Source organism: Algoriphagus ornithinivorans, assembly GCF_900115305.1.
GTDB classification, from domain to species: domain Bacteria; phylum Bacteroidota; class Bacteroidia; order Cytophagales; family Cyclobacteriaceae; genus Algoriphagus; species Algoriphagus ornithinivorans.
Window position 1 is genome coordinate 1 of record NZ_FOVW01000003.1, and the last position, 57,671, is coordinate 57,671.

Genomic DNA, 57,671 nt, shown 5'->3' on the forward strand with positions numbered 1-57,671 from the left:
AATTTACGTTTAAATTCTTCAGAAAATTTACGATGTGAATTGATCCTTTTTCCCGTTTTTAGCATCTTCATTCTGATTTAAAAACGGTCAACCTATTTCAGGGAATGACAAAACTCACAGACCTTTCAGGTTTCAAAACTTGGAAGGTCTTTTTTGTTTTATGCCCCTAAAAGCACAGAAAGGCTTCTTTATGTTTAAAATTTCCAGATATAAAAAAAACTCCATTCAGAAACCTTCAGTTAAGCTTTTCGTTGATTGTGAAAATAGTTTACAAAAAGTGATTCAGGTCATGGAAAATAATTTTGTGAAATTCGTCCTCACCGTATTTTTAACATTATGCATTAGCATTTCTTCAGCCCAAAACACACAAGAATCCCGAAACTACTTCCCAGGAAACTATTCCAATCAGCCCATCATCACTTTAAAAGAAGGATTTTTCAACAAAACCACCTATTACCTTGATGGGGAAAAATCAAGTCCGAAAGAGGTCACTGACTTCCTCAATTCATTAAAAAATGAAGACTTTAAATTCCAGAGTTATCAGCGGAAAAAGAATTTGGGTATGGGTATCCGGGTCTCGGGTATAGCCGTGACTATTGGCTCCATCGCCTATCTGTTTACAAATGATATTACCCCAGCCAATGTCCGCCCATGGTTTTGGGCTTCTTTTGGGGGAGGGGTTTTACAAAGCACTGGAAACATTCTTGTCGCTGATTCAGAACGAAGAATTCAACGAACTATCAATGATTTCAATGCCTATCATTATTCGGGAGGCACTGAAGCATTTCTAAGTATGGATGTAATGGGTAGTTTTTTTGGCCCTAAGATCAACATCTATGAAGGCCCAATGGTTCTGGAAAAAGATCAGGTTTTAACACGATTTCAATCCAATCCGGAGGCCTTACAGCTTTATGAGCAGGTTCTGAGAAGAGAAAAAGTGAGCACAGTAGCCAACGTAGTCAACTCAGCTCTCGGAATTGGAATTTTCTTTCTGGCGGTTGGTTTCGAATCCCAGTCTTCCAGTCAGAATGATCTGCTGATTCCCTTGACATTCACTGGAGTTGGGTTGAATATTTTTTCAAGATTTTACGAGCGAAAAACAAGGAATCTAACAAGAGATGTTCTTTACAAGTATAATTATCAAGAGCCTTAACTGATTTCGATTGAGCGAAAACAAATTGATCTAGGGAATAAATTTGAAGAATCTCCTTATTTCCAAGTGCAATTCATTTTTAAAGATGCAACAGAATTGCTTTTTTTAACCATTCTTCCCAATTTCCAATTGACTATGTTCATTTTTCCCTAATTTCCTGCTTGAGAAAAAAGAATTACAAATGATCAGAAAACAACTACTCACACTCTGGGCACTTTTCCTTTTTGCCAGTATGGCAATTGCCCAAGACAGCAAACCCATTACTTGGAAAGACATCCCTACCTGGAAATACATGCCAGGTTCAGCTTTTGAAATCTCCCCGGATGGCAATTGGACGGCCTATGGATTAGTTCAACTGGAAGGGGACGGAGAAATCATCCTCCAGAAAGTTGGGGATGAATCCTCCAAAAAAACTTTCAAAATCGGCTCCACCAGCTACCCATCTATGCAATTCAGCGAGGATGGAAAGTGGTTTGTCTATACAGAGTACCCCACCTTTTCCGAGAAAAAAGCCAATGAAAAAAGCAAAGGCAAATCCTTAAAAAACAAGGCTATTCTAGTCAAGTTGGGTACGGATGAAAAGAAGGAGTTTGAAAACGTGAGCAACTATGCTTTCAATGGAAAAGCTTCCTCTGTCTTGGCCATCAACCTTTCCAAAGAAGGCAATGGAGATGCAAGAGGCTCGGATTTGTTGATTTACCATCTTAATTCCGAAAAAGCTCAAAACCTCGGAAATGTAGCTGACTTTTCATTTAACAAAGCAGGGAACTATCTAGCATACACCGTAGATGCAGCCAACCAATCCGGAAATGGCTTGTATTTGATGAATGTAGCAGCCAATAGCATGCAGATCTTGGATTCTGATAAAGCTTCCTATCGTTCCTTGGCTTGGACCGAAAAGGGGGATGCTTTCGCAGCTTTGAAAATGGTCAAAGACAAAAAGTACAAGCAGGACAAGGGACAAGTTATCGGAGTGAAAAATCTGGCTTCCCCTCAAGTAACTGTTTACAATCCTGAAAAGGACTCTGTCAATTTCAATCAAGCCTATACGATCTCCCAAAACAGAAGACCTATGTGGTCGGATGATTTGACTCGTTTGTTTTATGGCATCCATCCTTTGGAACTGGCAAAAAAAGAGGACGCCAAAAAAGAACTGGATCAAGATTCGGTGAAAAAAGCTGAAGCTGCAGCCATGCAAAAAATCATGGCAGATACGACGATCAAATCGATTTCCGATTTACAAAAAGCCATCGCCAAATTGGACTCTGGCAAGGTGAAAGGCAAAAAAGAAAATGATGCAGACACCCCGGATATGACCATCTGGCATTGGAATGACAGTCGCCTACAATCCAGACAACAGGTCATGATGAATCAGGATAAAAATTACAGTTTCTGGGCTATGTATGATGTGAATGCCGGCAAGCATATCCAATTGCAAGACAGCAGCATGAGAGATCTGAACATTCTGGATAAGCAGCGCTATGCTTTGGGTTCCGATCTGCAAGCTTATGAATTGGATGGAAATCTGGATGGGCAGAGCTATCGTGATTTTTACATCGTAGACCTGAAAACCGGCGAGAAAAAGGAACTCTTCAACAAGTTTTACCTCCCCTCCTATTCTTCTTATCCCCGTGAATCTCCGGACGGGACGAAGTTGATTTACGGACTGGACGGGCATTTTTATATTTATGATATTCCTACTGCTCAGAGTAAAAACATTACGGAAGGGCTTCCTACCACCTTTGTAAATACAGAAGACGATCACAACGTAGAAAAGCCCATGAACGGGGCATTGGGCTGGAGCTCCGATAGCAAGTATGTGATCTTGAGAGACGGTTGGGATATCTGGCAAGTTCCTGTAGGATCTGGTAAGGAAACAGCCATCAATTTGACCGTCAATGGCAAGACTGATCAGATTCGCTATCAATATCGCTTTGGATTGGATCCTGAGGAAAAAGGTATAGATCTCAGCAAGCCTGCTTATATCCGTATGTATGGAGAATGGACCAAGAAGTCTGGTATTGCACAGCTTTCTCCTGCGAAAAAAGGCGGCTTGACTCCCGGTGCCAAGGTTTTGATATGGGATGATTTCAATGTGGGAAATCTTTCCAAGGCCAAAAACGCAGAAACCTATTATTTCTTCCAAGAGAAATTCAACGAGCCTACTCAAGTTTACCTGACAGACGCATCCCTTTCTAATCCCAAGCAAGTCACCAACAATGCTCCGGATGCAGAGAAATATGCATGGTCAGCTGGAACTATGTTGATCGATTATGTCTCTGACAAGGGTGACAAATTGCAGGGTACGCTGTTTTTACCTGCAGGCTATGTAGAGGGCCAAAAGTATCCAACTGTGGTCTATTATTACGAAAAGCTATCTCAAACCCGTCATAACTGGTCCAACCCAGGATACAGCGGAACAGGATGGAACCCTAACGTATATACTTCCAATGGATTTGCGGTATTCATTCCGGATATTGTGTACAAACTGGATGATCCAGGAATGTCGGCGGTTTGGTGTGTGATTCCTGCTGTGAAGGAAGCCATTAAAACCGGAGTCATTGACGAAAACAATATCGGGATCCACGGGCACTCATGGGGAGGCTATCAAACTTCCTTCCTGATTACGCAGACGGACATGTTCAAAGCCGCTGCTGCTGGTGCACCTTTGACCAATATGATTTCCATGTATGATTTGATCTACTGGAATTCAGGTGGTGGAAATATGTCCATCTTTGAAGCCTCGCAAGGCAGATTCAGAGGCGGTCCTTGGGAAAACTGGGAAGCCTATGAGCGGAACAGCCCGGTGTATCACGTGAAAAATGTGACTACACCGCTATTACTCTTGCACAATGACAAAGATGGTGCAGTGGACTTTACCCAAGGCATCGAGTACTATTCGGCCTTGAGAAGATTGAAAAAGCCAGTGGTGATGATGCAATACAAAGGCGAAAACCACGGTTTGAGTAAACTGGAAAACCGAAAGGATTACAGTGTTCGGATGATGGAGTTTTTTGACCATCATTTGAAAGGTGAGGTAGCTCCTGACTGGTGGAAAAGCGGCGTGAATTTGCTGGACTTGGAGGAGCATTTGAAGGAAAGAGCTTTTTAGCAAGTCAGAAAGCTCAAGTATGAAATCTAAAAAAAATCCGCCGATCTAGAGAGGTCGGCGGATTTTTATTAAACTAAATTAGGCCAGCATTTTCTAATTCCTTTTTTTGGTCATAATAAGTTTTCAATAATTGGTCATCGCTAGGTGGCTCAGCTATTCTTCTTTGCAATGGCGTAGAAACCTCAGAGAGAGCAACACGAACAACTTTAAGTTCAAATTTTTCACCAATTTCCAAAGGCCTTTTTAACCAATCAAGGTATTCTTTCTCGCCATCAAAGCCACCTAAACTAACTTGCAATTCTTTTCGATTCTGATTTAAAATCGACTCAAAGATGGCACTAAACACTCCGTGCTCTAAGCCAAATACAACTTGTTCTTTTCCACTTTTAAATTGAAAAGCACAAATCTTCTCTCTTTCCTGTTCAGCCATTTTCATCTTTAATTAAACCTTTTTCCACCAGTCTTTTTTGAAGGTTTCTGAAAGACCAGAGCTTTGCCTCCCAAACTTTTTTTTCTTCTTCTATATTGCTATACCTTTTTATTGGCTCTGTGGCATCATCTGTTTCAATTACCCTTATTTCAAGCTTATCTCCCTCCTTTAAATTCCATTGTCCCCAAAAAGAGCGAAAATCCAAATCATAGCTTGAACCTGACACAGAAATATCTAACTCATCTCGATCTTTGACTTTTACCCTTGTAAGAATCAGAAAGGTACTCCCTGTCTCGGCGGCTATAATTTTTTCGTCTTTAAAGGAAATCTCAAATCCAATCATGATTTTTTTATCCGGTTTCTAATAAGTTAGTAATTAATTGAAATCCTCACTAAAATCATTTTGAAATTTAAGTTATGAAACTTCAAATAATTTCAGCATTATTTATCTTGACCTTTGGCATAGCGACCACCTCCACAGCCCAGCAGGATTTAGGCTTAGAAAGGCAACTTTTAGTAAAGGCTTCCCCTTTAGCTTTCTTGGAACCTGAAACGATTGTTCTTCAAGGTGGCATTGAATACTTTTTCAGCAACAAAATCAGTATTCAGTCTGAGATAGGTGTGAATGGAGGAATTTTTGGAATTAAGGCTGACCGAGGTAAAAATGAAGATTATAAACTTTGGCGAACCAAAAATGAATTAAAATTTTATACCAAAAAGAATTATTGGGCGATTGAGTTTTTTTTGATGGAAAAGGACTTTATCCGGCTGGATGATTATTACGTGCCTTTCAGACAAGAGATCTTGTACGACAGAGCCCAGATTGATTTTCGGGTAGTAGGAGGCGGATTGAAGTTCGGCAGGCAGGTTTTCACTTCCAGAAATATTTTGGTCGACTCTTTTGTAGGATTGGGAATCCGAGGCAGATATAGGGATGTGGAAGTTCTGGAGCTTTCAGAAGTGCAAAGCAGAGCCTTTTTTGAAAAGGCAAATCCTTTCGCAGAGCGCTATCGATTTGAAGGATGGGATTCCGTTCCTCATTTGACAATTGGAGTTAAAGTGGGAATTTTAACAGAGAATTCCAGATGATTCATGCTGTCAAAAAAATTAAGTGCTTTCTTTCAAATATTCCTTCCCATTCCAAGCCTCCAAGTCTTCTTTGGCGATTAAAATGCTTTTTAGTAGGTAGCTCAGGATATGAATATTCGGGTCACTCGCCTGATCAAAATCGCTCAGCATAAACTCCAGACCTTCCATCTCTACCAAATCCTTGATGTCTTTAAACTCGCCGGATAAAGCAATTTCTTTCAAAGACTGCATGACTTCCTGTTCTACGAAGTCTAAATTTTCAAATGCTTTTTTGACAAAAGCTTGGTAGATGAGATTTTCCATGGCCTGAAAATTAAAGGGCTATGAATTTACATTCCTTTTTTCTGATTTTCAATGAGTTGACAAAAATTGTCTCAGAAAAATATTTACATCAAAAATAATTTTCTGACTTACTTACAAAAAGAAAAGGACCCAAATCAATTAGCATTTTTTTTATTCCTGAGTCATTTGGGCGAAATTGAAGGTACAAATCAATTTTTCTAAGGATGGAAATTCAAACTTTTGACTCAATTATCATCGGTTCCGGACAAGCAGGAAATCCTTTGGCTTTCTTTTTAGCTGCGAAAGGCCAAAACGTAGCTTTGATAGAAAAAGGAAAACTCGGCGGAACTTGTGTGAATACTGGTTGCACTCCTACTAAAACTTATGTCGCCTCTGCAAGGAGGGCTTGGGAAGTCAATCAGGCGTCGGAATTGGGGATTTCAACCGAAAAAAGCCTTGCTGTTTCTTTAAAGAAAATCTGGAAAAAGAAAGAAAAAATCATCTCCTCCTCAAGAAATGGGATTCAAGACGGAATTGAAAGCAAAGACAATATCACTCTTTTCAAAGGTGTCGGAAAGTTCACAGGACCCAGGGAAGTAGCTGTTGGGAATCATAGGCTAAAAGCCGAAAAGATCTACATTAATGTTGGAGCAAGACCAAGAATTATTCCTGGATTTGAGGAAGTTCGGTTTTTTACTAACGAAAGTATTCTTGATTTAAAGGAAGTCCCTCAACATCTCATCATCATTGGGGGAAGCTACATTGGGTTGGAGTTTGCTCAGATTTTTAGAAGATTCGGTAGCAAGGTAACCGTATGTGAAAAGGGACCACGTATCATCCATCGGGAAGATGATGATCACTCGGAAATGATTCAGCAAATTTTAGAAGCTGAAGGGATTCAGTTTGAATTAAACGCCAATTGCCTCTCTGGAAAAAATTGGGGAGATTCCCAAGTGGAGGTTCAAATGGATTGTGGTGGCAAAGAGAGAAGAATACGCGGATCTCACCTTTTACTTGCTACGGGAAGAAAACCCAATACAGAATCCTTGGGACTTGAGCTTGCCGGAGTTCATCAAGATGAACATGGCTTTATTTCGGTAGATGATTTTCTAAAAACCAATAAGGAGGGGATCCACGCCTTAGGAGATTGTAATGGAAAAGGAGCATTTACGCATACAGCCTACCATGACTTTGAGATTATAAAAGACCATATTTCAGGAAATAAAAAGAAAAAAGTCAGTGATCGCATCCTCAACTATGCATTGTATGTTGACCCGCCATTTGCGCGGGCTGGAATAAATAAATCAGAGGCTTTTAGATCTTCAAAAAAATACCTTCACGCTGAAATGCTGATGAAAGATATCAATCGGGCTAAAGAAAAAGGAGAAACTCGGGGCAAAATGGAAGTTTTGGTAGAAAAAAGCACTGGCCTCATAGCTGGAGCGATGGTTTGCGGAACAGGTGCAGACGAACTGATAGGAATATTTCTGACAGCTATGTATGGCAAAATCAATTATGAAATTCTAATGAACTCTGTTCAAACTCATCCCACTGTATCCGAATTGATTCCCACACTTTTACAATCTCTTCAACCGCTTGATGTATGAAAATTTCAAATAAAATTTACGCAATCTTCAACCTGTTCATATTGATCGCATTGATCTATTGGAATTATAAAGTCAATACGCTTGGAATAAATGGGAATACGGTAGGTTCACTCAGTAGGGAATATGAAAATCTATTTACTCCGGCCTCTTATGCATTTTCTATTTGGGGTTTGATTTTTCTGAGTTTGACAGCACAGGCGATCTATTTGGTAAAATCAGCCTTTTCACAAAATCAAGTTGATTTCATTCCCAAAATGGTCCCCTTCTTAATCCTAGCGAACCTACTCAATGGAGCTTGGCTTTGGTTTTGGTTGACAGAACAAACAGGCTTTAGTGTACTGGTAATGATAGGCATTTTAGCCTCCTTAATCTTGGTTATTTTAAGACTGAATATGGAGCGCTGGAATGCTCCAAGAAACATCATTGCATGGATCTGGTGGCCTATTTGTCTTTACTCTGGATGGATTGCGGTGGCTACGATCGCTAATTTTTCGGCTTATTTAGCTAAAATAGGTTGGACAGGAGGCTTGGGTGAACTCACTTGGGCCCTGATATTGATACTAGTCGCCACGGCTCTAAATCTATGGATGATTTATACCAGAAATATGAGGGAATTTGCCTTGGTTGGGGCTTGGGCTTTGATAGCTATAGCGGTAAGGCATTGGGGAGTAATTCAGGAAATTCAGTGGATTTCTGCCGCAGGAGCAGTTACTATCATCTTGTATGCAGGAGCACACGGTTTTAAAAACAGAAAAAGCAATCCTTTTTACCCGAAAAACAAGCTTTAAAACACTTAAAATCAACAGATAAAAGCGATAAATAACATTAGCGTTTTTTCTCTCTTTTTTTCAAAAAATAAATAATCGAAAAGACTGAAATCATCGGATTTTTTAATTCTATTTTTGCGGAAATATTCAAAAGAATCTTTAACCCTTTATTCAGTTTACTATGATAATTTCTCTGATTCTTTTGGTGGTAGGTTTAGTATTACTGGTAAAGGGTGCCGATTGGTTGGTGGATGGAGCATCCGTACTTGCCAAGAAAAAAAACGTCTCTGATTTAGCCATTGGTTTAACCATCGTTGCCTTTGGTACATCTGCTCCCGAATTGATTGTAAATGCCATTGCCGCCACAGAAAACTATCCTGAAATAGTTTTTGGCAACGTGATCGGCTCGAATAATTTTAACCTTTTCATGATTCTGGGAATAGCTGGGCTAATCACTCCGCTTGCCGTTCAATCCAGTACAGTATGGAAAGAAATTCCCTTTTCTCTTTTTGCGGCCATATTGATACCTGTTCTCGTAGGTTCATTCTTTTATGATTCGGGCTTTGAATTAGGGAGAACCCAAGGCTTGATTTTATTGGCCTTTTTCTTGGCATTTCTTTATTATGTGGCTACCCAGTTGAAACAAGACCCTGAGGCAACATCAGGCGAAATTCCTCCTTACTCAAATCTGAAAATTTGGAGTCTAATCATTATAGGTTTAGCGGGTCTAGTTGGAGGAGGAAAGTTGGTGGTGGATAATGCAGTCAGTATGGCTCAGACATTGGGAGTTAGCGAAAAAATCATTGGTTTAACCATCGTGGCAGCAGGCACTTCCCTACCCGAACTGGCAACTTCTGTTGTAGCCGCCATGAAGAAAAATGCAGATATAGCAATTGGCAATATAGTAGGGTCTAATATTTTCAACCTTTTACTCATATTAGGCGTAAGCTCCCTCATTCGCCCACTGGAGTATAATCCATCATTTAATATGGATATACTTTTATTGAGCGGTGGAACCATCTTTCTATTTCTTGCCATGTTTACCGGCAAAAGGAAAAAGTTGGATCAATGGGAGGCATTATTGCTACTCTTGGCATATTTGGTATACACCGGATTCCTGATTAGCGGAGAAATTTAATTATACGCATGAGCATGATGTTACTCGCTGATTTGAATTTAAGCCTTCCGATTACCCATCCGGGGATGAAATTTCTGATCATTCTGGTCATCATTCTTTTAGCGCCCCTTCTTCTCACCCGTCTTAAAATCCCTCCACTTCTGGGCTTAATTGTCGCCGGAGCTATCGTTGGTCCCAAAGGGTTTGGATTGATGGAGCGAGATAGTGGAATAATCCTCTCCGGCACAGCTGGCTTGCTTTATATAATGTTTTTGGCAGGCTTGGAAATAGACTTTCAAGACTTTAAGTCTCATAGCAAAAAAAGTTTGGTCTTTGGAATGTTGACTTTTTTGATACCCATGGGGCTTGGTACTTGGGTAGGACTATATCTCTTGGATTTGTCCATGATTTCTTCCGTCTTGTTGGCAAGTATGTTTGCTTCACATACCCTCATAGCTTATCCGATTATTTCAAAGCTGGGGATCACAAAAAATCGTGCTGTTACGGTAGCTGTTGGGGGAACATTGATTACAGACACTTTAGCCTTATTGATTTTGGCTGTAATTGTTGGCATGAGTAAAGGGCAGGTAGATAGCATTTTTTGGATCAAGCTAATGGTTTCATTGCTGATTTTTTCTGCAATCGTTCTCTGGGTAATGCCCCGGTTTGCCAAATGGTTCTTGAAATTTAATGAGGATGCCATCCTTCAATATGTGTTCATTTTAGGCTTGGTCTTCGCAGGAGCATTAATGGCTGAAATGGCTGGCCTGGAGGGAATCATTGGCGCATTCATGGTTGGGTTAGCTCTCAACCCTTTAATTCCAAGAACCTCGCCATTAATGAATCGGGTGGAGTTTGTAGGCAATGCCATATTCATCCCCTTCTTTTTGATTGGAGTAGGAATGTTGGTGGATTTCAGGGTGTTTTTTCAGGATGAGGAAACTATCAAGGTAGCCGTTGTCATGACTATTACAGCCACTTTAGCCAAATATCTGGCTGCCTTAGGTACACAAAAAATCTTCAATTACAGTGCAAACGAAAGAAGGATAATCTTCGGACTAAGCAATGCCCAAGCTGCTGCCACTTTAGCTGCAGTATTGATCGGCTATAATTTAATTATTGGAATTGACGATGCCGGAAACGCCATTCGACTTCTTCCTGAAAGTGTCTTAAATGGCACTATCGTAATGATATTAATTACCTGTACACTTGCGTCCATCGAAGCTCAAAGAGGAGCTAAGGGAATCGTATTCAGTGAAAGTGATTTGTCTGACCAAAATGTGGCAGATTTACCTGAGAGATTTTTGGTTCCTGTCAGAAATGAGGAGACCGCAGAGGAATTAATCAACTTAGCAATCAATCTCAAATCTCCAGACTCTAAAAGCGGGATTTATGCCCTCAGTATTATCAATCCGGAACAGCAGGACAGCAATGCTGAGGTAAAAGCCCAAAAAACGCTCAATAAGGCTAGTGAAAGGGCCGCCGCTACGGATCATAACTTGTATGAATTGCTCCGATACGACACGGATGTTTCCAAAGGGATTTCCAGTGTGGTTTATGAAAATAAAGCGACTGATTTAATCTTAGGATTACACGTGCAGCAACCATTTGATGAGTCTTTTCTTGGTAATCTTACCCAAGGGCTATTGAATAAAGTCAACACGACTACCTATATCTATCGCCCTTTCAGCCCTTTTTCCAGCCAAAGAAGGATTTTAGTGGTCATTCCACCGAAGGCAGAGCAGGAGTTAGGTTTTCCTTTTTGGCTGATTAAAATTTGGAATCTGGCAAAAAATTCTCATGCAAGAATGATTTTCTATGTTTCTGAACCATCCAGAGAATACATAGAGGAAATTCTGGCTAATAATCCTATCCGAATAGAGTTTAGAGAATTTGCCGGTTGGGAGGAACCAGAAAATCTCCATATCCAACTGAGAAAAGATGATTTTGTAATCTTGATTTTAAGCCGAAAGGGTAACCATTCTTACCATCCCAAAATGGAGGACTTGCCGGATTTAGTCAACCGCTGGCTGAAAGAAAAAAGTTTTTTGCTGGTATATCCTAATCAACCATTCTCAGGTTCTTTTCCTGCTATGGATTTTCTTCACAGCACGCTTCCTGGTCCTTTGGATCAGATGGAATTAATTTCTCAGGCTGTAAATAAGATTTTTAAAAAGGGGAAAAATCAAAAAGGGAATATCCCCAAGGCTAACTAATTCCAAATTCGGAAAGACCAAGAATTTGAAAACCATAGAATTATTATTTGTTTTTGGTTTATAGATGCCACTTTTTAACCACAGAAATAAATTTCATTTTTCAAATGGGGCTATTGTTTTAACTTGAAACAATAAACTCAGCCTATACCTATGTTCTCGTTTTCACCCTTTTTTGGGAAGAACTTTTCGTTTTTCCTGATAATCCTTTTGCTTTCCTTTCCACTTTTTGCGCAGGAAAATACTGGAAAAATCAAAGGGAATGTCATCGATCAAAGTACAAGAAAAGCCTTGCCATTTGCTACCATTGCTATCTACTCGGAGAAGGATAGTTTAATTGGGGGAGGAATTACTATTGATAATGGCAAATTTTCCATTGAACTACCAAATGGAAAATTCTATGCTCTTGTAGAGTTTATGGGCTTTGAAGCGAAAAAAACCAGCTTGTTTTCATTAGAAAAAAACAACAATACACTGGATCTAGGAGAAATTTTGCTATCTCCTTCTGCGTCCGATTTGGAAGAAGTTTTAGTCCAGGGCGAAAAAACTCTCATGGAACTATCTCTGGACAAGAGGATATTCAATGTCGGGAAGGATTTGGCAAATGCAGGAGGAACAGCTTCAGATATCCTAATGAACCTACCTTCAGTTGCAGTCGATCCCGAGGGAAATGTCCGTCTAAGAGGATCTGCGAATGTCAGGATTTTAATTGACGGCAAACCATCTGGATTAGTCAGTTTTAAGGGAGCCGCAGGACTCAGGCAATTACAGGCTAACATGGTAGAAAGGGTGGAAGTGATCACCAACCCGTCAGCGAGATATGAAGCCGAAGGAATGGCTGGCGTCATCAATATCATTCTGAAAAAAGACAATCAGCAAGGAATCAATGGATCTTTTGAGGTGATTGGAGGGACTCCTTTGAATTTAGGATTTTCCGCAAACCTAAATTATCGCAAAAAAAGGATCAATTGGTTTGTCAATTACAGCTTTGCAAGAAGGCATCAGCCTTATGTGAGTGAACTCTATCAAGAAGTATATGAAAATGGACAAACTCAGATTTTAATCCAGAATAATTCCGGTAAGGTCAAAGGCTTCAATAATTCGATACGGGGTGGTTTGGATTATTTCTTCAATGAAAAAAGCATATTGACTCTTTCTTATCTCTGGAGAAGGAGTGATGCGAGAAGAATTACAGATATACGGTATGAGGATTATCTAAACAGTCTGAATAATTTTTTAGGCTATAGCTTGAGAAGGCAAGATGAAACAGAGCAGGAACCCAATTCAGAAATCTCTTTAAACTACAAGCGGAATTTTGAAAAGAAAGGACATGAATTAAATGCCAATTTTACCTATTTGAACTATTGGGAGAATTCCGATCAGTTATTTACCGAAAATAGATTTAACAGTAATAATCAGCCAATAAACTCTCTAGTTCAAACCTCCTTGAACGATGAATATGAAAATCAATATCTGCTTCAGTTGGATTATGTAAAGCCCATTTCAGCGGAAGGGAAGTTTGAAACCGGATTCAGAACTAGCTTTCGGGAGATGAAAAATGATTTTGTTGTCTCCGAAGAGAACGAAAGCGGTCAATTAAATCCAATTCCTGGTTTGGATAATATTTTTATCTACAATGAAAATATTCTTGCAGCTTACACGATTTTAGGAAACAAAAGTGGCGATTGGAGCTATCAGGCAGGAATCAGGGCAGAATACACGGATGTCGAGACCATTCTTTCAGAAACCAATGAAAGAAACCCAAGAAACTATTCAAACTTATTCCCTAGTGCCCATCTAACCTATAATATTTCTAAGGAAAATGCTCTTCAAATGAGCTATTCAAGAAGGGTAAGACGCCCTGTCTACAATGATTTGAGCCCATATGTCACTTTTTCTGATCAAAGAAACTTTTTTAGTGGCAATCCAGATTTAGACCCTGAATTCACCGATGCCTTGGAGCTAGGCCATATCAAGTACTTTGAAAAAGGAACACTCTTTACAACTGCATACTTCAGAGACACCAAGGATAAAATAGAAAGAATCAGGACTGTGGATGAACAAGGGTTTTCAGTCACCTTACCTTTCAACCTTACTGGAGAGCAAGCATTTGGTCTGGAATTGAGTGCTGACTATAAAATCAAATCCTGGTGGAAATTGGATTTAAATCTAAACTTTTTCCATGCATCCATAGACGGAAGTAATATTCAGACCGAATTTCAAGCTAAAACCTCCTCTTTTTTAGCCAGGCAAACCTCCAGATTTACACTCAAAAATGGCTGGGATCTTCAAGTAAGATCAAATTATGATGCTCGCCAAAAAACTGCCCAAGGGGTGAGAAAAGGAATCTTTTTCATGGATTTTTCTGCCAGCAAACAAATCTTAGCAGACAGGGGAAGGTTGATATTTACTGCCAATGATATTTTCAACTCTAGAAGGAACCGCTACATTACTGAAGGCTTCAATTTCTACACAGAGGGGGATTCTCAATTTATCCGAAGACAATTAAATCTAACATTTAGCTATCGCTTAAAGCCATAAGCCTGACTTGGAACAATCATAATGCGTCAACTTATAATTTCCGTCCTTCTAATAGCCTTTGCCAACTCAGTCTGTTTTGGTCAAAAAATCAATGCAGCCTATCGCCTTCCTATCCAAAAGGCTGTTTCTCCTATAACCATAGACGGGGTTTTGGATGAAAAGGCCTGGGAATTGGCAGAAGTAGCTACCAACTTTTTCATGATTACCCCGATGGATACTAGCTATGCGCAAGTTCAAACGGATGTGCGAATGACTTACGATGAGCAAAATTTATACATCATTGTAGTCAATCATCATTTGATGGAGGGGCCATACATGGTAGAATCGCTTCGTAGAGATTTTTCTTTTGGAAAAAATGACAACTTCTTACTCTTCATGGACCCATTTGATGATCAGACCAATGGATTTACGTTTGGAGCAAATGCCGCAGGAGCACAATGGGATGGGATTATGTTTAATGGTGGGAGTGTGGATTTAAGTTGGGACAATAAATGGACTTCCAAAGTCAAAAATTATGAAGACAAATGGATATTTGAGGCAGCGATCCCTTTTAAATCCATTCGGTACAAGAAAGGAATTAAGGAGTGGGGAATCAATTTTTCCAGGCTTGATTTGAAGGCTACAGAAAAATCAGGCTGGGCACCTGTCCCCAGACAATTCCCATCCGCATCTTTAGCTTACACTGGAATATTAGTCTGGGATAACCCTCCACCATCAGCAGGTGCTAATGTATCCATCATTCCTTATGCCTTGGGAGGAGTTTCCCGAGATTTTGAATCTGAAAGCGGCAATATTTACAGAAGAGAAGTAGGAATGGATGCCAAAATTGCTTTGACCTCTTCTTTAAATTTAGACCTTACTGTCAACCCGGATTTTTCTCAGGTAGAAGTGGATAGGCAGGTAACCAATCTAGATAGATTTGAATTGTTTTTTCCTGAAAGAAGACAGTTTTTTCTTGAAAATGGAGACCTGTTCGCAAATTTCGGTTACAGTACAATTAGGCCATTTTTCTCAAGAAGGATAGGCTTAAATGCCCCAATTCAGTTTGGAGCCCGACTCAGTGGGAAAATCAATAAAGACTGGAGGATCGGAGCTATGAATATGCAAACTGGGGAAGTGGAATCAGATGGCCTTCCTTCTCAAAACTTCACAGTTTTAGCCTTGCAAAGGCAGGTAGGCGCACGATCCAATATCACTGGTATTTTGATTAACAAGCAATCTCTGAATTACGATCCGGATCCCAAATCGGAGCACCCTTTATATAGCCAGTTCAACCGAAATGCAGGATTGGAATACAACTTGGCCTCCTCAAACAATCTCTGGACTGGAAAAGCCATGGTTCTGAAAAGCTTCGGGCCAGATGGAACACAAGAAGGATTTGTTCATGCGGCAAATCTCAAGTATGCTTCAGGTAATCTCAGTTGGAACTGGCAACATGAATATGTTTCTGAAAATTATACTGCGGAAGTTGGTTTCGTGCCAAGGAATGGATTTTACAAGATTAGCCCGACAGTAGGATATCGTTGGTTTCCCAAGAGTGAAAAAATCCTTTCTCATGGCCCTGATGTCGGGACCACATTCTTCTTCAATACTACCGGCCAACAAACAGATAAAATCATTAATGCCGCATACAGCGTGAGATGGAGAAGCCAAAGTAACCTTACGGTCTGGATGGGCCATGATTTCGTGAGACTACAACGTCCCTTTGATCCGACCAATTTCTCCGGAGAAACTCTTCCAGCTGGATCTATACACAAATGGAATAGCTTGGGAGCTGAGTATAACTCCAAACCCCAAAGCCTTTTTACTTACAGCTTTTCCACCAGAATGGGAGGTTATTATGCCGATGGTGATCGATTTAATATTAGCAGCGAATTGGGATATCGATTCCAGCCCTTTGTCAGCATCGCAATGAGCTCCAATTACAACAGGATTGTTCTTCCAGAGCCTTGGAATACAACCAATTTCTGGCTAGTAGGTCCTAGGCTGGATATTACTATGACCAATACAGTTTTTTTCACGGCATTCGTTCAGTACAATGAACAGATTGAAAACATCAACCTAAACACCAGGTTTCAATGGAGATTTAAGCCGGCCTCAGACTTGTTTATAGTCTATACCGACAATTATTTACCTGCCCCTTTCTATACAAAAAACCGATCAATTGTTTTGAAATTCACCTATTGGTGGAATGTTTAGGGAGTCAACCAGTTACCTTCCCATTCATTTTCTTCATTAAAAACGATTCTTAAATGTCCATTTTTGGATAGTTGTAAAACCTCTATTTCTTGAGGAACAAACTCTAAAACCGTAAAAAAGTGAATATTGGAGTCACCTTCCTTCCAGCCATCATCTGGGCTCGAAATCTTAGTTCCCGGAGCCTGACTCCCAGTATATTCAGACCTTCGGTGACTTGGAATAGTTTGCCATAGTTTATTCGACATTTCATCTTGAAAATGAAGGATGGTCTGTACTTTCACTCTGATTTGTACCTGCTTTTTGGGATGATATAAATGAAGCGTCGCATGGGAGTTTTGCTTCAAATCTGAGCATTTTTCAGATCTATAATCTGTATAAACAAAAAAGTGAAGCTCTTCAGTTAGCTTTCTTAAAACTACAGTCCGAACAGAAGAAAATTCATTAGAAACCGTCCCCAAATTCACCCAATGGAATGGGTGCTTGGCATCTAGCGCACCACGATGCAATTCATGTTTGACAGCTTGCCAGATTTCATCTTTGGTGTCTTTATCCTGAAATAACATTATTGTTCGATTGAGTTGGCTTCAAAATAAACAAGCTCATTTTCTTCCAATTCTAAATTGATCTGAATCGGATTGCAGCATACCTCACAATCTTCAATATATTCCTGCCTGGAGACGGAAGGGTCAAGGAGCATAGAAATTTCTTCGAAGCAATAAGGGCATTGGAAAAAGTGCTCGATCATAGTGCTTTTCTTTAATTAACTTCTAAAAAGGAATTAGAGTTTAAAACAAAAAACCTCGGATTGCTAAATCCGAGGTTATTTTTCTTTCAATTTAATTAGACTTCAACAGATGCCTCTACATTTTTGAAGTAGACTTGTTTGTCTGCATCCAAATCCACCAAGACTGCGGAGTCATTTTTAATATAGCCTGCTAATATCTGCTTGGAAAGTTCATTTAAAATCAATCGCTGCATAGTTCGCTTTAGAGGTCTTGCACCAAACTGCGGATCAAATCCAACTTCACCTAGATAATCCAATACCTCAGTGGTAGCTTCTATCTCGATATTTGATTCAGATAATCGCTTTTGAATTTCTCTCCATTGGATATCCACGATCTTACGGATGATCTTTTTATTTAAAGGCTCAAACATGATCGTTTCATCGATTCGGTTTAAGAATTCCGGTCTGACAGATTTTTTCAATAAATCGAATACTTCTGTCTTTGTCTTTTCCAAAACCTCTTCCTTATTCCATTCCTCCATTTCCGCGAAGCGTTCCTGGATCAAATGAGAACCGATATTGGTAGTCATGATTATGATCGTGTTCTTGAAGTTGGCAATTCTACCCTTGTTATCTGTCAACCTACCATCATCCAAAACCTGCAATAGGATATTGAACACATCTGGATGGGCTTTTTCGATCTCATCTAGTAGAATTACGGAGTAAGGTTTTCTTCGGACGGCCTCAGTCAACTGTCCACCTTCATCATATCCCACATATCCTGGAGGCGCTCCGACTAATCGGCTGACGGCATGCCTTTCCTGATATTCCGACATATCGATCCTCACCATGGCATTTTCATCATTGAAGAGATATTCTGCCAAGGCTTTCGCCAACTCGGTCTTACCAACTCCTGTGGTACCCATGAAGATAAAGCTACCTATGGGACGCTTCGGGTCCTGTAAGCCAGCTCTGCTACGACGAACGGCATCAGAGAGTGCTACTATGGCTTCTTTTTGCCCGGCTATTCTTCTGCCCAACTCATCTTCCAGATGAAGTAATTTTTCCCGTTCAGACTGAATCATCTTGCTAACCGGAATTCCAGTCCACTTAGATACTACAGATGCGATATCTTCATTATCCACTTCCTCTTTGAGTAGGGGGGAACCTTGTTGCATTTCATTAAGCTGCTTCTTGAAAGACTCCAGCTTTTTCTCAGACTCGACAATTTTACCGTATCGGATTTCTGCAACTTTCCCAAAATCCCCAGCACGCTCTGCCTGTTCGGCTTCCAGTTTGAATTTATCGATATTCTCCTTTTCTCGTTGAATACCCATAATCACAGCCTTTTCACTTTCCCATTTGGCCTTCACGGACTGACGCTTTTCGGAAAGTTCGGCTATTTCCTTACTCAAAGTAGCCTCCTTATCCTTGTTCTTTTCTCTTCGAATTGCCTCTCTTTCGATTTCGAGCTGCATGATTCGCCGATTCAATTCGTCTAATTCCTGAGGCAATGAGTCAATTTCCATTCTCAGTTTGGCCGCAGCCTCATCCATCAAGTCGATAGCTTTATCCGGCAAGAATCGATCTGAAATATAGCGTTGGGAGAGCTCTACAGCAGCAATTACTGCATCGTCTTTGATTCTTACACCATGGTGCAATTCATATTTATCTTTGATACCTCTCAGGATAGAAATTGCATCTGCCGCATCAGGTTCATCCACGATCACCGTTTGAAAACGTCTCTCTAATGCCTTATCCTTTTCGATGTACTTCTGATATTCTTTCAAAGTGGTCGCACCAATCGCATGCAGCTCCCCTCTTGCCAAAGCAGGCTTCAATAAGTTGGCCGCATCCATGGCTCCTTCGCCTCCACCTCCGGCTCCGATCAGCGTATGAATCTCATCTATAAAGAGAATAATTTCTCCGTCGGAATCGGTCACTTCTTTAATTACAGCCTTCAATCTCTCCTCAAATTCCCCCTTGTATTTGGCACCTGCCACAAGCAAGCCCATATCCAAAGAAATCAAGGTCTTAGATTTGAGATTTTCCGGTACGTCACCCGAGACAATTCGTTGAGCTAGTCCCTCCACAATAGCAGTCTTACCTACTCCGGGCTCACCCAATAAGATCGGGTTGTTTTTAGTCCTTCTTGCCAGAATCTGTAACACTCTACGAATTTCCTCATCTCGGCCAATTACTGGGTCGATTTTACCCTTTTTGGCTAAATCATTCAGGTTTTTGGAATACTTTTCCAAAGCCCTGTATTTACTTTCAGCGTTAGGATCAGTCACTTTATTTCCTTTTCTAAGTTCTTTGATAGCTTCAATCAGAGGCTTTTCAGCAATACCCTGATCTTTCAACAATTGTGCAGTGGAATCTGAACCCGCAAGAATTCCTAACAGCAGGTGTTCTATTGCCACATATTCATCTCCAAAAGTTTTGAGGTAATCCTTTGCTTTTGTGAGAGCCTGATTTGCGGAGCCGGAAAGGTAAGGCTGTTGATTTCCCCCACTGACCTTTGGTAGTTTCCCTAATAGCTCTTCCAACTTCTGGGAGGCTAATTGTTTATTGGCACTGAGTTTTTTGAAAACAAACTCAGTAACATTCTCATCTTCGGAAAATATCCCTTTCAGCAAGTGAGCCGTTTCAATGGAGGGTTGCCCCGATGCCATTGCCAGCTCGGCGGCCTTTTGGATAGCTTCCTGAGACTTGATAGTGAATTGTTTAAAATCCATGTATTGATAGTGGTTTAGTTACAAGTTTACCGCTTTCTATTTTGAAAATAGACAAGCTAATATCCTAGCATCAAAACTATCGCCAATAGGATTTTTCAGCCAATCTGTCTGAAAAAGAATGTATTTATTGAAAAAATAGGAAATTTTGTCATTGAAAAAGATCCCTATTCCTTTAGAATTCGAATCACTTCAGTGTTCTGCGCATTTGTTAATTTAAGCAAAAGGACCCCTGTTGGTAGGCTTTCTAATTCCTGCTGAATTAATCTATTGAGTTCCATAATTGAATTGGCCTGAAAACTTGAAGAATATCGGCCAGCAGTATGTATAAGCTGAACCGAGATCTCGTTTCCTTCTAAGTGATTTTTTTCAGTTGGGGAAACTCTCAAATTAGATCCTCTTACAGGATTCGGAAATGCTTGCCATTTGGAAACTTGAGAAGCCGGAGTGGCTAGCTGAGCTAATAATACCTTTCCGACGTTCTTCTTCCCGGAAAAATCTACTTGCACCAAGCGATAATAAAGTCGGTCAGAATACAATGGTGGAAACTCGTCCATGAATTCATAATTAGTAACATTGTTAGTGAAGCCTTGACCCTGAACGGTCCCGATTTCCTCAAAACCATCTACTCCATTGATGGACCTTTGTATCTGAAAATAATCATTTTCATATTCCTTCAGCGTAGACCATTTTAAGCTAACCTTTCTATTTTGTTCGTTAACATCCAAAGCGTATGAACCATATTCCACCGGCAGAATTCTGGCAAAATCATAGCGAATCAGCACTATACCGCTTCCTCCTCTACCACCTGTAAAGGCATTTAAAGGAGAACTACTTCCACCGGCTCCTCCTCCAGAACCCGTGTTAGCACGACCGGGCTGGCCATTTCCTGAGACAACTGCATTACCTCCTACACCAGAACCTCCGGGTGCAGCATCACCCACTCCTGAGCCCGGGTTACCTGCTACTCCACCGCCTCCACCAGCAAACATTCTAGGGATGTCGGCTGGAAGAGCAGAAGGAAGTAAATTTGTGTAGAAACCATTTGAAGCCCCACGTCCCAATCCGCCTGCCCCACCGGCATTATTGTTATCAGGTTCTCCTCCAGGGCCTCCGATTCCACCTCCGCCACCTCCTCCGGTCACGGAGGTATTTCCTCTTCCACGACCGCCTGGATTTCCTAAAGCAGAATTTACAGCTTCTCCACCAAAAATGGGATCTGAAGCTCCTGTTCCGTAAGCTCCTACTGAACCACCTCCGGAGCCTCCTCGATTACCTCGGCGTTGATCGTTGTAATTAGAATTATTTCCCTCTACAACAGAATTGGCACTTCCACCACCCCCGCCACCTATAGCGGTTATATTGGTGAAGATTGGACTTGGACTTGATACTGTACTGTTTTCACCATTTTGCGCCCGAACATTAATTAAAGTAGCTCCGAGGCCTCCAGATCCTACTGAAATGCTTAAAGGTTGCCCTTGCTCTTCCGCATTATTGACTTGAAATTGCAATTGATTGGGATTCGTGATATGAATGACCTGACCAGCTCCACCTCCACCGGCTCCTCTATTCCCGGAATCACTTCGCTTACCTCCGCCTCCACCGCCTGCGATTACCAGCATTTCAGTCAACTCAGTCAAACCCTGAGGTGGTCTCCAGCTATTCGCAACTCCTCCGTTATTACAAAGGAAGGCTACGATGACAAATTCGTCTGAAGAAGGTGTCCCAAAAATATATTCTCTAACGCAGGCATTGATGGTATTTGTCCTTTTGAGTTGTGTTTGTGAAAATGCAGAATTAAACCCCAAAAGACTAAGACCAAAAATCAATAAATAACTTACTAGTATATTTTTTTTCATCCTCTTTCACTATTCAACTTTAGGTTCAGTCAGTTATAGCTACGAGGAGTAATTCTATTCTGGATTAATTACTAAATAATAAAAAAACACCTCTCGTATGGAGAGGTGCTTGAAATAAATTCGAAAGTTCAGACTAAATAAGGAGGCTACTTTTTCGCATAATCTTCTACTGCCTGCCAAACTCTGAAGATATTTTTATAGCAAATTTTCTCTATATCCTCTTTAGAATAGCCTCTTTTCAAAAGTTCTGCAATCAAATTGGGGAACATGGAGACATCTTTCAAACCAGTGGGCAAGGAATCCCCAACTCCGTCGAAATCAGAGCCAAATCCTACATGATCAATCCCTACCAGATTAACTACATGGTCAATATGGTCAGCCACTTTCTGAACAGAAGGGAAAGGGTTATTAGCCGCTGCATAAGATTCCGCATATACTCTGAAAGCAGAATCGCTTCTGCTTAGATTATTTTCAGCCATATAGTTCACTAAATGCTCTCGCACTTTGGAAGAGCCCGCCGCATAAGCAGAATCAATAAAACTCCCACCAAAATTGATCATCATCACTCCACCGTTTTTGGCCATAGCCTGAATCAATTCATCACTCATATTTCTCTCAAACCCAGGGGTAAATTTTCTAGCTGAAGAATGCGAGGCGATTACTGGAACTTGGGTTATTGCCAAGGCATCCTTAAATGTTTCATCGGAAACGTGACTTAAATCCACCATGATCCCCACTCGGTTCATTTCCTTGACTACTTGCTCTCCATATTCAGACAGCCCGCCGTGAGGTCTTAATGAATCATAACTGGAATCTCCGATCAAATTTGCTTTCCCATGGGTCAAAGTGATATAGCGGATACCTCTCTGATGAAAATACTCCACGTTGGAAATATCATCTTCCAAACCAGCTCCATTTTCCATTCCCATTGGTAATGAGACTAGGCCTTTGGCAAAGTTGGCCTCTACATCCGCAGGACTGTAAGCCATGGCAAATTTATCCGGAAAGGTCTCGGCTAGTCGCTCTGTCATGAGAATCAAGGAATCCGCCAATGCTTTGGAAGCTCCTGGGATCTGCTGATTTCCGGCTGGGATATAAATTGACATGAAAGGAGCATCTAAGCCTCCCTCCTTTGCTCTCGGGAAATCAAAATTTCCGTCAGGGGTTCTAACAGAAACATCCAGAATCTCTCTTTGCAAAGTAAATCCTCCCACTTTCATCCTGTAGGGCAAGTCAACATGACCATCTACCATGATGGTGTTTTGGGCTATTTCTTTAGCAATTTCCAATCGTTCTTCATCGGACATTTGAGTGTAATCCACCTCTGTGTTTTCAGAAGTTTGACAAGAAGATAGAATCGCCGCAAATGCGAGAAAGCTCAGGTATTTTTTCATCATAAGGTTGGTTTCAAATTGGAATATAAAACCTTTTGAAGAATGACTCAGAAAAAATCCACCAATGGTTAAACCAGCCAAAGAATCATTGATTTCTAAGCTCAGAATTATAAAAATCCAAAGAATCAATTGAATTATCGTAAATTACATTTAACCAATATCAGCACCATGAAAAAAGCCATTTACATTTTTGTCATTTCAATTTTAATCATCTCTTGTTCGGAGAAGTATAACTCACCCATTCAAGTTGACATCGCTTCAGAGTTGGAGCAAGAGCTAAAAGACGGTAGACTTCTAGTTATTTTTTCTCCGGACAGTACTCCCGAACCAAGATTCGGAATCAATGATGAAGTGAGTAGCAATCAAGTTTTTGGGATGGATTTCGAAGGTTTCGAAGCAGGGAATCCTATCATTCTAGACCCTGAAAGCTTTGGGTATCCTATTGAGCAACTCAAGGATTTCCCAAAAGGAGAATATTACGTTCAGGCCTTTATTCAGAAATATGAAACTTTTGAACGCGCTGATGGCCACACTGTAAAACTTCCCATGGATCAGGGAGAGGGCCGTCAATGGGCAAGAGCTCCAAAAAATATTTACAGCACTCCTAAGAAAGTCCTTTGGGACGGAGAGAATCTCAGCCTGACTATTGACCAGGAAATTCCACCAGTTCAAGAACCCGAAGACACAGAATACATCAAGCATATCAAAATCAAATCAGAGTTACTTTCCAAATTTTGGGGTCGGGACATGTACTTAGGTGCTCATGTTTTAATTCCTAAAGGATTTGATCAAAACCCAAATCAATATTATCCCCTGATGGTTTTTCATGGGCATTTTCCTGATGATTTTGGAGGATTCAGAACCATCCCTCCTGATCCGGAATTAGGAGAAGATGATTACAGTGCTCGCTTTGGAATCTATGGTTATGCCAAACTTCAGCAGCAAGAAGCCTATGATTTTTACCAAAAGTGGATTTCACCGGATTTCAAGCGATTTATTATCATAGAAATTCAACACGCTAATCCATATTACGACGACAGTTATGCTGTTAACTCAGAGAATTTGGGACCATATGGAGATGCGATCACCTATGAATTGATTCCTTTTATAGAAAAGCAATTCCGGGGAATAGGTGAAGGATGGGCTAGGTTTTTATATGGAGGATCCACGGGTGGATGGGAGGCTTTGGCCGCTCAGGTATTTTATCCGGAGGAATACAATGGCTGTTTTGCAGCATGCCCTGACCCTATGGATTTTAGAGCATACACCACGGTCAATCTATATGAGGATAAAAATGCGTATTTCTTAAATGGGACGTTCAGAAAAACTCCTAGAGTTGGCAAAAGGAACTATTTAGGCCATGTATCTGCTATGTTAAAGGACATGAACCATAAAGAATTGGCTCTTGGTGGAGATAAAAGTCGTTCAGGAGATCAATTTGACATATGGCAAGCGGTTTATTCTCCAGTAGGAAATGATGGCTATCCCGAACCTATCTGGAATAAACAGACCGGCGAAATTAATCCTGAGGTAGCGGCTTATTGGAAGGAAAATTTCGACCTCCGATATATTATGGAAAGAGATTGGAAAAAGCTCGGACCAAAATTGGAGGGAAAAATCAATATTTATTGTGGTGATATGGATAACTATTATCTCAATAATGCAGTTTACCTCACTGAAGCTTTTTTGGAGCAAACTCAAGATCCTTATTATGCTGGAGAAGTAGCCTATGGGGATAGAGCTGAACATTGCTGGAATGGTGATCCAAGCCTTCCCAATTACATCACTCGTCTTCGCTACAACACCATGTATTTAGATAAAATTGAGGAAAGACTGAAATCTACAGCTCCATCAAATTTTAATCAACAAAACTGGACACTAACCAAAAATTAAAAAAATGAAATCAACTATCAAACTTGGCCTAATTGGCCTATCAGCAAGCTTTTTATTTGCACAATGCGGACCACAGAAAACCGAGGAAACCGAAGAAGTTGCAGTAATTGAGGAAGTAAAATCTCCAACGCTCACCAAACTTTGGGAAACACCTGCCACACTAGAGACAGTGGAATCAGTTCTTTACGACGAGGCGACAGGTACAATTTATACCTCCAACATCATTGGCCAAGATCCATTGGGTAAAGACGGTAAAGGTTCAATTTCAATTATTGACAATGAAGGGAATATTGTAACTCAAGATTGGGTTACTGGACTGAACGCTCCAAAAGGAATGGGCATCAGTAATGGAAAATTGTATGTCACAGATATTGATCAGTTAGTCGAAATCGATATTGCAACGGCGAAAGTATCCAACAGATGGCCTGTTCAGGGAGCTCAATTCCTGAATGATGTGGCTACTCATGATGGTAAAGTTTATTTCACAGACATGAATACTGGAAAAGTTCACATGTATGCTGATGGGAAAATCACCACTATCTCAGAGGGACATGACAGTATCAATGGAATAGCAGTTGCGAATGATGGAACTATCTATGGTTTGGATGCATCTGGCTTGAAGAAATGGAATGCAGACGGTACCGCTGAGGTGGTCAACAATGCGGTAACAGGAGGAGATGGATTAGTGATCTTAGGAGACGGAAACTTTGTGGCTTCAAGATGGCAAGGTGAAGTTTGGTTTGCTAGCGCTGAAGACCAAAGCATCCTACTAGACACCAAAGCTGAAGAATCCAATACAGCAGACATTGGATACAATCCATCAGAAATGATCGTATATGTCCCTACCTTCTTCAAAAACAAGGTAGTAGCTTATAAATTGGATTACTAAGATATAGCTTTAAAGGTCAAAGGGGCTGTAAAATCAGCTCCTTTTTTCTTCTCTAAGTAGTTTAAAATCCACTCATGGAAACTCAAATAAGGAATAGAGTTTTTCCGTGCCGATTCTGCATTATTGTCCTTACCTTTATAACGATTCTAATTAGCAATAAATAAAAGAATCAAATAACACGAATATTATGAGTTCAAAACCTATCAATTACGAGCTGGAAAAAAACATGGAAGTCATTTCCCAGCTGGATGCCATCGTTGGTGATGCTGTGGATAATGTGCTGGTTGATCCCGATGACTGTTGGCAGCCATCTGATTTTCTTCCAGATATGTCCAATCCAGAAGCGATTGAGGACATTAAATTATTGCAAATGCGGGCGGAAGGGATTCCAGATACCGTTTTGACTTCTCTGGTAGGAAACATGATCACTGAAGAAGCATTACCTTCTTATCAGACTTACTTTAATTTGTTGGAAGGAATCAATGAAGAACGAAACCTTCTTTCTCCTTCAGGTTGGGTAAGATGGTCAAAAGCTTGGACTGCAGAAGAGAACCGTCACGGTGATCTTTTAAATAAATATCTCTACCTAACAGGAAGAGTGGATATGAAGGCAGTAGAGCAAACCATCCACCGTTTGATTTCGAATGGATTTGACCCGAAATCAGAATCTGATCCCTATCAGGCTATGATTTATACCTCTTTTCAGGAAAGAGCAACTAAGATTTCCCACGTAAACACAGGTAAACTTGCCGATAAAGCAGGAGACCATGTGCTTTCAAAAATCTGTAAAACTATTGCGGGTGATGAAGCAAGACATGAAAAGGCTTATAAAACCTTCATGTCTAAAATTTTTGAAATAGATCCTAGCGGCGCTATGGTAGCCTTCGAAAAAATGATGCGCAAGCAAATTGTCATGCCGGCAGTATTAATGGGAGAAGGTGGAAGCCGTCAATCTTTGTACAAAGATTTCTCTGAAATCACTCAAAAAGTAGGAATCTACACAGGCTGGGATTATGCTAGAATCATTCAGCACTTGGTGGATCACTGGAAAGTTGAAGCTGTAACCGGCTTAAATGATATGGCCGCAAAGGCACAAGATTACTTATCAAATCTTGCAGATAGATATATGAGATTGGCAGACCGAATGAAAGCACCTGATGAGGTGAAGTTAGCTTGGTTGAAATAATTAATGCCAAAACCACGAATAAAAGTCCTGTCTATACGGCAGGACTTTTTTTGTATATTTCTATTCTTCAAAAAGCTAAACTTATGATTCAAAGAATATTTCCACTGACTCTCTTATTGCTGTTTTGTTTACAAATAAGCTATGCGCAGTCGTTCAAAATCAATTCAGACAGACTTCATGCCTCATTAATGCAGCTTTCCACCTTTGGAAAAAATGAAAAAGGGGGAACGGATAGAGTTGCATACAGTGAATATGATCTGCAGGCTAGGGAATATGTTATCAGTCTGATGAAAGATGCAGGTCTGAGTGTTTCCGTGGATTTTGCTGGAAATATTATCGGAAGAAAAAAGGGAACAGATGATACTTTAAAGCCCATTGCATTTGGATCGCATATAGATGAAGTACCTAATGGAGGAGATTACGATGGACCTGTGGGATCTATGTCATCTATTGAAGTCATCAAGACCTTAGCTGAAAATAATTTTACCACTAAACATCCTTTGGAAGTAATCATATTTACCAATGAGGAAGGTGGAGTAGTAGGAAGTAGAGCTTTGGTAGGCCAATTGAGTAAAGAGGCACTACAAGTAGTAAGTAATGCAGGAATCACTCAATATGAGGGTATCAAAAAATTAGGAGGGAATCCTGATAGAATCAATGAAATTAAAAGAAATCCGGGTGATTTGGCGGCTTTTTTAGAATTACATATTGAGCAAGGAGCGAATCTCTTCAATGAAAAGAAAGACATTGGTGTGGTGGAAGGAATTGTAGCCATTGACTGGTGGGATATCACTTTTACAGGATTTGCCAATCATGCCGGTACTACTCCAATGAATCTTCGAAAAGACCCTATGCTGGCAGCGGCAAAGTTCATTCTAGCGGTAAACCAAACTGTGAAATCCTACGAAGGAAGACAGGTAGCAACAGTTGGGAAAATTCAGGCATTCCCTGGAGCTGGCAACGTAATACCAGGAGAAGTTAAGCTCAATTTAGAAATGCGGGATCTCTCTTCAGAAAAAATTTGGACTATTTATAAGGACCTGGAAAAGCAAGCCCAGAGTATAGCAGAGGAATTTGATGTTGAGTTTAATTCCAAACATATTGAGGTTGCATCCAAACCAGCATTAGCTGATCCAGAGGTCAGAAGGGTAATTCAGGCTCAAGCAGAAAAACTGGGATTATCAACTCTAAGCCTTCCGAGTGGAGCTGGCCATGATGCTCAAGAAATGGCTAGAATTGCTCCCATGGGTATGATCTTTATTCCAAGTAAAGATGGAATTAGCCATGCACCTTCTGAATTCTCCAGCAAGGAGGATATTGCCAATGGCGCCAACGTACTTCTTTACACCATTTTAGAACTGGATAAGAAGCTTCAGTAATCGAAAAAAAATCAATTCACTAAACTTTTTTAGGGCTTTTTTCATTTACATGTATATACATTAATTAGCTATGAGAAAGATCAAAAAAATACACAAATCAGAATATAGACCTATCGCAGACCTAGTTACATATAGTCCTATGCCGACGCGGTCTTTACAAATGATAGATCCTTTTTTGTTTTTGAATCATCATGGATTTCAAACATACCCTGAGCATAATCAAGGTCTGCCGTTTGGACCTCATCCACATAGAGGAATGGAAACAGTAACCTTCATTTTGGAAGGTGATATCATGCATAAGGATTCTAGCGGGCATGAATCAGTAATTGGTCCTGGAGGAGTTCAGTATATGACTGCTGGGAAGGGCTTGATACATGCTGAAGTTTCCAGTTCTGAATTCAAGAAAAAAGGTGGTGACTTGGAGATTCTGCAATTATGGTTAAATCTTCCTGCTGCGAAAAAAATGATGGATCCGAATTATATCGGCTTGCAGAAAGATGAAATCCCAACCTTTGAGCTGAGCGAAGGTAAAATTCAGGTTCAGCAACTCTTTGGCGAATGGAATGGTGTAAAAGGTGCTTTTGAAGGTACTTTCCCCATTACCATGAGCACCATTTATTTAGAAGAAGGCAGCCAATTTACTAAGGAAATCCCTGAAGATGAGAATATCTTCTTTTACTTGGTTCGTGGCGAAGTAAAGATCAATCAGGAAGAAATTCAATTCCGACATTTGGTAGAATTTGAAAATGAAGGTTCTACTCTTTCCGTGGAAGCTCTGGAAAAATCAATTCTTATCTTGGGTCATGCTAAGCCTTTCAATGAGCCAGTAGTAGCTCAAGGACCATTTGTTATGAATTCTCAGCAAGAGATCTATGAGGCTTATGAAGACTACCAGCAAGGAAAATTTGGTTCTTGGAATGGTTAAGAATCGATAATGTCTTGGGAGATCAGCCGATAAATTTCAGCTATTTGCTCATTGTAATTTAAAAAGCGGTAATGATCTTCCAAGACTTCATAATCTTCCCGAATGGCTGGACCAGTTTGCGCTTTTTGAGCCCCAATCTGTAAACTTTTTGAGATAGTTTCAATAATTAGAGGTTTGATCATTTCGAAATCCAAGCCCTGCCTTCTCATAATTTCTTCAGCAATTCTGATCATGTGGTTTGAAAAATTACTTGCGAAAACAGCTGCAACATGTACTGCCTTTCTATCTTTGGATCTCACCAAATAAGTCAAGTTAGAAATACTTTTTGCAAGCTTTTTTAGCTTTTGCAATACCTCCTGATCATCAGATTCCAATAAAAAAGGGACTTCTGACAAATCCATTTTTTGCCCCATGGTGAAGGATTGTAATGGATATAATATTCCCGTATAACTAGCTGAACTGTAACCCAATACATCCAGGTACATAGTTCCGGAGGTATGAACCAAAATGCTTCCCTCTGGCAAAATAACTGAGTCGGCTATTTCAAGTATGGCATCATCTTTCACTGCCAAAATAAAAATCTCAGCTTCACTTTCCGAAAAATCCAAGTCCTCTTTAGACTCTGCTGCATAAACTCGCTCAGTGATTCTCCTGGCCTTCTCAATATCTCTGGCATAAACTTCAGTAATCATATGCCCTGCATCCTCCAATGCCGGAGCTAAATGCCAGGCTACATTTCCTGCTCCTAAAATGGCTATTTTGAACTTCATGACGGAATTAAGCTATTTTTTAGGCAAAATAAAAAAGCCATTTCCCAAAAGAGAAATGGCTTCACTAAATCAATTTCAAACTTATATATGTAAGGCTCTATTATCAGTAGCTGCCAAACAAGCCTCTTTAAACGCCTCTGTATAAGTAGGGTGAGCATGGGACATTCTTGCGATATCTTCTGCAGAAGCTCTGTACTCCATCGCAACCACTGCCTCAGCGATCATATCTGCAGTTCTAGGTCCAATCATATGGACACCTAGGATTTCGTCTGTCTCAGCATCTGCTAAAACCTTCACTAAGCCATCAGTATCCATAGAGGCTCTTGCTCTACCTGATGCCATGAATGGAAATTTCCCAGACTTATATTTAATACCCTTTTCCTTCAACTGCTCTTCGGTATATCCTACGGAAGCAACTTCTGGCCAGGTGTAGACAACACCCGGAATCAGGTTATAATTAATGTGAGGTTTTTGACCGGCAATTGTTTCTGCTACAAAGGTTCCTTCCTCCTCAGCCTTATGAGCCAACATGGCACCTTTGACGACGTCACCAATAGCATAGATATGTGATGCGGAAGTTTGCAAATGCTCATTCACTTCCACTTGCCCTCTGTCATTCAACTTGACACCAGCAGCTTCAGCATTCAAGCCTTCAGTATATGGCTTTCTTCCTATTGAAACCAGAACATAATCGCCCTTGATCTCGATGGTTTCTCCTTTTCCGTTTTCAGCCTTTACGATAACTTCTTTTCCTTTATTTTCTACAGAAGTCACCTTGTGCTTCAGATAAAACTCAAAGCCTAATTTTTTTAAAGACTTTTGAAGCTCTTTGCCCATGGTCTTATCCATGGAAGGAATCAAAGAATCCATAAACTCAACCACAGAAACTTTGGCTCCCATTCTACCATAAACGGATCCTAATTCCATTCCAATCACACCGCCGCCTATCACGATCAGGTGTTTTGGGATTTCCTTCATTTTCAAAGCTTCGGTAGAAGTAATCACTCTATCCTTATCCAGCTTGATGAAAGGCAAGGAAGCTGGTTTAGAACCCGTAGCTATGATGATATTTTTACCTTGGATCTCTTCAGACTTACCATCCTCTTTAGTCACTTTGATGGTATTCTTATCTACAAAAGAACCCATTCCGTGGTGAACATCAATTTTATTCTTCTTCATCAAAAATTGAATCCCATCCACATTTTGTTTGACCACATCATCCTTTCTGGAAATCATCTGCTTCAAATCCACTTTCAAATTACTCAAATTAATACCATGAGTTTTGAAAGTATGAGCAGCATTATGATAATGCTCTGAGGAGTCAAGTAAAGCTTTGGAAGGAATACAACCTACATTAAGGCATGTTCCTCCCAAAGTTGAATATTTTTCAATAATGGCTGTTTTCATGCCCAATTGAGCAGCTCTGATCGCTGCCACATATCCTCCCGGGCCGGAGCCAATTACTATAACGTCGTACATTTTTTATCAAGTATTATGTACCAAGTATCAAGTACTAAGTACAACAAGGTTAAACATTTAAACTTTGCTTAAGTCTGACTATCATGTTTTGAATATGCTCAAGTTCAGTTTCTATTTTTTCAAAATCATCTATACTAACATAGCCCAAGCGGTTAGAAATAACCATTTGGGTATCTAACTCAAAAGAAGAGCCTAGTGAAATACCAAGGAAATGATCAAAATCCTTATTAGTATTCCTTCCTGCACCTTCTGCAATATTTGAAGGAATAGAAATTACACACTTATTCATTTGAGAGATTAATCCAAAGCGCTCTTGAGGAGGAAGATTTTCCGTAATCTTGTAAACTTCAACAGCTAAATCTATGGCCTTCTGCCATACTTTGAGTTCTTTGTAACGATGCATTTTGAATTTAATTTAGTTAAACATTTTTTTTATTAATTTAACTAATCAATTCAAATTTTAATACACTTTGTACATCGTACTTTTTACTTTGTACAGTCGTTTATACTCCAAACAACAACCTAGTCGGATCTTCCAAGAGCTGCTTAACACGAACCAAGAAACTTACGGATTCTCTTCCGTCAATGATTCTATGATCGTAAGAAAGCGCTACATACATCATAGGAAGAATTTTCACTTCACCATTAACAGCCATAGGTCTTTCCACAATATTGTGCATACCGAGAATAGCAGATTGAGGAGCATTGATAATCGGAGTAGACATCATAGAACCAAATACACCTCCATTAGTGATGGTGAAGGTACCTCCAGTCATCTCTTCAATGGAAAGCTTATTATCTCTTGCTTTGGTAGCTAGTCTTACCACTTCTTTTTCAATCTGATCGAAGCTTAATCCTTCTGCATTTCTGATTACTGGCACGACCAGACCTTTTGGAGCGGAAACAGCAATTGAAATATCACAGTAATCATTATAAACGATCTCATTTCCGTCAATTTTGGCATTGACAGCTGGCCACTCCTGAAGAGCAACACATACAGCTTTGGTGAAGAATGACATAAAACCAAGTCCTACACCATGCTTTTCTTTGAACTGTTCCTTGAATTTGGATCTCAAATCCATGATTGGCTTCATATTGACTTCATTGAATGTCGTCAACATGGCTGTTTCATTTTTCACAGACACCAATCTTTTGGAAACAGTACGTCTCAATGAGGACATTTTTTCTCTTCTCTCTTCTCTGGAACCACCCTGAGTTGGTTTTTGAGCAGGAGCCTCGGCTTTGCTTTCCGACTTGGATTCTGTCTTTGGAGCAGGCGCAGATTTCTGTGCATTTTGAGCGTCCTCTTTTGTAATTCTTCCGTCTTTTCCAGTTCCTTTTACCTCCTCAGGCTTAATTCCTTTTTCAGAAAGAATCTTAGACGCTGCCGGAGAAGCATGTCCTGTAGCGTAGCTATCCTTATCAGATGAAGAAGATGAGCTTGAGGCACTTTCGGAGCTGGACTTTTCAGAAGATGAAGTTTCGGGCTCTCCTTCAGTCACTTCAATCTTACAAATCAATCCTCCGATTTCCAGTGTATCGCCTTCTTTCGCAACATGGCGAAGTATTCCAGAAGCTTCAGCAGGCAATTCGAAGGTTGCCTTATCTGAGTCCACTTCAGCAATGATGTCGTCCAATTTGACATAATCGCCGTCGGCTTTGATCCAATTTGCCAGCGTAACCTCAGTGATAGATTCACCAACAGTTGGCACAACCATTTCCTTTACTTCCCCTGTTTTAGAAGAGGAGGAAGAAGATGCTTTAGACTTTTCCTCAGACTTTTTGGAGTCTTTTGACTCTTCACTTTTGACTCCTGAATCTGATTCTTCTATTACACAGATCACAGCGCCAATTTCCAATGTATCACCTTCCTCTGCTTTGATTCGTAAGGTACCTGCAGCCTCTGCCGGCAATTCAAAAGTTGCTTTATCAGATTCAAGTTCACATAGAACTTCATCCATCTGAACTGAATCCCCATCTTTTTTAAACCACTGGCCTATGGTTACTTCGGTGATTGATTCACCGACAGCCGGAACTTTGATTTCTTTGCTCATGTGTTTTTCTGTTGACTTTTACCAAAAAATGGCAAAAGAGGTAAAAGGAATATTCTGGATTTGCGGTTAATTACAGTTTTAATGCTTTGGAAACAATTGCTTTTTGTTCTTCTACATGGACTTTGTTATATCCGGTAGCTGGAGATGCACTCATCTTTCTGGCAATCACATCCATTGGAAGTTCTTTATGCAGCAGTCTCAACATATAATTCCAGTAGCCCATATTTTCTGGCTCTTCCTGAACCCATACTACCTCTGCATCTTTGTATTGCTTCAATGTTTCAAAAATCTGCTTCTTAGGCAGTGGATGTAGCTGTTCAATACGAACAAGCGCCACATTCTTCACTTTTTCTTTCTCTCTCGCTTCTTCTAGGTCATAATATACTTTACCTGTGCAAAGAACCACTCGCTTCACATCCTTGGTGTTTACAGTAGTATCAGGAATTAACTCTCTAAACTTACCCGAAGTAAATTCATCTATAGGTGACATCACCTTAGGGTGTCGTAGCAAGGATTTTGGAGACATGACTACGCAAGGCTTCCTAAATTCCCAAGCCAATTGCCTTCTTAACAAATGGAAGAAGTTGGATGGCTCGGTGATATTAGCCACCACCATATTATATTCAGCAGAAAGCTGCAAAAATCTTTCAGGTCTCGCATTAGAGTGCTCTGGACCCTGTCCTTCATATCCATGAGGAAGAAGCATTACCAGTCCATTTTGCTTTTGCCACTTGGATTCACCGGAGGAAATAAACTGGTCAATCATGGTTTGGGCTCCGTTTGCAAAATCACCAAACTGCGCTTCCCAAATGGTCAAAGAATGCGGATTAGCCATTCCATATCCGTACTCAAATCCCAAAACAGCATATTCTGAAAGTAGAGAGTTGTAAATATGGAATTGTCCCTTTCTATCTTTCATTTCTTTTAAAGAATTGAAAGGCTGATTGGAATTGGCATCGTGCAATACTGCATGTCTGTGGGAGAATGTACCTCTTTGCACATCCTGACCTGTAAGTCTTACAGTTTTTCCCTCAAGTAATAAAGATCCATAAGCCAATAATTCAGCAGAAGCCCAGTTCAATGACTTGGACTTGAAGAACATATCTTTTCTCTGCTTCATTTGAGCCTCAATCTGCTTGATTGGCTTGAAACCTTTTGGAATAGTCGTCAATGCTTCGGCAACTTGATCAATTACTTTGGCATCAACACCTGTTTCTGGAGATTGATCAAAGTCTTCCGGCTTGGATCTTCTAAGGCTACCCCATTCTCTTTCAAACTTAGTAGCTTGATACGGAAGTGGCTTTTCCTTAACCATGTTTAGACGATCTTGTAGAAGCTGTCTAAACTCTTCATCCATTTGAGAAGCAATTTCGGCATCGATATCCCCTCTTTCGGTCAATCGCTTTACATAAATCTCTCTAGGGTTTGGATGCTTGGAGATGATATTATAAAGTTCGGGTTGAGTGAATTTAGGCTCATCAGACTCATTATGACCATGACGTCTGTAGCATACCATATCCACAAAAATATCTCTACCAAATTTTTGTCTGAATTCTGCCGCTAACTTCGCCGCGAAGACTACTGCTTCAGCATTATCACCATTAACGTGAATTACCGGAGCATCGATGATTTTAGCCACATCTGTACAATAGATAGAAGATCTTGCATCATCAAAATCAGTAGTAAAACCTACTTGGTTATTAATGACAAAGTGAATGGTTCCACCCGTGTTGTAGCCTTTCAAACCAGCCATCTGAGTTACCTCATACACAATACCTTGACCCGCTACTGCAGCATCCCCATGAATCAAAATAGGGAGCGCCTTGGTTTTATCACCCTTATGTTCTGAGTCAATTTTTGCTCTGATAAATCCTTCTACTACGGGATTAACCGCCTCCAAGTGCGATGGATTGGGAGCCAACTTCAGGTGAACTTTCTTGTCTTCAGGAGTAACGATATCAGAGGAATAACCCATATGATATTTTACGTCCCCATCTCCCATAGTTAGGTCTGGCTTCGCTGTACCCTCAAATTCTGAGAAAATCTGCTCATAGGTTTTGCCCATAACATTGGCAAGCACATTTAGCCTACCTCTGTGAGCCATACCTATCATTACTTCTTCCACACCTCCAAGAGCAGCCGTATTTATTACAGCGTCTAAAAATGGAATAGTACTTTCACCGCCTTCTAGAGAAAAACGTTTTTGACCAAGGTATTTAGTGTGCAAAAAGTTTTCAAAAACAACAGCTTGGTTGAGTTTAAATAGGATTCTTTTCTTTTCATCAGTGGAAGGATTAAAGGCTAAAGCTTCCTTCTCAACTTTGGTTTTAAACCAATCCAGCATTTCAGGATCTCTGATGTAGAGGTATTCGAAACCCATTGGACCCTCATAGATGGTTTTGAGTGCATCTATTATCGCAGAGAGTTTTGCTTTTCCGATACCAATTTCATTTCCCGCTTGGAACTCAGTATTCATATCATCTTGACCCAAACCAAAATCATCCGGATCAATCAGCGCCTTTCTATCTCTTCTTTCACGAACAGGGTTTGTTTTAGATCTTAAGTGAGCTCTTGATCTGTGCGCATGGATTAGAGCTCTTACCTTAATTTCTTTTGGAAGCTGCTCCATATCCATAATGGTACCTGGAGTGGCCAAAGAACCATTTTTCGGAGCAGATGCAGTAGATTCTGCAGCTTGGCCATTTTCACCTTCACCGTAATTGGTAAGGGCAAAATCAAATCCATCAAAAAATTCTTTCCAGCTAGGATCAATGGATTCTGGGTCTTGTTTGTAGGAATTATAGAGCTCATCTATATAGGAAACATGAGCGTTGGCGATGTATGAGAATTTGTCCATGGTTATTTTTTGAGAACAACACAAAACTACTCCCAAATGTTCAGATTAAAAAACTGCTTATTTGCTTTTCCAAATATACAAATTAGATAAAAAAAGAGCGGCAAATTTTGCCGCTCTTTAAATTCAAAAGAATTTTATTATCTCAATCCAGCAGGCCAAGGCTTACCAGAATTAGACTTAATCGTTACTAGACCAGTTTCTCCATCAGAGTTTAACCACTGAATTACAAGATCCTGAGCATTAACACTTACTACAGTCATGGAGTAAGAAGCACTGTACTTATCAGATCCGCTCATGGTCAACTTACCACAGGCATCATTGATTCGAACGTTTCCACTACCCCAAGAGTCACCATAGCAGTTCCAGAACCCAAAGGTTCCGTCTGTGATTCTATAAGCACCAGGAGTAGAAGCTATCGCTGTGAACGTTGTTGTTCCAGAGATAGTACCTGGGCAAGAGCCATAAATAGACTGCATGTTGGACTGAGTAAAGTTGTATGTTCCCGCAAGGTCAGAAGGACAAATTACACTCACATTATATTGGAATGGAGAAGCATAGAAAGGAGCACCAGCAACGTTAGTAGTAACGTTGTCACTGGAGAATCTTCTACCAAATTTATCATTCAATACTAATCTGAATTCGAATACGTCCGCGCCTTCGATTTGAGCAGGAGTTAAACCTACAGCAGAGATGGCTTCAGAAGCAGGGATCTCAAAAGAAACTCTTAAGAATCTAGATTCTGAATTTGGAGCGAAGTCAGACTTCTGAAGAGTTCTAACAAGAACATCGTTGGCTGGAGTATACTCAAGACCAACACCTGGGATCAATCGTCTGTGACGAACTCGAATTTCAACTGTTTCTACAGTGTTACCATCTTCAGCATCTACGGCCTCCAAAGTCAAAGCAAATTTAGAATTAGCCAGATTAAAGAAGTTGAACGTTGTGCTGGTTCTTGAGATGGTTCTCAAATAAGCCGCCGTATCAAAGTCGGTATATGGAATATTCGGCTCTACAAAGTCTCTACAGGAGCTGAGGAAAATCAAAGCGCCCATCAGTAGACCGAAACTATATTTTATCATTTTCATATTTTTCAAATTTATCGGTTATTGAACCCAAGCATTTCCTGCAGGATTTGTATCCCAAAATACTTGTACGGACTGATCAGGTTTTTGAACCGCTTTGGTATTTGTAACCATATAGTTGTTTGGATAGAAGAATGATCTTGGGAAAATTCCAGGATTCTGCTCCAAACCAGGCTGCATAGGTGAAGGCTTACCTGTTCTTCTATAAAGGTTATATGATTCAATTCCATTACCGTACAATGACAACCAATACTCTCTACCAATGACACTCATTTTGGCATCACTAGAACTGGTAGCATCAAATTCGTCACCAACATACTTCAAGTAATTGTCGATATTGGCTGTCAAATTGATACCCTGAGCGGTTAAGAATGCATTGATAGCGCCACCTTCAGAAGTACCTCTACTAAATGCAACTACATAATCCATGTGCTTTTTGATACCAGACAGCAAATAGGTTTTTGCATTTCCAGTAGTACCTAGGGTCTGAGCAGCTTCAGCCAACATGAAGTCAACATAAGCAGCAAGCATGATTGGATGAATTCCAGCTCCTTGAGCTCCCAATGAAGGGTTGTTTACAGGAGAAGCAGAGTTATTATCAAATCTACCTCCAGCTGGGAATACACCCCAAGCAGTTCTCTTCAATCCATCTGGTGGAATACCGTCTGGATCTAGGTGATCACGACCCCAATATCCTCTCTGACCAGGAAGACAGTAGATAAAATTACCTACTAAATAGTGTGGCGGAGGAATCTGAGTAATACACTCAATTTCATCTGGATTAGTAGAATTAACTAATACCTGTCTGTAGAAATAGAATCTTGCACGAGGATCATCAAAGCCTTTAGCTTCAGTCATGTGCCACATGTAGAAAGTAGACTGATAATCTCCACCACCTTGTGTATACTGACCTGCAAATCTAGGATGACGAGAATCAGGATCAGCTCTTGTTGTTCCAAAACGGAACACAAAATCATCCCCAGTTTTCAACATATTATCTGCTGCAATCAAAGCATTGATAGCAGAAGTTGAACCAGCTCTATCGACCAATTTTCTGTTCAAATGGTATCTTAACTTCAAGGTATTCACCAAACGAATCCACTTGGTGTAATTACGGTTGTAGTAATAATCATTTGGTGTACCAGAAGAAGGGTTAGCTGCAAAGTGAGCAGCTGCTTCGTTCAAGGCTGCCAAAGCAGCATCATAAACAGCAGCACCCTGGTCTACCGCAGGATTGAACTCGTTAGGGTCCAAAGCCTGAGAGAAAGGAACATCACCGTATGAATCTACCAAGTTAAACAAGACCATTGCCTTGATTGTCTTAGCGATACCCAAGTGTCTTTGGAAGTTTGAAGCTTCAGCTAAAGGCTCCAAGAACTTAATGTCTGCTAAAATATTTGCATAAGCATTAGTCCAATATCCGTTTGTAGTAACTGGAGTATAAGCTCCTTCGTACTGCGCAGAACCTTGGTTAATAATACGAGTCAATCGCATTCCATCATCTCCAACCGTGTTGAAGAAGGACTGATAATCTAACTGAATTCTGTTTAACAGAAAGTCAGGAGAAGCTGTGTCTGCGTTTACAGCATTTGGGTTTTCCAACAAATCTAGATCACAGGAAACCGCAAACAGTGTGCTGACAGCCAGCAATAAACTATATATTCTTTTTTTCATCTTAATTTCTGTTTGGGGTTAGAATGTAAGTGTTACAGTACCACCAAATCTTCTTGAGCTAGGACCTGTAACAAAGTCAAATCCTAATCCGTTACCAACACCAGTTCCCAACACGTCTACGTCATAGTTCATGTTTGGAGGGAAGTTCAAGGCAAGGAACCAAAGGTTTGTACCACTCAAGGCGATAGAAGCTCTCTTAAATGGAGTCTTTGACATCAAGTTCGATGGGATTTGATAACCCAAAGAAAGTTCTCTCAATCGAATCATAGAACCATCGAATACGTTTGGCTCATCTGTTGCACCCTGATAACCTGCAAAGAAGTAGTCAGAAGCAGTGATTTGAATATCATTTGGAGTACCATCTTCTTTCACACCTGGCATGATGAAGGTCAATTCTCTATCAATAACAGGATCTTTTGTTACACCTCTAGCTAGAGTTGCTGTCACAGTGTTAGAGAAAATAGCACCCTTATGTCTGTATTCCATCATTGCATTCAAGGTAAATCCTTTGTATGTGAAGGAGTTAATCCAAGAACCAGTCCAAGCTGGGTTTGGATCACCTAATACTTTCAATTCAGCAGAAGGCTTATACAATCCGTTAGAAAGAACAATTGGCTGACCAGTTTGCTCGTCTCTTTCAAATCCTACACCCTTGATAATATTGAACGGCTGACCAGGAATAGCGAAGTTACCCAAGGTAGTAAAACCAGCAACAACGATCTCTTCCAAACCTCCACCTAACTCGATGGTCTTAGATCTATAAAGGCCCCAGTTTATAGTAGAATTCCATGCAAAACCTGAAGCGGTGGATACTGGAGTTACAGTTGCCTGGAATTCAATACCTCTGTTTCTGATTTTACCAATGTTGATTGCAGTTGAAGTAAATCCAGTAGAAGGATCAATAGGTGCTTGAGTAATCAAATCTCTTGTATTCTTCTGATACAAGGAAATGTCAAACTTCAACTTGTTATTGAACATCACTGCTTCAATACCGAATTCAGTTTCCTCGTGCAACTCTGGCTTCAAATTAGGGTTACCCAACAAGTTGGATACAGAGTGAGTCTGAGTAACGGCTCCATCTCTATCAAAAGCACGAGCACTTTGATTCAAAATGTTTCTCGTTCTATATGGAGAAGGGAAACCAGCAGAAGTACCATAACCTAATCTCAATTTCAAATCATTGATAGTGCTGCTGTTCCAGTTGAATGCAGTACTAGGAAGGAAGGAAACTGATGCTCCCGGATATAGGATTCTTCTGTTTTCAGGCTCAACTGTTGAAGTCCAGTCATTTCTTGCAGAAAGGTTAAAGAATAAATAATTAGAGTAGTCCAACGTTACGTTAGCATAAATACCCATTCTTCTTTCTTCTTGAGTAAAGTTCAAACCTCCACCGCTATATGCATCATTACTAGATGAGTTGGTGAAGTTAGAGTGACGGAACAATCCGAAAGCCAACTGTCCTTGAGAAGCTACACCATTTTGAGAATAAGTGTCATATCTGGAGTTACCACCAATCAAAGCACTCATACCAAATTTATCAGAGAATTGCTTCTTCCAGTTGATGATCAAATCCTGGTTCCAGATACTATTTGTAACGTTTACTGATCTGTAATAACCAGAAGTTGTTGCCAATGAAGAAGAAGGTCCTCCTCTATTGTATCTCAATTCCTGCAACTCTGTATATGTATCCAAACCGATTCTATAAGTAATAGAGAAGTCATCGGTCAAGTCGTAATTAACAGCTGTAGAATTGAAGAAACGCTGTACATCAGAAGTATTCTGATAATATCTCACCAACCAGTTCGGGTTAACGATGTCATTACCACCTCTGTAGTACACAGAACTTCTATCAATTGGGTTTTCAAAAGGAAGACCACCCAAATCCACAGAACGAGGAGTATACAATACGTGAGCAAAAACAGATGGAATACCACCAGACGGTCCGGAACCGAAGGCTGCGTTAACTGGAGGAGACTGTAGGTCTGTAATTGCGAAAGTGAAAGAAGATCTAACAGAAAGTTTGTCAGAAACTGCAGAGTTAACACCCAATCCGAAGTTGTACTTCTTCAATTCGTTACCAGGGGTAAATCCTTCCTCGTCAGTATAACCGAATGAAGCGTTGAAGCTGGTCTTGTCTGAACCACCTGCAACTTGAACAGATGTGTTAGAAATCAAACCAGTTCTGAAGAAAATCTCAGAAGGATCAGCATATGCCTTGTATTCATACTGTACTGGAGTACCTCCTACAATTCCATCAACCCAGAACTGTGGGAAAGCTTCTCTTACTTTTTGTACAGAAGAAGTAGCATATGGGTGGTTTACTGTTCTTCCTTCATCCATTCTTGGACCGAAGTTAGAGAAGAAGAAACCAGGCGCTTGCTGGAAACCATTACCATAAACCTGACCATAAGTAGGCAAAGATGCCGCCTCGTTGGTAAATACAGATTGGTTGATAGTTACCTCAGCAGCTTTTCTCTTAGATGCTCCTGATTTGGTAGTGATCAAGATCACACCGTTTCTACCTTGGTCACCGTAAAGTACGGTTGCTGACAAACCTTTCAATACAGAGATAGCCTCAATATTGTTAGGGTCAATATCCAAGAAACGAGAAGATGTGGTCGCACCACCTGTAGTAAATCCGTTTTGGTTGTTTGTGCTAGTGTTGAAAGGAACACCATCTACAACGAATAGAGGCTGGTTAGAACCGGTAGCTGAGGAATAACCTCTAATTACCATGTTGGTACCAGAACCTGACATACCGTTGGTAGATGTAATGTTTACACCTGGCACTTTACCTTGCAAAACACGGGCTACGTCTTGCTCAGGTCTGTTCTCGAGCTGCTCATTACCTACAGAGGTAACTGCATAACCCAAGGCTTTCTTTTCCCTTTCAATACCGATCGCAGTTACTACCACTTCGGATAGTTGAGCTGCATCAGTTGTAAGGGTTACGTTAATAACGGTTCGGTTGCCTATCGCCTCTTCTTTGGATACAAGACCCACAAAAGAGAAAATCAGCACATTCGAACCCGCAGGCACGCTGATGGAATAATTACCATCCAAATCGGTGGTAGTACCCACTGTCGTACCCTTCACGAGGACGGTTGCACCCGGCAAGCCTAGTCCATCTTCGTCGGAAATTACCGTACCGGTAATTACCCGCTGTTGCGCCGACACCTCATAGCTAAGTGTCATGGTGAAAAGCGCAACAACAAAGAGTAAAGCTTTTCTCATAAGGTATTTAGTTTAGTTGATACGTAAAGAAAATCTGTTTCAATTGAATTTCAAAATATTCAAAATTTGTAATTATTATTTTTTTTGTAATGTATTTTATTGGTTAAACACAATTTAAAAGATTTTTTAACCTAATTATTCATACAGTTAGTTAAATATTGACTATTTAAAAGCCTTTTTTAAAATTAAGCGGTAGAAATTTTGTATAAGCGGTGTAAAAAGATGATTATTTGGTAAAGTATGGGTATTTAACAAATATTAACTGTTTTGCATGGCATATGTCCAGATGACAAAATTTTATTTTGATTTCTATTGCAGGAAATATCATTTTTAAAAAAAATATTACATCGATTTATTTCCTAAAACCTTATATAGTTCTTTTAGGAATTGATTTTAAAAAATTTAACCTCTTTTAAAGGTTCTTAATCCAATTTTTATTTTGATGCAAATATCAACGACCTGGAGTATTTCAGAAAAAATTAAAAAAATCTCAAATCAGGGTTCAAATCTTTTATGATGACTTTATTTTTTTGCGAATTCAGAAAAAATAGGTTCAAAAAAATAATATGAGACTGAATTTTAAAACGAATATCTTAAAGTAAGGGCAGCTTCATCTTCCCAAAGAGTAGTGAAATCAGCAAAATTATATGCGGGTTTCCAGTAAACTCCCAAATAAAAGTTACTCCGGTTGATATTATACTCTAAACCCACTATTGCATCTACTCCAAATACATTATAATCCTGATCAATTTTGTAAACCCAAGGAGGTTCACCCTTCCCATCTTTCCACATGCCATAGTGGGCTCCTCCGCCAACATACCATTCCAACCCCTCAAATTCTCTGATATCCCAATGGTGTTCATACAACAAAGCTCCAACCCAGCCCTTCCATCGATTATATACCAATAAGTCAATGGCTCCTTGTTCGGAGATGAACTGCTTGACCGTTCCTCCCAAGTTGGTTCCTCCAACTACTCCCACCATGGTATTGTAAGCTCTAACTTGGGCTTTCGCAGAAGGAATTTGGAAAAACACTACTCCTGCAAACAATAGCACAAACACAATCTTTTTCATCGACATTATAAATTCAAGACTAAAATGTAAGGACTTTTTGAGGATTTATACAAAAGTCCAACGGAATATCATGTGCTTCTTTAGGTAATTCTTTCTCTGGTCCAAAAAAACTCAAGCCAAGCTTAATTGGCTCATAACTCAACTCATACAAAAATTTATCATAATAGCCTTTACCAAAGCCTAACCTTGCTCCACTTTCATCATAAGCTAATAATGGGATGAAAATCAGGTCTATTTCAGGCTTTTCTATCAAATCAAATTCCACAGGTAAAGGAATCCCCCACTTATCTTCAACAAATTCTACGTTTTTTGGGACAGTAATAGTTTGGAGAGTATTGGTTGAAACTTGTACCATAGAGGTATATAAAGGAACCCCTGCTCTCCAAAAAAACTCAACAATGGGAAAGGTATTCACCTCACGCTGTTTTTTTATCGGTAAAAAAATATGGACTCTATGGAATTTTTGATCCTTCAACCATTCAGTTAAGTTTTTAAAAATTAATAAGGAAGCCTCCTCTAGCTCCTTATCGGATAAGGATTTCCGCTTTTCCTTATAAAGCCTTCTGTATTCATCTTTTTCAGTCCTCATATTTCAAAACCATCATTCTGAAATCCATGGGGTCAAAATTTTCAAATAGCTTCTCAATCAATAATTCATCTGCTAGATAAAACTGCATCATATTAACCACTCTCTCCTGAGGACTGCCATTGGGCTTGAGGTAGTCCTCTATATCATCTACTCGACTGAAGGCGATTTGATGTCTCTTTTCTTCAGCCTTGCGGAGCTTATCAGACATTTGATCCAAAATTTTCAAACTCCTCACCTTGGCAGCTTCAAAAGAACCCTTTAGACTTTTCTCCAAAGATTCAGCCTCTTTCCCTCTATTATCAAAAAGTAATGCTACTTGTTCTCTTTCTTTTTTCATTTGAATGTCGGAAAGGGCATTCTTGGCAACAAAATCCTTTTTCCATACCTCTTTATCCATAAAAATAGAATTCTCATCCCATCCCAACTTTTCAATTTTTCTAAGAATTTCTTTACTCAAAATCAAAGCAAAATTCCTTGGTAACAATACGGGAAAGGGAGTTTGGAAATGATCAAATACACCCTTCAGCTGCAACCAATAGACTGCCTCGGCAGGTCCTCCCAAATAGGCTAAATTCGGTAAAATCATCTCCTGATAGAGGGGTCTTAAAACCACATTAGGGCTGAATCTCTCCGGATGATCTTCCACTAATTTTAGAATCTCATCCTGCGAAAACTTCAAGTCTGAATTTAATACCAGATAAGAATCTCCATGCTTTTCTATTCGCTCTCGCAAACCCTGATCCAAATAGAAAAAGTTAATTTCTCTTGGAAAAATCTGTCCGGAATAACCTAAAGTCTCCAAGGATTCTGTTTTCAATACCGCCTCTTTGTGGGGAGTATGATCGATCAAATCTGACTTCATTACCTCCTTAAACAGTCCTTTCAAACCCGCATCATGACCATCTACAATCAGCAAGCCTTTTTCTCCAAATAATTCGTGAACATATTTTCTGACAGCTTCTTTCAGCGTCTTGGAGCTAGAATATGCTTGCTTAAAAACATCATGTACAAAAGGAACCTCTTTCAAAAATTCTTGAAAACTGGCATCTAACTCAAAATCCCCAACAGCTCCGCTTTGATCGGAATTCCATTGATATTTTTTTCCGTCTAATTTAAAATAATTGATCTCATCAAAATCATGATCTTCGCTCGCCATCCAATAAACAGGAACAAAATGGTGATTAGGATATGCTTTGTTTAGTTCCTCGGCAAGTTTGATTGTAGATACGATCTTATAGATGAAATAGAGTGGCCCAGTGAATAAATTCAATTGATGACCCGTAGTTACGGTAAAAGTATTGGGGCCGGCAAGTGCTTCTAATTGTTTTTTTTCTTCTTCAAAAAGTTCAATTCCCTCGTATTGTTTGGCTAAACTTTGACAGAGAATTTTCCTGTTGTTTTCTGGAAACTCTTTCTTTTCTATAGCCTGCTTGAAACTCTCGATTTCTGGCAGATGAGTATAAAACGGTCTCAATTCTGCTTTTCCCTCTATGTAATCCAAGAAAAATGATGAAAACTGATGTGTTTCTCTGAGATCTACGCAGTATTTTTTCATGAGGGTGATTGGTAATTTCGTCTAGGCAAACTGATGGCTATCAGCCAAAGTTCGGTTTTTTTATTAAAAATCACGCTTTCTTACATCAATGGAAGATAGTTTCTATCAAATATCCCTAACAAAAGGAACAAATTCTCCAGATTTGACTTTTCACTAAAATATATGTCTCCATCAAAAAGCTTAGCTTTGCGACCTTATGATGCTTCAATACGAACGTTTTTTTCTTGACAATGGACTTGAGCTGATTGTCCACGAAGACCAAAGCAGCAAAATGGCTGTCTTCAATTTATTATATAAAGTAGGCTCCAAAAATGAAAGCCCTGGGAAAACTGGTCTTGCTCATTTTTTTGAACACTTGATGTTTGGTAGCTCTGCCAATGTGAAAGTATTTGATAGGGAGCTAGAACGTGTAGGCGGTAATTGTAATGCTTTTACAAGCCCTGATATTACCAACTATTATATGACTTTGCCTGCCTCCAATCTAGAAACAGCCTTCTGGTTGGAGTCGGATAGAATGCTACAGCTGACTCTCAATGATAAAACCATAGAAACTCAGCGCAAAGTGGTCTTAGAGGAGTATAAGCAGCGATATCTTAACCAGCCTTATGGAGATGTATGGCATCATTTGAGGGATTTAGCTTATGAAGTGCACCCTTACCGCTGGCCAACAATCGGCAAAAGCCCTGAAGATATTGAGGGGTATACCAAAGAGGATGTATGGGAGTTTTACAAGAAAAATTATGCCCCGAACAACGCCATTCTTGTAGTGGGAGGTGCTGTGAAAGCTAAAGAGGTTTTGGCCTTAGCTGAGAAGTGGTTTGGTCCTATTCCAAAAGCCACACTTGCACCTCATTTAATTCCAATGGAAAATGAGCAACAAGAAAAACGTCAAAGAGCAGTGCATTATCCTGTGCCCACAGATGCGCTTTACAAGACTTTCAAAATGCCTGCAAAAGGAGAAGATGGCTTCTTAGAGGCTGATTTGATTAGCGATCTTTTGGGCTTCGGAAAGTCCTCTATTTTGGAACAAAGGCTGGTGAAAAACGGGAAATACTTCGCTTCTGCCGGTGCCTATATCATGGGATCCAATGATCCGGGTTTACTGATTTTTTCAGGAAAAATGGAGAAAGGAGTTAAAGCTCATGAAGCTGAAAAAGCTTTAGATGAGGTATTAGCAGATTTCCTCTCTAAAGAGATTTCAGATGAGTCCCTGGAAAAAATCAAAAATCAAGGGAGAGCGATGAAAACATATGAGTCAATCCAGCTTACCAATAGAGTAATGAATTTGGCTTTCTATGCAAATCTGGGGCATCCCGACCTCTATTGGAAAGAATATGAGAAAAAGTCCTCCATAGAGTCTTCACAAATAAAAAATTGGGCAAATAAACTTTTGGACGAAACTCAATCGTCCACTTTATATTATCAAAGCAATCAAGTATGAATGGATTTCGGGTAGGTTTTGGATACGACGTACATCAGCTGAAAGAAGGATATGATTTTTGGCTGGGTGGAATAAAACTGGAACATGTCAAAGGAGCTGTAGGACACTCTGATGCAGATGTGCTGATTCACGTCATTTGTGATGCCTTGTTGGGTGCTGCAAATATGCGGGATATTGGCTACCACTTTTCTGATAAAGACCCCAAATACAAGGGAATCGATTCTAAAATATTGTTGAAGGATGTGATGAAACTCATCCGGGATGAAGGTTATGAAGTTGGAAATATTGATATCACCGTTTGTCTACAGGTTCCAAAAGTAAACCCTCATATACCTGGAATGAAGACATGTTTAGCAGAGGTGATGAGCTTACCTGAGTCCTCCATTTCTGTAAAAGCGACCACTACGGAGTGGCTAGGATTTGTCGGAAGAGAAGAGGGTGTTTCAGCTTATTGTGTGGCTTTAATTTATAAAGTATGAGTGCTAAAGTGAAAATCATCACCACAGAAGATGGTTCTCATTCTCTGTATCATGAGGACCTCAAAGAAACCTATCATAGCTTTCACGGAGCTTATCGGGAGTCTCTTCATGTATTTTTGATATATGGCTTGGATTCATGGCTGGCAAGAAACCCCCGAAAATATCCTATACGGATTTTTGAAGTGGGCTTCGGAACAGGCCTGAATGCTTGGTTGACTTTAGTGTGGGCAGAACAAAATCAAATACCGGTTCTATATCATACCATTGAACCTTTTCCTTTGGAAAAAGACATCTACAGCCAACTGAATTACATAGATCAAAACGATGCTATCTGGCATTACCATAAGTATTTCGAAGCATTGCATAAGTTACCTTGGAATGAGGGAGGCCCTGTTTCAGAATATTTCAATTTCAAAAAAGACCAGGTTAAGCTAGAGGATGCCCAATTATACCCTTCAGATGTAGTATTCTTTGATGCTTTTGCCCCAAGTAAACAACCGGAATTATGGGCTAAGGATTTATTGGAAAAAGTTGAAAAGTCCATGCGTCCAGGCGCTGTATTGACTACTTACTGTGCAAAAGGTCAATTTAAGAGAGATCTCAAAGAACTGGGACTGGATGTTCAAAACCCTCCTGGACCTCCGGGAAAGAAAGAAATGACAAGAGCCTGGAAAAGTGAAATTACAGAAAGCTGAAATATCAAAGGGCAAAGAAAGAAAAAGAATAACTTTGGCCTTCCATTTGATGCTTTTCAAAGTTTGGATATCTGCTTTCTTACCAGTATTTACAAAAATACTGCTTATTGTCTGCTAAAAGGATCAGAATCCCGGAAGCTTCGGTCTTCGGTCATCGGTCTTCCAACCAGTCAAGCAAAGAAAATAAGGCAACTGGCATGATTGCAGAAATCAGATTTCAAAAAACCTAAATCACTATGTTAGCTATACTTTTTTCGATTTTATTAAGCCTTTTCCAAGTTGATGCTTCGGAAAGTGCCAGGCTCCAAAGGCTAGTAGAAGAGAGAGAAAGCCTTTTCCGCCAATGGCAATCTTCAGAAAATAAGAAGTCAGGGATTTTTGGAAATCGCACCAAAAAAGACATGACCGAGACCAACGAATGGCTGGAGCGAATTATATCGAAAGACAATCAGATTATCGAGGAACTCAAGCTGAGTGGCTCCATAGAAACCGCCGTAATTGGTCAGGAAAAAGAGGATTACAAGGCTATTACCATGAGTTTGGAACAAGACGTTCAAGCTTTGAAAAGAGCTTTAGCTGAAAAAGAAAAAGTAGCCCAAGAAAGGCTTTCTGATAGAAGGACCTTCGAGTGGACTACTGTAATTTTTTTCCTTTTTACTTTAGGATTGGGCTTCTGGATTTATAAAATCAAGAAGAGGAATTAATTATCTATTAACCCGAATAAAAGTTTTGGGTAAATCCTCAGTTTGCCAAGTTTCTGGGTAAATCTCAAGGTAAGTCATTTTCTCTTTATTCGGAGTAAAATCCAAACTTGCCTTAAGCTCCCTAAAGTAATCTAACACATAACTGTCAAAGGAATCTAACTGTGATTTCGGTCTGTATAATTCATCACTTCCGAATGGAATACCTTGACCGTTTTCAGGCTGATAACTTAGCACTTGACCATTCCATTGATATTTAGCATTCAAGAGTCTTCTAAATCCTAGGTCTGTTCCTTCCTCAGTATTTCTCATAGTAATGTAAAACTGATAGGTACCATTGGCTTTAAAATCATAGGTACTTACAGACCATAATCCCAAGGAATCAATAAATTCGCGAAATTCATAAACTCCTTCCAGTTGATTTGGAGATAATTCATCTTTTTCTTGACAGGAAAAAAATCCAATTGAAAAAAAGATAAGCAATGCAAAAATTGAATAGTGCTTCATAATAGAGATTGTTAGTTTTCAATATTACGAATTAACTTAACAAAACGTTACAAGTAAACTAATTATTTTTTCAATCTGGCTAATGGTGTTCTACCACCTTTCGTCACTTGATCTAGGGAAACCAGAATCTCTGCGTCAAGAGGAACGAAAACATCTACTCTTGATCCAAACTTGATAAAGCCGAATTCTGCTCCCTGATCTAACTGGGAACCTTCCTTCACATACCACTTGATTCTTCTGGCCACTGCACCCGCTATTTGCCTCACCAAAATTTTCATTCCGTCATCCAGCTTCAAAACCATAGTAGTTCTTTCATTTTCCGTACTGGATTTAGGATGCCAAGCTACCAAGTATTTTCCCGGATGATATTTAAAAAACTCAACTACACCACGGATTGGAGATCTATTGACATGCACATTGACAGGTGACATGAATATGGATATCTGCTTTCTTTTTTCTTTGAGATACTCGTCTTCATAGGCTTCTTCTATAACGACCACCTTGCCATCAGCCGGAGCCAAAATCACTCCTTCTTCCTTTGGAATCTGAAAGATTGGGTTTCTGAAAAATTGCAACACTAGCAAATAAATCACAATACTGCCCAACATGCTGACATTGAGCCAAAATCTCGCATCTGGATAGAAGTAATACAATAGATAGTTGGCTGCCACTAAAATGATCAACAACCAAAATAATAAAACTCGTCCTTCTCTGTGTATGGTCATAATATAAATGATAAGAGGCGTGAAATTACTTCCACGCCTCAAAGATAAGTGATTCTTACAATTGATGCTTTTTAGAAGCCACCACGATAAGTATAAGTTTTCGCAACTTTATCAATTGCAACGATGTAAGCAGCAATTCTCATTGGCACATCATACTTCTTAGAAGCCTCATATACATGCTCAAATGCATCTTTCATGATCCGGTCAGAACGTCTGTTAACACGGTCTGCTGTCCATTTATAACCTAATCTGTTTTGAACCCATTCGAAATAGGAAACAGTAACTCCGCCGGCATTTGCAAGAATATCCGGAACAGCCATAATTCCTTTTTCATTAATTATGGCATCAGCCTTTGCCGAAGTAGGTCCGTTAGCACCTTCTACAATCAGCTTCGCCTTGATATTATCTACGTTTTTCGCAGTGATTACGTCTTCCACAGCAGCAGGAACCAATACATCTACTTCCAATGTCAGTAAATCCATAGGATCATCCATTCTATCACCACCGGTGAAGCCTTCTAGATGCCCTCCATTGGAATCTCTGAACTGAATTGCTTCCTGTATATTGATCCCTTTCTCATTGTAGAAAGCTCCTGTATGATCAGAAATAGCAACGATTTTCAATCCTCTTTCTTCCAAAAGCTGAGCAGCCCAAGAACCTACGTTTCCAAATCCCTGAACAGCGCAAGTAGCTTGGAAAGGATTGATTTTCAGTTTTTGCATCGCAGCCAAAGCTGAAACCATTACCCCACGACCAGTTGCTTCGGTTCTTCCTAATGAACCACCAAGTACCAGAGGTTTACCGGTAACTACTGAGTTCACAGTCATTCCATGAGCTTTGGAGTATTCATCCATCAACCAAGCCATTTCTCTTGGTCCCGTACCCATATCTGGAGCAGGAATATCCTTATCAGGTCCGAAAACATCAATCATAGCCATAGTGTAGGCTCTCATTAATCTTTCGATTTCTCCTTTGGACATTTCACGAGGGTTACATCTAACGCCTCCTTTACCTCCACCGTATGGAATATCCACAACAGCACACTTCCAAGTCATCCAAGCAGCCAGTGCTCTTACTTCATCTATATGTACATCAGGTGCAAATCGAATCCCACCTTTTGCTGGTCCAAGAATATTGGAATGGACCACACGGATTCCTTCGAAAACTTGAATTTTTCCATTATCCATGGTGATGGGTAAGGAAACAATTACTTGACGGGCCGGATTTTTCAACACATTATAAACCTCATCAGAAAGTCCCAGCTTTTCAGCTGCAATGTTGAATCGTTCCATCATTGACTCCAAAGGATTCTCTTTATCCTTAATCGGAGCCGGTTCAATGTAAGCCATATTGGGTTTTATTTGAGTAGTGAAATGCGATACAATATTAAGTAGTTTTTCAGATTCCCTAAGCCAGAATTAGAAGATTTTCAAAAAAGCGGTGATAAAAGGGGCGGATAATAACAATCCGTCAAATCTGTCCATAAATCCCCCGTGTCCCGGTAATCCTTTTCCTGAATCTTTTATTTCAATGGATCTTTTGAAAAGAGACTCTATCAAGTCTCCATACGTACCTGCTATGATGATGATCCCAGAGATCACCAACCATTTCCAATCTTGGATAGAGTGAAAATATCGTGCCACCAAAAAGGCGACTGCTATGGCTGAAAAAGCTCCGCCCAAAAACCCTTCCCAAGATTTTTTAGGTGAAACCCTCTCAAATAACTTTGTTTTCCCAAACTTGGTTCCTGCGAAATAGGCTCCTGTATCCGAGGCCCAAAGAATCAAAAGACTCCCTAGAATTATTTCGAAATGGTAGACCTGATCTACTGAAAATACCGCAAGGTTTAACAAAGAGAAAGGAACTGCTACATAAAAAATCCCCAAATAGGTGAATGCAACCCCTGTAAATGGTTTTTTATCTGTTTTCTTATAAAGCTTGATAAAAAAGGTCAAGGAAATGATCGGGAATATCAGATATAGGTATTCTTGTGGCAAACGCTCCTTTTCTATCATAAACGTCAGCGTAAAAATCATGAGACCAAGGAAAGTCCCAAAACTCTTCAAAGGCAACATCCCATCCAAACCACAAAGCTTGTAGAATTCCATTTGGGCAAAGCCCAAAATTGCTGCAAAAACTATGAAATAGGTCCAGTCTGAATAAATGATAGAAGAAATGACTACCACTGCCCCGACCAAAGCAGTTATAGCTCTTTGGCCTAAATTACTGTAATTATTGATATTAAAACGAGATCTCATTTTGAATTAAATTGGTAGCCTTCATGAGATTTTCCTTGCTGACATGGACTTCATACACCCCTAGAAACTGATAAGCTGTCTCTTTTTTACTGAGCACTACAGCGGGAATATCATTTTCTTCCAAAACTCCTTTGACTATTTCAGCTCTGATCTGCTGTGGACTTTCAAACACCTTGATCCAGTTCTCCATTTGTTTGGGGCTTATATTTCTTAAAGTAATGGATTCCTGCCAAAAGTACCAATAATCCACCCAAAGCTAGGGGATATGAGACATTATCTGTAGACTCCAAATCAAAATCTACCAATCCTTGATTGGAGGCATAGACCAATAATACGGTCAAGGAATTATTGAGAATATGGGCAATAATCGGATACACCAAACTACCTGAATACACATATAAATATCCAAAGATAGCTCCCAAAAATACCCTAGGTACAAAGCCATAAAATTGAATATGAATCGCTGAGAAAATAATGGCAGTCAACCAGATGCCCCAGTGAACTGAGCCTGTATATAAGTGTAACTTAGGCTGCAATACACCCCTGAAAAACATCTCTTCACCAATACCTGCAAGTACCCCAATCACTAACAAGCCTGTCAATAGCTCTGGAATAGATTGAAAATCAGTTAAAAACTGCGTTAACTGCATCAATTGGTCCTCCATGGCTTTCATCCAACTTTCCAATTCCGAAAGGGATTCAGGCAAAACCAATTGAGAATTCCAATACACCAAAAGTCCATTGAAAAACATAGCCCCAAGGGTAATTGCTACCATGACCCAGAATTTCTTGAGACCAAACCTTGAAATCTGCAAGTCCCAGTTTAACTCTGCTTTATCAATCCATTTAATTATGATCCAAGCAGCAAACCAAAAGCCTATCCCTGAGCCTATGCCTTGAATAAATAACATCGCCATACGACCATTGGGAATACTGCTATCCCCTGACATGAGGGACATGATCTGAGGAATTGATAAATCAAAAAGGGGAACTGCGAGGGCGAGGGCAAGAGATTGGAGTAAAATCAGGACTCCAAAACCTACTAAAACTATGACTACCAAGGACAAAAGCCAGCTCTTGCGCTTACCTATTTCTGCTTGAGTTTCGTATATCTCCATATTTGAGTGTAAATTTACGCCAAATTTAGAATTAGCAGTGGTAAAGATAGGAAAGTTGGAGTTGGGAGAATTCCCATTATTGTTGGCACCCATGGAAGATGTGAGTGATCCTCCATTTCGTGCTGTGTGCAAACAAAACGGCGCAGACTTGATGTATACTGAGTTTATCAGTTCTGAGGGCCTGATTCGTGACGCTGCCAAAAGCGTCCAAAAACTCGATATTTTCGATTATGAGCGTCCTATCGGGATTCAGATTTTCGGAAATGAAATTGAATCTATGAGGGAAGCTGCTGCTATCGCCGAAGAAGCCGGGCCTGATATTTTGGACATTAATTATGGTTGTCCTGTTCATAAAGTAGCCTGCAAAGGTGCGGGAGCGGGTATTCTTTTGGATATAGACAAAATGGTATCCATGACTGCTGAAATTGTCAAAGCTGTCAATATCCCAGTTACAGTGAAAACCAGATTGGGCTGGAATCACGAAACCATTCGAATAGTGGAAGTTGCTGAAAGACTACAGGATGTAGGAATTCAGGCTATTAGTATACATGCAAGAACCAGACAGCAGATGTATAAAGGTGAAGCGGACTGGTCGTATCTCAATTTGGTAAAGGAAAATCCCCGATTGCACATACCAGTCTTTGGAAATGGAGATATAGATTCTCCTGAGAAAGCTGCAGAATACAAGGCAAAATACAATGTGGACGGAATGATGATAGGGAGAGCCTCAATAGGTTACCCTTGGATTTTCAACGAAATAAAACAATACCTTCAGAACGGAGAGAAACTTCCAGCCCCAGATTTGGATGAAAGAATTGCCGTAGCAAAGAAACATCTGGATTTTTCAGTAGAATGGAAAGGTGAAAAATTAGGCATACTTGAAATGAGAAGGCATTACACCAATTATTTTAGAGGAATGCCTAATTTCAAACAATATAGAACTGAAATGGTAACAGCAGAGTCCTATGAGCACGTTTGCGAAATTCTCCAACAAGTAGCTCACGCTTATGCTGATTATGAATTTTCTTAATTCTAACTTGAGCCCCGACAATTGTTGGGGCTTTTTTTGACTTCTATTCTGTTTTTGGCAAAAAAATCAAAAGACATCACATTCATTTTCTCCTCAGCTTTGAATATTTGGGCTTGATCAACTTTTTTAAACAATTCTGAGTTGAATTCGCTTTTTTTGCCGTGCATTACTCACCCACCCAAGCGAATGTCAACTGGAGAATCTGAAAACACTTTAAAAAACTGGGGCTTCTTAATCGTTTTAGCTTTAGTTTGGGGAAGCTCTTTTATTTTGATAAAGAGGGGGTTGAATGTGTTTTCCCCCGGAGAGCTTGGCGCCTACAGGATAGTTGCTGCGGCTACCTTTCTGCTTCCGCTTTCGATTCCTAAAGTAAAAAACCTAAAGAGCCATCAAATACAAAACCTTATTTTGGTGGGCCTCGTGGGAAGTTTCATTCCTGCATTTCTATTTGCAAAAGCACAAACCCAGCTAAGCAGCTCCCTAACTGGGGTTCTAAATGCTCTTACCCCATTATTCGTTGTTTTGGTAGGTGCTATATTCTTTAATTCAAAAATCACCAGACGAAATGCCATAGGACTATTCATAGCCTTTTTAGGAGTGGTAGTTCTGGTAACCGTCAAGGAAGGGAGTGGATTTGGAGCTTTTTCGGACATCAATGCCTATGCTTTCTTTGTCATTTTGGCCTGTACTTGCTATGGCTTCAACCTCAACCTGATCAAGTTTCGATTTGTGGAACTTAAGCCGGTAGAGATCACAGCCATCTCTTTGCTCATGGTTTTACCTGCAGCACTGATCTATTTAATGGCAGGAACTCAGTTTTCCTACAAGCTGGTTTCGGCGGAAGGTGCTTGGACTGCATTGGGATATGTCACACTTTTAGGAGTCTTGGGAACAGCCCTAGCACTCATCATTTTCAATATGATGGTGAAAACAGCAAGCCCGGTTTTTGCAAGTTCTGTTACCTACCTGATTCCAATTGTAGCTATTATGTGGGGAGTTTGGGACGGAGAAGTTTTGCTATTTGGGCATTATGTTGGAATAGCGGCGGTGATCTTGGGAGTATGGATCGGGAATAGAAAAAAGAATAAAAAAATAGCATGATTATCTGGAATCTTGCCAGTAGACATCTAGTCTTTACTTATATGGGTTAGACACTTTGATTTTGATCATCAAATAGACCGAAGCATCCAGATTCTGATCCTTTGGGCTCCACTAAGGTGTATTTTTTTACTTAATGGAAGAAATTCTGATTAACATGAAAAAATTTTTATTTACCCTCATAGGCCTTCAATTCCCTTTTACTCATTTCGGCTGTAATTAGCTCTTTGGGATGCTCTACTTCGAATGAGCTCGATGACTCAACTGCGGTTCCCTTGCCTGCTATCCAAAATTTAACAGGCTCTACCATATATTTTAGCTTCCCCAGATTATCCTTTTCGATTTTAGTAACGGTCATTCTAATATGACGTCCATTCTCATAATTTTCACCTCCAGATATAGCCAAAACATCTCCGGGAAAGACCTCTTGACCTAGCTTTACTTTTTGAGAACCTCCTTTCAATACCATCAATTTGGTCCACGTACCATCCTCATGGTATATTTCTATATAGTTCTCTTCCCTTGTAAAAGCTAGATTTTCTTTGCCTTCGATCAAGTCCATATTCATATCTACTATTACTCCCTTTCTAGGAGCTACAATTTCCACTTCATCATCAAATCTAAAAGAGACTCCGACATAGGTGTCATTATTGGCTTCCGAACGAATCCTGTTTTCAATATGGGTCATTTTGCCCCCAAGAACTTTCACTCCTTCCTCAACAGGGATTAAATAAACTGGTTCTGTTTTAGATTTAGCATAGATATTTCCTTTCAGATAGGTGTATTTAAATGAAAAATTAGTTCCTTGATTAGCATTCACCTTTTTAAGAGTCGCCACCTTGGACTTACCGGGATTGGCTACTCCCAGGGCATAAGTCCCGCCTGTAGGACTAAGATTTTGAAGGTTGGAAAACTCAAATTGGATCGTATAGGGAATTAGACTACTGTTTGTAGCATAGATTTGAACATTTCCATCAGAATCTCTTTCTGATTCAACTGTGATCTGGGCAAAAGAAGATGAAAATATGAAGAGGAAAAAGGAAGCAAAAAGGATTCTCATGAAAATGTATGGTTTGAATCTAAAAATATAGCCAATAAACTAATTGCACAATTTTTAATTCAAAATTCTTTCATCCGCTCTCTCCATGCAAAGGCTAACATGGGAAGTTGTTGATAACTGTTTATTCCTGCCTTGACCCCTTGAGACTTAAGGAAAATATCATTCGTTTTCCTACTTATCTCCAATGATATGGGCTGATACTTAGCATTTTCAGCCTGAATGGATCTAATATCATTACGTACACTTACATCCAAGGTCTTGAGCCATTCTTTATACTGGTCAGGAGCCATTCTATAATAATCCCTGATTTGGTAGAGCAAGAGTCTCAGTTGACCTGAGTATCTCAAAAGAGGATCATTGGAATTGGTACAAATTACCCAAGCTATAAAGTTTGCTTCTCCTTCGTCTGTCACTCCATAGCTGTGCGCCATTTCATGAGCAACGGTAAATGGTCTTTCCAAAGGATGAAGCGTGGGGTCTATGTAACTTTCACCAGTAAAAGGGAAATAAATCCCCAATATCCCCATTTTACGCATGAATCCGGGTGGTGGAAATAATTTGGTTCGTGGTCTTCCTGTGAAATTCAAACCCAGCAAATCCAGATTTTCACTCATATTTTCTCTTACCAATTTTTCCAATTCAGGATAGGCTATTATTTCTCCTATAGCCGCGGTATCAGTGGAAATTTGCCCTCTGT

General features: G+C 39.9%; 47 protein-coding genes (1 of these 47 running past the window's edge). 20 read left to right on the top strand and 27 right to left on the bottom strand.

Annotated elements, in window-relative coordinates:
- Positions 1-289: 289 nt before the first annotated feature.
- Entirely contained in the window at positions 290-1,153 is an 864-nt protein-coding gene (locus BM073_RS04375) for a hypothetical protein (protein WP_139217438.1), read from the top strand.
- A 181-nt stretch (positions 1,154-1,334) separates the two neighbouring features.
- A complete protein-coding gene (locus BM073_RS04380; RefSeq protein ID WP_091650976.1) occupies positions 1,335-4,265 on the top strand; it encodes a S9 family peptidase in 2,931 nt (976 codons plus the stop codon).
- A gap of 73 nt (positions 4,266-4,338) precedes the next feature.
- On the opposite strand, the gene BM073_RS04385 is transcribed toward BM073_RS04380, so the two are convergent.
- Together BM073_RS04385 and BM073_RS04390 are read right to left on the bottom strand one after the other, a co-directional pair.
- Positions 4,339-4,695 carry a hypothetical protein gene (locus BM073_RS04385; protein ID WP_139217439.1) on the bottom strand — a complete coding sequence of 119 codons (357 nt, stop codon included), beginning with the start codon at positions 4,693-4,695 and terminating at the stop codon, positions 4,339-4,341.
- Positions 4,688-5,038, bottom strand: a complete 351-nt coding sequence (locus BM073_RS04390) for a hypothetical protein (RefSeq protein WP_091650981.1) — start codon at positions 5,036-5,038, stop codon at positions 4,688-4,690. Before BM073_RS04390 ends, BM073_RS04385 begins: the two co-directional genes overlap by 8 nt.
- 74 nt (positions 5,039-5,112) lie before the next feature.
- On the opposite strand from BM073_RS04390, the gene BM073_RS04395 reads away from it, so the two are divergent.
- The gene (locus BM073_RS04395; RefSeq protein WP_091650984.1) at positions 5,113-5,784 is read left to right on the top strand and encodes a DUF3575 domain-containing protein; all 672 of its coding nucleotides are present in this window, start codon (positions 5,113-5,115) and stop codon (positions 5,782-5,784) included.
- An 18-nt stretch (positions 5,785-5,802) separates the two neighbouring features.
- On the opposite strand, the gene BM073_RS04400 is transcribed toward BM073_RS04395, so the two are convergent.
- Complete coding sequence (locus tag BM073_RS04400; RefSeq protein ID WP_091650991.1) at positions 5,803-6,087, bottom strand: hypothetical protein; 285 nt, start codon at positions 6,085-6,087, stop codon at positions 5,803-5,805.
- 203 nt (positions 6,088-6,290) lie between these two features.
- Here BM073_RS04400 and BM073_RS04405 point away from each other — a divergent pair, with 203 nt between their 5' ends.
- The 6 genes from BM073_RS04405 (at position 6,291) to BM073_RS04430 (ending at position 16,510) form a co-directional block, all read left to right on the top strand.
- Complete coding sequence (locus tag BM073_RS04405) at positions 6,291-7,673, top strand: mercuric reductase (RefSeq protein WP_091650995.1); 1,383 nt, start codon at positions 6,291-6,293, stop codon at positions 7,671-7,673.
- Positions 7,670-8,461: a TspO-related membrane protein gene (locus tag BM073_RS04410; protein WP_091650998.1), complete on the top strand. Its 792-nt coding sequence runs from the start codon at positions 7,670-7,672 to the stop codon at positions 8,459-8,461. The genes BM073_RS04405 and BM073_RS04410 overlap by 4 nt, the downstream gene beginning before the upstream one ends.
- 160 nt (positions 8,462-8,621) lie before the next feature.
- Positions 8,622-9,578, top strand: coding sequence for a calcium/sodium antiporter (locus BM073_RS04415; protein ID WP_091651000.1), 957 nt, complete (start codon positions 8,622-8,624; stop codon positions 9,576-9,578).
- 8 nt (positions 9,579-9,586) lie between these two features.
- Positions 9,587-11,773 carry a cation:proton antiporter gene (locus BM073_RS04420; RefSeq protein ID WP_245756367.1) on the top strand — a complete coding sequence of 729 codons (2,187 nt, stop codon included), beginning with the start codon at positions 9,587-9,589 and terminating at the stop codon, positions 11,771-11,773.
- A gap of 150 nt (positions 11,774-11,923) precedes the next feature.
- Complete coding sequence (locus tag BM073_RS04425; RefSeq protein WP_091651003.1) at positions 11,924-14,311, top strand: TonB-dependent receptor; 2,388 nt, start codon at positions 11,924-11,926, stop codon at positions 14,309-14,311.
- Between the two features lie 21 nt (positions 14,312-14,332).
- Positions 14,333-16,510, top strand: coding sequence for a DUF5916 domain-containing protein (locus tag BM073_RS04430; protein ID WP_091651006.1), 2,178 nt, complete (start codon positions 14,333-14,335; stop codon positions 16,508-16,510).
- Here BM073_RS04430 and BM073_RS04435 read toward each other — a convergent pair.
- From BM073_RS04435 to BM073_RS04455, 5 genes are all read right to left on the bottom strand, one after another.
- Complete coding sequence (locus BM073_RS04435; RefSeq protein ID WP_091651007.1) at positions 16,507-17,073, bottom strand: pyridoxamine 5'-phosphate oxidase family protein; 567 nt, start codon at positions 17,071-17,073, stop codon at positions 16,507-16,509. The two genes, BM073_RS04430 and BM073_RS04435, sit on opposite strands and share 4 nt — an antisense overlap.
- Positions 17,073-17,255 carry a CPXCG motif-containing cysteine-rich protein gene (locus BM073_RS04440; protein WP_091651010.1) on the bottom strand — a complete coding sequence of 61 codons (183 nt, stop codon included), beginning with the start codon at positions 17,253-17,255 and terminating at the stop codon, positions 17,073-17,075. The genes BM073_RS04435 and BM073_RS04440 overlap by 1 nt, the downstream gene beginning before the upstream one ends.
- 95 nt (positions 17,256-17,350) lie before the next feature.
- On the bottom strand, positions 17,351-19,972 hold the full coding sequence (clpB, locus tag BM073_RS04445) for an ATP-dependent chaperone ClpB (RefSeq protein WP_091651013.1): 2,622 nt from the start codon (positions 19,970-19,972) through the stop codon (positions 17,351-17,353).
- A 164-nt stretch (positions 19,973-20,136) separates the two neighbouring features.
- Entirely contained in the window at positions 20,137-21,828 is a 1,692-nt protein-coding gene (locus tag BM073_RS04450) for a T9SS type A sorting domain-containing protein (protein ID WP_091651016.1), read from the bottom strand.
- Positions 21,829-21,974: 146 nt separating this feature from the next.
- The gene (locus BM073_RS04455; RefSeq protein WP_091651981.1) at positions 21,975-23,222 is read right to left on the bottom strand and encodes a dipeptidase; all 1,248 of its coding nucleotides are present in this window, start codon (positions 23,220-23,222) and stop codon (positions 21,975-21,977) included.
- Between the two features lie 168 nt (positions 23,223-23,390).
- Here BM073_RS04455 and BM073_RS04460 point away from each other — a divergent pair, with 168 nt between their 5' ends.
- The 5 genes from BM073_RS04460 (at position 23,391) to BM073_RS04480 (ending at position 29,494) form a co-directional block, all read left to right on the top strand.
- Positions 23,391-25,115, top strand: a complete 1,725-nt coding sequence (locus tag BM073_RS04460; RefSeq protein ID WP_091651019.1) for an alpha/beta hydrolase-fold protein — start codon at positions 23,391-23,393, stop codon at positions 25,113-25,115.
- A 4-nt stretch (positions 25,116-25,119) separates the two neighbouring features.
- Positions 25,120-26,004, top strand: coding sequence for an SMP-30/gluconolactonase/LRE family protein (locus BM073_RS04465; RefSeq protein ID WP_091651021.1), 885 nt, complete (start codon positions 25,120-25,122; stop codon positions 26,002-26,004).
- A 187-nt stretch (positions 26,005-26,191) separates the two neighbouring features.
- Positions 26,192-27,190 (top strand): acyl-ACP desaturase, encoded by a 999-nt coding sequence (locus tag BM073_RS04470; RefSeq protein ID WP_370627647.1) that lies wholly within the window; start codon positions 26,192-26,194, stop codon positions 27,188-27,190.
- An 83-nt stretch (positions 27,191-27,273) separates the two neighbouring features.
- Complete coding sequence (locus BM073_RS04475; RefSeq protein ID WP_175557845.1) at positions 27,274-28,569, top strand: Zn-dependent hydrolase; 1,296 nt, start codon at positions 27,274-27,276, stop codon at positions 28,567-28,569.
- A gap of 70 nt (positions 28,570-28,639) precedes the next feature.
- Positions 28,640-29,494, top strand: a complete 855-nt coding sequence (locus BM073_RS04480; RefSeq protein WP_091651027.1) for a pirin family protein — start codon at positions 28,640-28,642, stop codon at positions 29,492-29,494.
- On the opposite strand, the gene BM073_RS04485 is transcribed toward BM073_RS04480, so the two are convergent.
- The 11 genes from BM073_RS04485 to bshC form a co-directional block, all read right to left on the bottom strand.
- Positions 29,491-30,264 (bottom strand): Rossmann-like and DUF2520 domain-containing protein, encoded by a 774-nt coding sequence (locus BM073_RS04485; protein ID WP_091651030.1) that lies wholly within the window; start codon positions 30,262-30,264, stop codon positions 29,491-29,493. The genes BM073_RS04480 and BM073_RS04485 overlap by 4 nt on opposite strands.
- An 81-nt stretch (positions 30,265-30,345) precedes the next feature.
- On the bottom strand, positions 30,346-31,743 hold the full coding sequence (gene lpdA / locus BM073_RS04490) for a dihydrolipoyl dehydrogenase (protein WP_091651034.1): 1,398 nt from the start codon (positions 31,741-31,743) through the stop codon (positions 30,346-30,348).
- 49 nt (positions 31,744-31,792) lie between these two features.
- Positions 31,793-32,146 (bottom strand): four helix bundle protein, encoded by a 354-nt coding sequence (locus tag BM073_RS04495; RefSeq protein WP_091651037.1) that lies wholly within the window; start codon positions 32,144-32,146, stop codon positions 31,793-31,795.
- Positions 32,147-32,246: 100 nt separating this feature from the next.
- Positions 32,247-33,797 (bottom strand): 2-oxoglutarate dehydrogenase complex dihydrolipoyllysine-residue succinyltransferase, encoded by a 1,551-nt coding sequence (odhB, locus tag BM073_RS04500; protein WP_091651040.1) that lies wholly within the window; start codon positions 33,795-33,797, stop codon positions 32,247-32,249.
- A 70-nt stretch (positions 33,798-33,867) separates the two neighbouring features.
- Positions 33,868-36,654 carry a 2-oxoglutarate dehydrogenase E1 component gene (locus tag BM073_RS04505; protein ID WP_091651043.1) on the bottom strand — a complete coding sequence of 929 codons (2,787 nt, stop codon included), beginning with the start codon at positions 36,652-36,654 and terminating at the stop codon, positions 33,868-33,870.
- Between the two features lie 137 nt (positions 36,655-36,791).
- Positions 36,792-37,739: a hypothetical protein gene (locus BM073_RS04510; protein WP_091651046.1), complete on the bottom strand. Its 948-nt coding sequence runs from the start codon at positions 37,737-37,739 to the stop codon at positions 36,792-36,794.
- Between the two features lie 18 nt (positions 37,740-37,757).
- Positions 37,758-39,410, bottom strand: a complete 1,653-nt coding sequence (locus BM073_RS04515) for a SusD/RagB family nutrient-binding outer membrane lipoprotein (RefSeq protein WP_091651049.1) — start codon at positions 39,408-39,410, stop codon at positions 37,758-37,760.
- 18 nt (positions 39,411-39,428) lie between these two features.
- Positions 39,429-42,644 (bottom strand): SusC/RagA family TonB-linked outer membrane protein, encoded by a 3,216-nt coding sequence (locus BM073_RS04520; RefSeq protein ID WP_091651051.1) that lies wholly within the window; start codon positions 42,642-42,644, stop codon positions 39,429-39,431.
- Positions 42,645-43,223: 579 nt separating this feature from the next.
- On the bottom strand, positions 43,224-43,718 hold the full coding sequence (locus BM073_RS04525; RefSeq protein WP_091651054.1) for a hypothetical protein: 495 nt from the start codon (positions 43,716-43,718) through the stop codon (positions 43,224-43,226).
- Positions 43,719-43,737: 19 nt separating this feature from the next.
- Entirely contained in the window at positions 43,738-44,307 is a 570-nt protein-coding gene (locus BM073_RS04530; RefSeq protein ID WP_091651057.1) for a 5-formyltetrahydrofolate cyclo-ligase, read from the bottom strand.
- Positions 44,297-45,862: a bacillithiol biosynthesis cysteine-adding enzyme BshC gene (gene bshC / locus BM073_RS04535; protein ID WP_091651060.1), complete on the bottom strand. Its 1,566-nt coding sequence runs from the start codon at positions 45,860-45,862 to the stop codon at positions 44,297-44,299. The genes BM073_RS04530 and bshC overlap by 11 nt, the downstream gene beginning before the upstream one ends.
- A 199-nt stretch (positions 45,863-46,061) precedes the next feature.
- Between bshC and BM073_RS04540 the strand changes: the two genes are divergently transcribed.
- The 4 genes from BM073_RS04540 (at position 46,062) to BM073_RS04555 (ending at position 49,181) form a co-directional block, all read left to right on the top strand.
- The gene (locus tag BM073_RS04540; RefSeq protein ID WP_091651065.1) at positions 46,062-47,303 is read left to right on the top strand and encodes a M16 family metallopeptidase; all 1,242 of its coding nucleotides are present in this window, start codon (positions 46,062-46,064) and stop codon (positions 47,301-47,303) included.
- Positions 47,300-47,782: a 2-C-methyl-D-erythritol 2,4-cyclodiphosphate synthase gene (ispF, locus tag BM073_RS04545; protein WP_091651068.1), complete on the top strand. Its 483-nt coding sequence runs from the start codon at positions 47,300-47,302 to the stop codon at positions 47,780-47,782. Before BM073_RS04540 ends, ispF begins: the two co-directional genes overlap by 4 nt.
- Complete coding sequence (mnmD, locus tag BM073_RS04550; protein WP_091651071.1) at positions 47,779-48,477, top strand: tRNA (5-methylaminomethyl-2-thiouridine)(34)-methyltransferase MnmC2; 699 nt, start codon at positions 47,779-47,781, stop codon at positions 48,475-48,477. The genes ispF and mnmD overlap by 4 nt, the downstream gene beginning before the upstream one ends.
- Positions 48,478-48,713: 236 nt before the next feature.
- The gene (locus tag BM073_RS04555) at positions 48,714-49,181 is read left to right on the top strand and encodes a Clp protease ClpB (RefSeq protein ID WP_091651079.1); all 468 of its coding nucleotides are present in this window, start codon (positions 48,714-48,716) and stop codon (positions 49,179-49,181) included.
- Here the strand turns inward: BM073_RS04555 and BM073_RS04560 are convergent, their stop codons facing one another.
- The 6 genes from BM073_RS04560 to BM073_RS04585 form a co-directional block, all read right to left on the bottom strand.
- Positions 49,182-49,685, bottom strand: a complete 504-nt coding sequence (locus tag BM073_RS04560) for a hypothetical protein (protein WP_091651084.1) — start codon at positions 49,683-49,685, stop codon at positions 49,182-49,184.
- A 62-nt stretch (positions 49,686-49,747) separates the two neighbouring features.
- Positions 49,748-50,410 (bottom strand): phosphatidylserine decarboxylase family protein, encoded by a 663-nt coding sequence (locus BM073_RS04565; protein ID WP_091651088.1) that lies wholly within the window; start codon positions 50,408-50,410, stop codon positions 49,748-49,750.
- A gap of 71 nt (positions 50,411-50,481) precedes the next feature.
- Positions 50,482-51,759: a Glu/Leu/Phe/Val family dehydrogenase gene (locus BM073_RS04570; protein WP_091651090.1), complete on the bottom strand. Its 1,278-nt coding sequence runs from the start codon at positions 51,757-51,759 to the stop codon at positions 50,482-50,484.
- A gap of 69 nt (positions 51,760-51,828) precedes the next feature.
- Complete coding sequence (locus BM073_RS04575) at positions 51,829-52,668, bottom strand: phosphatidate cytidylyltransferase (RefSeq protein ID WP_091651093.1); 840 nt, start codon at positions 52,666-52,668, stop codon at positions 51,829-51,831.
- Positions 52,652-52,858, bottom strand: coding sequence for a putative signal transducing protein (locus BM073_RS04580; protein ID WP_091651096.1), 207 nt, complete (start codon positions 52,856-52,858; stop codon positions 52,652-52,654). Before BM073_RS04580 ends, BM073_RS04575 begins: the two co-directional genes overlap by 17 nt.
- On the bottom strand, positions 52,833-53,786 hold the full coding sequence (locus BM073_RS04585; protein WP_091651098.1) for a CPBP family intramembrane glutamic endopeptidase: 954 nt from the start codon (positions 53,784-53,786) through the stop codon (positions 52,833-52,835). The genes BM073_RS04580 and BM073_RS04585 overlap by 26 nt, the downstream gene beginning before the upstream one ends.
- Before the next feature lie 37 nt (positions 53,787-53,823).
- On the opposite strand from BM073_RS04585, the gene dusB reads away from it, so the two are divergent.
- Both dusB and BM073_RS04595 read left to right on the top strand, forming a co-directional pair.
- Positions 53,824-54,816, top strand: a complete 993-nt coding sequence (dusB, locus tag BM073_RS04590) for a tRNA dihydrouridine synthase DusB (protein ID WP_091651101.1) — start codon at positions 53,824-53,826, stop codon at positions 54,814-54,816.
- Positions 54,817-55,002: 186 nt separating this feature from the next.
- Complete coding sequence (locus BM073_RS04595) at positions 55,003-55,917, top strand: DMT family transporter (protein WP_091651104.1); 915 nt, start codon at positions 55,003-55,005, stop codon at positions 55,915-55,917.
- Positions 55,918-56,083: 166 nt separating this feature from the next.
- Here BM073_RS04595 and BM073_RS04600 read toward each other — a convergent pair whose 3' ends face one another.
- The gene (locus tag BM073_RS04600) at positions 56,084-56,974 is read right to left on the bottom strand and encodes a peptidoglycan DD-metalloendopeptidase family protein (protein WP_091651107.1); all 891 of its coding nucleotides are present in this window, start codon (positions 56,972-56,974) and stop codon (positions 56,084-56,086) included.
- Positions 56,975-57,033: 59 nt separating this feature from the next.
- Positions 57,034-57,671: the 3' portion of a DUF3810 domain-containing protein gene (locus BM073_RS04605; RefSeq protein WP_091651113.1), read on the bottom strand. Its footprint extends 436 nt past the window's final position; 638 of the gene's 1,074 nt are visible here — the last part of the coding sequence; the start codon falls outside the window, past its right edge — the gene reads right to left on this strand; its stop codon occupies positions 57,034-57,036.

Bases quoted from the DNA above. Each gene is read 5' to 3' on its own strand.
- BM073_RS04375 (WP_139217438.1), top strand. From the start codon at position 290: ATGGAAAATAATTTTGTGAAATTCGTCCTCACCGTATTTTTAACATTA.
- BM073_RS04380 (WP_091650976.1), top strand. From the start codon at position 1,335: ATGATCAGAAAACAACTACTCACACTCTGGGCACTTTTCCTTTTTGCC.
- BM073_RS04385 (WP_139217439.1), bottom strand. From the start codon at position 4,695: ATGGCTGAACAGGAAAGAGAGAAGATTTGTGCTTTTCAATTTAAAAGT.
- BM073_RS04390 (WP_091650981.1), bottom strand. From the start codon at position 5,038: ATGATTGGATTTGAGATTTCCTTTAAAGACGAAAAAATTATAGCCGCC.
- BM073_RS04395 (WP_091650984.1), top strand. From the start codon at position 5,113: ATGAAACTTCAAATAATTTCAGCATTATTTATCTTGACCTTTGGCATA.
- BM073_RS04400 (WP_091650991.1), bottom strand. From the start codon at position 6,087: ATGGAAAATCTCATCTACCAAGCTTTTGTCAAAAAAGCATTTGAAAAT.
- BM073_RS04405 (WP_091650995.1), top strand. From the start codon at position 6,291: ATGGAAATTCAAACTTTTGACTCAATTATCATCGGTTCCGGACAAGCA.
- BM073_RS04410 (WP_091650998.1), top strand. From the start codon at position 7,670: ATGAAAATTTCAAATAAAATTTACGCAATCTTCAACCTGTTCATATTG.
- BM073_RS04415 (WP_091651000.1), top strand. From the start codon at position 8,622: ATGATAATTTCTCTGATTCTTTTGGTGGTAGGTTTAGTATTACTGGTA.
- BM073_RS04420 (WP_245756367.1), top strand. From the start codon at position 9,587: ATGAGCATGATGTTACTCGCTGATTTGAATTTAAGCCTTCCGATTACC.
- BM073_RS04425 (WP_091651003.1), top strand. From the start codon at position 11,924: ATGTTCTCGTTTTCACCCTTTTTTGGGAAGAACTTTTCGTTTTTCCTG.
- BM073_RS04430 (WP_091651006.1), top strand. From the start codon at position 14,333: ATGCGTCAACTTATAATTTCCGTCCTTCTAATAGCCTTTGCCAACTCA.
- BM073_RS04435 (WP_091651007.1), bottom strand. From the start codon at position 17,073: ATGTTATTTCAGGATAAAGACACCAAAGATGAAATCTGGCAAGCTGTC.
- BM073_RS04440 (WP_091651010.1), bottom strand. From the start codon at position 17,255: ATGATCGAGCACTTTTTCCAATGCCCTTATTGCTTCGAAGAAATTTCT.
- clpB (WP_091651013.1), bottom strand. From the start codon at position 19,972: ATGGATTTTAAACAATTCACTATCAAGTCTCAGGAAGCTATCCAAAAG.
- BM073_RS04450 (WP_091651016.1), bottom strand. From the start codon at position 21,828: ATGAAAAAAAATATACTAGTAAGTTATTTATTGATTTTTGGTCTTAGT.
- BM073_RS04455 (WP_091651981.1), bottom strand. From the start codon at position 23,222: ATGAAAAAATACCTGAGCTTTCTCGCATTTGCGGCGATTCTATCTTCT.
- BM073_RS04460 (WP_091651019.1), top strand. From the start codon at position 23,391: ATGAAAAAAGCCATTTACATTTTTGTCATTTCAATTTTAATCATCTCT.
- BM073_RS04465 (WP_091651021.1), top strand. From the start codon at position 25,120: ATGAAATCAACTATCAAACTTGGCCTAATTGGCCTATCAGCAAGCTTT.
- BM073_RS04470 (WP_370627647.1), top strand. From the start codon at position 26,192: ATGAGTTCAAAACCTATCAATTACGAGCTGGAAAAAAACATGGAAGTC.
- BM073_RS04475 (WP_175557845.1), top strand. From the start codon at position 27,274: ATGATTCAAAGAATATTTCCACTGACTCTCTTATTGCTGTTTTGTTTA.
- BM073_RS04480 (WP_091651027.1), top strand. From the start codon at position 28,640: ATGAGAAAGATCAAAAAAATACACAAATCAGAATATAGACCTATCGCA.
- BM073_RS04485 (WP_091651030.1), bottom strand. From the start codon at position 30,264: ATGAAGTTCAAAATAGCCATTTTAGGAGCAGGAAATGTAGCCTGGCAT.
- lpdA (WP_091651034.1), bottom strand. From the start codon at position 31,743: ATGTACGACGTTATAGTAATTGGCTCCGGCCCGGGAGGATATGTGGCA.
- BM073_RS04495 (WP_091651037.1), bottom strand. From the start codon at position 32,146: ATGCATCGTTACAAAGAACTCAAAGTATGGCAGAAGGCCATAGATTTA.
- odhB (WP_091651040.1), bottom strand. From the start codon at position 33,797: ATGAGCAAAGAAATCAAAGTTCCGGCTGTCGGTGAATCAATCACCGAA.
- BM073_RS04505 (WP_091651043.1), bottom strand. From the start codon at position 36,654: ATGGACAAATTCTCATACATCGCCAACGCTCATGTTTCCTATATAGAT.
- BM073_RS04510 (WP_091651046.1), bottom strand. From the start codon at position 37,739: ATGAAAATGATAAAATATAGTTTCGGTCTACTGATGGGCGCTTTGATT.
- BM073_RS04515 (WP_091651049.1), bottom strand. From the start codon at position 39,410: ATGAAAAAAAGAATATATAGTTTATTGCTGGCTGTCAGCACACTGTTT.
- BM073_RS04520 (WP_091651051.1), bottom strand. From the start codon at position 42,644: ATGAGAAAAGCTTTACTCTTTGTTGTTGCGCTTTTCACCATGACACTT.
- BM073_RS04525 (WP_091651054.1), bottom strand. From the start codon at position 43,718: ATGAAAAAGATTGTGTTTGTGCTATTGTTTGCAGGAGTAGTGTTTTTC.
- BM073_RS04530 (WP_091651057.1), bottom strand. From the start codon at position 44,307: ATGAGGACTGAAAAAGATGAATACAGAAGGCTTTATAAGGAAAAGCGG.
- bshC (WP_091651060.1), bottom strand. From the start codon at position 45,862: ATGAAAAAATACTGCGTAGATCTCAGAGAAACACATCAGTTTTCATCA.
- BM073_RS04540 (WP_091651065.1), top strand. From the start codon at position 46,062: ATGCTTCAATACGAACGTTTTTTTCTTGACAATGGACTTGAGCTGATT.
- ispF (WP_091651068.1), top strand. From the start codon at position 47,300: ATGAATGGATTTCGGGTAGGTTTTGGATACGACGTACATCAGCTGAAA.
- mnmD (WP_091651071.1), top strand. From the start codon at position 47,779: ATGAGTGCTAAAGTGAAAATCATCACCACAGAAGATGGTTCTCATTCT.
- BM073_RS04555 (WP_091651079.1), top strand. From the start codon at position 48,714: ATGTTAGCTATACTTTTTTCGATTTTATTAAGCCTTTTCCAAGTTGAT.
- BM073_RS04560 (WP_091651084.1), bottom strand. From the start codon at position 49,685: ATGAAGCACTATTCAATTTTTGCATTGCTTATCTTTTTTTCAATTGGA.
- BM073_RS04565 (WP_091651088.1), bottom strand. From the start codon at position 50,410: ATGACCATACACAGAGAAGGACGAGTTTTATTATTTTGGTTGTTGATC.
- BM073_RS04570 (WP_091651090.1), bottom strand. From the start codon at position 51,759: ATGGCTTACATTGAACCGGCTCCGATTAAGGATAAAGAGAATCCTTTG.
- BM073_RS04575 (WP_091651093.1), bottom strand. From the start codon at position 52,668: ATGAGATCTCGTTTTAATATCAATAATTACAGTAATTTAGGCCAAAGA.
- BM073_RS04580 (WP_091651096.1), bottom strand. From the start codon at position 52,858: ATGGAGAACTGGATCAAGGTGTTTGAAAGTCCACAGCAGATCAGAGCT.
- BM073_RS04585 (WP_091651098.1), bottom strand. From the start codon at position 53,786: ATGGAGATATACGAAACTCAAGCAGAAATAGGTAAGCGCAAGAGCTGG.
- BM073_RS04595 (WP_091651104.1), top strand. From the start codon at position 55,003: ATGTCAACTGGAGAATCTGAAAACACTTTAAAAAACTGGGGCTTCTTA.
- BM073_RS04600 (WP_091651107.1), bottom strand. From the start codon at position 56,974: ATGAGAATCCTTTTTGCTTCCTTTTTCCTCTTCATATTTTCATCTTCT.